The sequence below is a fragment of the Bradyrhizobium sp. USDA 4510 genome (assembly GCF_054059095.1).
In genome coordinates, this window is the sequence record NZ_JBSSBT010000001.1 from 6,406,307 (window position 1) to 6,463,977 (window position 57,671).

At 62.3% G+C, this 57,671-nt stretch carries 48 protein-coding genes (2 of these 48 running past the window's edge); 17 read left to right on the plus strand and 31 right to left on the minus strand.

Features of this window, described 5'->3' with window-relative positions; genetic code table 11:
- From ACVMDN_RS29840 to ACVMDN_RS29855, 4 genes are all read right to left on the minus strand, one after another.
- Positions 1–159 carry the 5' portion of an ABC transporter ATP-binding protein gene (locus ACVMDN_RS29840; RefSeq protein ID WP_141340373.1) on the minus strand. Its footprint begins 708 nt before the window's first position, so the window shows 159 of its 867 coding nt (coding positions 1–159); its start codon is at positions 157–159; its stop codon lies beyond the left edge, outside the window.
- Positions 156–1,211: an ABC transporter substrate-binding protein gene (locus ACVMDN_RS29845; RefSeq protein WP_076826947.1), complete on the minus strand. Its 1,056-nt coding sequence runs from the start codon at positions 1,209–1,211 to the stop codon at positions 156–158. The genes ACVMDN_RS29840 and ACVMDN_RS29845 overlap by 4 nt, the downstream gene beginning before the upstream one ends.
- A gap of 25 nt (positions 1,212–1,236) precedes the next feature.
- Positions 1,237–2,166, minus strand: coding sequence for a TauD/TfdA dioxygenase family protein (locus ACVMDN_RS29850; protein ID WP_141340372.1), 930 nt, complete (start codon positions 2,164–2,166; stop codon positions 1,237–1,239).
- A gap of 97 nt (positions 2,167–2,263) precedes the next feature.
- Positions 2,264–3,700: an FAD-dependent oxidoreductase gene (locus ACVMDN_RS29855; protein WP_141340371.1), complete on the minus strand. Its 1,437-nt coding sequence runs from the start codon at positions 3,698–3,700 to the stop codon at positions 2,264–2,266.
- A 388-nt stretch (positions 3,701–4,088) separates the two neighbouring features.
- Between ACVMDN_RS29855 and ACVMDN_RS29860 the strand changes: the two genes are divergently transcribed.
- The 3 genes from ACVMDN_RS29860 to ACVMDN_RS29870 all read left to right on the plus strand — a co-directional run bounded on the left by ACVMDN_RS29860 (position 4,089) and on the right by ACVMDN_RS29870 (position 7,174).
- The gene (locus tag ACVMDN_RS29860; RefSeq protein WP_141340370.1) at positions 4,089–4,913 is read left to right on the plus strand and encodes a class I SAM-dependent methyltransferase; all 825 of its coding nucleotides are present in this window, start codon (positions 4,089–4,091) and stop codon (positions 4,911–4,913) included.
- A gap of 27 nt (positions 4,914–4,940) precedes the next feature.
- Positions 4,941–6,281: an LLM class flavin-dependent oxidoreductase gene (locus ACVMDN_RS29865; RefSeq protein WP_141340369.1), complete on the plus strand. Its 1,341-nt coding sequence runs from the start codon at positions 4,941–4,943 to the stop codon at positions 6,279–6,281.
- Positions 6,282–6,352: 71 nt separating this feature from the next.
- The gene (locus ACVMDN_RS29870) at positions 6,353–7,174 is read left to right on the plus strand and encodes a MetQ/NlpA family ABC transporter substrate-binding protein (protein WP_456814851.1); all 822 of its coding nucleotides are present in this window, start codon (positions 6,353–6,355) and stop codon (positions 7,172–7,174) included.
- Here ACVMDN_RS29870 and ACVMDN_RS29875 read toward each other — a convergent pair.
- Both ACVMDN_RS29875 and ACVMDN_RS29880 read right to left on the minus strand, forming a co-directional pair.
- A complete protein-coding gene (locus ACVMDN_RS29875) occupies positions 7,171–7,929 on the minus strand; it encodes an SDR family NAD(P)-dependent oxidoreductase (protein ID WP_057017428.1) in 759 nt (252 codons plus the stop codon). The genes ACVMDN_RS29870 and ACVMDN_RS29875 overlap by 4 nt on opposite strands.
- A gap of 81 nt (positions 7,930–8,010) precedes the next feature.
- Positions 8,011–9,276, minus strand: coding sequence for an ROK family protein (locus ACVMDN_RS29880; RefSeq protein WP_456814852.1), 1,266 nt, complete (start codon positions 9,274–9,276; stop codon positions 8,011–8,013).
- 241 nt (positions 9,277–9,517) lie between these two features.
- Between ACVMDN_RS29880 and ACVMDN_RS29885 the strand changes: the two genes are divergently transcribed.
- From ACVMDN_RS29885 to ACVMDN_RS29915, 7 genes are all read left to right on the plus strand, one after another.
- Complete coding sequence (locus ACVMDN_RS29885; RefSeq protein WP_225158724.1) at positions 9,518–10,483, plus strand: sugar-binding protein; 966 nt, start codon at positions 9,518–9,520, stop codon at positions 10,481–10,483.
- Between the two features lie 63 nt (positions 10,484–10,546).
- The gene (locus ACVMDN_RS29890; RefSeq protein WP_456814853.1) at positions 10,547–12,073 is read left to right on the plus strand and encodes a sugar ABC transporter ATP-binding protein; all 1,527 of its coding nucleotides are present in this window, start codon (positions 10,547–10,549) and stop codon (positions 12,071–12,073) included.
- Positions 12,070–13,131 (plus strand): ABC transporter permease, encoded by a 1,062-nt coding sequence (locus ACVMDN_RS29895; RefSeq protein ID WP_456814854.1) that lies wholly within the window; start codon positions 12,070–12,072, stop codon positions 13,129–13,131. The genes ACVMDN_RS29890 and ACVMDN_RS29895 overlap by 4 nt, the downstream gene beginning before the upstream one ends.
- Before the next feature lie 308 nt (positions 13,132–13,439).
- A complete protein-coding gene (locus ACVMDN_RS29900; RefSeq protein WP_141340362.1) occupies positions 13,440–14,798 on the plus strand; it encodes a carbohydrate porin in 1,359 nt (452 codons plus the stop codon).
- A gap of 35 nt (positions 14,799–14,833) precedes the next feature.
- On the plus strand, positions 14,834–15,598 hold the full coding sequence (locus ACVMDN_RS29905) for an ATP-binding cassette domain-containing protein (RefSeq protein WP_141340361.1): 765 nt from the start codon (positions 14,834–14,836) through the stop codon (positions 15,596–15,598).
- Complete coding sequence (locus ACVMDN_RS29910) at positions 15,598–16,680, plus strand: ABC transporter permease (protein ID WP_200844438.1); 1,083 nt, start codon at positions 15,598–15,600, stop codon at positions 16,678–16,680. The genes ACVMDN_RS29905 and ACVMDN_RS29910 overlap by 1 nt, the downstream gene beginning before the upstream one ends.
- Before the next feature lie 96 nt (positions 16,681–16,776).
- Complete coding sequence (locus tag ACVMDN_RS29915; protein ID WP_141340359.1) at positions 16,777–17,709, plus strand: sugar-binding protein; 933 nt, start codon at positions 16,777–16,779, stop codon at positions 17,707–17,709.
- Between the two features lie 127 nt (positions 17,710–17,836).
- On the opposite strand, the gene arcC is transcribed toward ACVMDN_RS29915, so the two are convergent.
- From arcC to ACVMDN_RS29955, 8 genes are all read right to left on the minus strand, one after another.
- The gene (gene arcC, locus ACVMDN_RS29920) at positions 17,837–18,796 is read right to left on the minus strand and encodes a carbamate kinase (protein ID WP_057017420.1); all 960 of its coding nucleotides are present in this window, start codon (positions 18,794–18,796) and stop codon (positions 17,837–17,839) included.
- Positions 18,780–20,321, minus strand: coding sequence for an acyl-CoA synthetase FdrA (gene fdrA / locus ACVMDN_RS29925; RefSeq protein ID WP_141340358.1), 1,542 nt, complete (start codon positions 20,319–20,321; stop codon positions 18,780–18,782). The genes arcC and fdrA overlap by 17 nt, the downstream gene beginning before the upstream one ends.
- The gene (locus tag ACVMDN_RS29930) at positions 20,318–21,568 is read right to left on the minus strand and encodes a DUF1116 domain-containing protein (protein WP_456814857.1); all 1,251 of its coding nucleotides are present in this window, start codon (positions 21,566–21,568) and stop codon (positions 20,318–20,320) included. The genes fdrA and ACVMDN_RS29930 overlap by 4 nt, the downstream gene beginning before the upstream one ends.
- A gap of 10 nt (positions 21,569–21,578) precedes the next feature.
- Positions 21,579–21,767: a hypothetical protein gene (locus ACVMDN_RS29935; protein WP_253641275.1), complete on the minus strand. Its 189-nt coding sequence runs from the start codon at positions 21,765–21,767 to the stop codon at positions 21,579–21,581.
- A gap of 106 nt (positions 21,768–21,873) precedes the next feature.
- On the minus strand, positions 21,874–22,875 hold the full coding sequence (locus ACVMDN_RS29940; RefSeq protein WP_456814858.1) for a DUF2877 domain-containing protein: 1,002 nt from the start codon (positions 22,873–22,875) through the stop codon (positions 21,874–21,876).
- Positions 22,876–22,906: 31 nt separating this feature from the next.
- Entirely contained in the window at positions 22,907–25,441 is a 2,535-nt protein-coding gene (locus ACVMDN_RS29945; RefSeq protein ID WP_456814859.1) for a branched-chain amino acid ABC transporter ATP-binding protein/permease, read from the minus strand.
- Entirely contained in the window at positions 25,438–26,313 is an 876-nt protein-coding gene (locus tag ACVMDN_RS29950) for a branched-chain amino acid ABC transporter permease (protein ID WP_076826929.1), read from the minus strand. Before ACVMDN_RS29950 ends, ACVMDN_RS29945 begins: the two co-directional genes overlap by 4 nt.
- 40 nt (positions 26,314–26,353) lie before the next feature.
- Complete coding sequence (locus ACVMDN_RS29955) at positions 26,354–27,562, minus strand: ABC transporter substrate-binding protein (protein WP_371852122.1); 1,209 nt, start codon at positions 27,560–27,562, stop codon at positions 26,354–26,356.
- Between the two features lie 19 nt (positions 27,563–27,581).
- Here ACVMDN_RS29955 and ACVMDN_RS29960 point away from each other — a divergent pair, with 19 nt between their 5' ends.
- The 3 genes from ACVMDN_RS29960 (at position 27,582) to ACVMDN_RS29970 (ending at position 30,873) form a co-directional block, all read left to right on the plus strand.
- The gene (locus ACVMDN_RS29960) at positions 27,582–28,709 is read left to right on the plus strand and encodes a polysaccharide deacetylase family protein (RefSeq protein WP_168855413.1); all 1,128 of its coding nucleotides are present in this window, start codon (positions 27,582–27,584) and stop codon (positions 28,707–28,709) included.
- 55 nt (positions 28,710–28,764) lie between these two features.
- Positions 28,765–29,970: an amidohydrolase family protein gene (locus tag ACVMDN_RS29965; protein ID WP_456814860.1), complete on the plus strand. Its 1,206-nt coding sequence runs from the start codon at positions 28,765–28,767 to the stop codon at positions 29,968–29,970.
- A gap of 126 nt (positions 29,971–30,096) precedes the next feature.
- The gene (locus ACVMDN_RS29970) at positions 30,097–30,873 is read left to right on the plus strand and encodes a TetR family transcriptional regulator (protein ID WP_229189708.1); all 777 of its coding nucleotides are present in this window, start codon (positions 30,097–30,099) and stop codon (positions 30,871–30,873) included.
- 54 nt (positions 30,874–30,927) lie between these two features.
- Here the strand turns inward: ACVMDN_RS29970 and ACVMDN_RS29975 are convergent, their stop codons facing one another.
- Positions 30,928–32,520 (minus strand): gamma-glutamyltransferase family protein, encoded by a 1,593-nt coding sequence (locus ACVMDN_RS29975; protein ID WP_229189707.1) that lies wholly within the window; start codon positions 32,518–32,520, stop codon positions 30,928–30,930.
- Positions 32,521–32,757: 237 nt separating this feature from the next.
- Here ACVMDN_RS29975 and ACVMDN_RS29980 point away from each other — a divergent pair, with 237 nt between their 5' ends.
- Positions 32,758–34,323: a winged helix-turn-helix domain-containing tetratricopeptide repeat protein gene (locus ACVMDN_RS29980; RefSeq protein WP_316393922.1), complete on the plus strand. Its 1,566-nt coding sequence runs from the start codon at positions 32,758–32,760 to the stop codon at positions 34,321–34,323.
- Between the two features lie 227 nt (positions 34,324–34,550).
- Here ACVMDN_RS29980 and ACVMDN_RS29985 read toward each other — a convergent pair whose 3' ends face one another.
- The 5 genes from ACVMDN_RS29985 to wecB all read right to left on the minus strand — a co-directional run bounded on the left by ACVMDN_RS29985 (position 34,551) and on the right by wecB (position 40,495).
- Positions 34,551–34,994 carry a hypothetical protein gene (locus ACVMDN_RS29985; protein ID WP_456814861.1) on the minus strand — a complete coding sequence of 148 codons (444 nt, stop codon included), beginning with the start codon at positions 34,992–34,994 and terminating at the stop codon, positions 34,551–34,553.
- 84 nt (positions 34,995–35,078) lie between these two features.
- On the minus strand, positions 35,079–36,059 hold the full coding sequence (locus tag ACVMDN_RS29990) for a WecB/TagA/CpsF family glycosyltransferase (protein WP_456827978.1): 981 nt from the start codon (positions 36,057–36,059) through the stop codon (positions 35,079–35,081).
- A 4-nt stretch (positions 36,060–36,063) separates the two neighbouring features.
- Positions 36,064–37,053, minus strand: a complete 990-nt coding sequence (locus ACVMDN_RS29995; protein WP_456814863.1) for a glycosyltransferase — start codon at positions 37,051–37,053, stop codon at positions 36,064–36,066.
- Between the two features lie 4 nt (positions 37,054–37,057).
- On the minus strand, positions 37,058–39,265 hold the full coding sequence (locus ACVMDN_RS30000; protein ID WP_456814864.1) for a GumC family protein: 2,208 nt from the start codon (positions 39,263–39,265) through the stop codon (positions 37,058–37,060).
- A 12-nt stretch (positions 39,266–39,277) separates the two neighbouring features.
- Complete coding sequence (gene wecB / locus ACVMDN_RS30005; protein ID WP_456814865.1) at positions 39,278–40,495, minus strand: non-hydrolyzing UDP-N-acetylglucosamine 2-epimerase; 1,218 nt, start codon at positions 40,493–40,495, stop codon at positions 39,278–39,280.
- A gap of 593 nt (positions 40,496–41,088) precedes the next feature.
- Here wecB and ACVMDN_RS30010 point away from each other — a divergent pair.
- Complete coding sequence (locus ACVMDN_RS30010) at positions 41,089–42,222, plus strand: glycosyltransferase family protein (protein ID WP_456814866.1); 1,134 nt, start codon at positions 41,089–41,091, stop codon at positions 42,220–42,222.
- A 140-nt stretch (positions 42,223–42,362) separates the two neighbouring features.
- Positions 42,363–43,877, plus strand: coding sequence for a hypothetical protein (locus tag ACVMDN_RS30015; RefSeq protein WP_456814867.1), 1,515 nt, complete (start codon positions 42,363–42,365; stop codon positions 43,875–43,877).
- A 17-nt stretch (positions 43,878–43,894) separates the two neighbouring features.
- Here the strand turns inward: ACVMDN_RS30015 and ACVMDN_RS30020 are convergent, their stop codons facing one another.
- The 6 genes from ACVMDN_RS30020 to ACVMDN_RS30045 are packed head-to-tail and all read right to left on the minus strand — an operon-like array spanning position 43,895 to position 49,793.
- Positions 43,895–44,383, minus strand: coding sequence for a hypothetical protein (locus ACVMDN_RS30020; RefSeq protein ID WP_456814868.1), 489 nt, complete (start codon positions 44,381–44,383; stop codon positions 43,895–43,897).
- Positions 44,384–44,398: 15 nt separating this feature from the next.
- Positions 44,399–45,970 (minus strand): lipopolysaccharide biosynthesis protein, encoded by a 1,572-nt coding sequence (locus tag ACVMDN_RS30025; RefSeq protein ID WP_456834796.1) that lies wholly within the window; start codon positions 45,968–45,970, stop codon positions 44,399–44,401.
- Positions 45,933–47,006 carry a hypothetical protein gene (locus ACVMDN_RS30030; protein WP_456834795.1) on the minus strand — a complete coding sequence of 358 codons (1,074 nt, stop codon included), beginning with the start codon at positions 47,004–47,006 and terminating at the stop codon, positions 45,933–45,935. The genes ACVMDN_RS30025 and ACVMDN_RS30030 overlap by 38 nt, the downstream gene beginning before the upstream one ends.
- Before the next feature lie 47 nt (positions 47,007–47,053).
- The gene (locus tag ACVMDN_RS30035; protein WP_168855327.1) at positions 47,054–47,707 is read right to left on the minus strand and encodes a PIG-L deacetylase family protein; all 654 of its coding nucleotides are present in this window, start codon (positions 47,705–47,707) and stop codon (positions 47,054–47,056) included.
- A gap of 5 nt (positions 47,708–47,712) precedes the next feature.
- Positions 47,713–48,507: a glucose-1-phosphate cytidylyltransferase gene (locus ACVMDN_RS30040; protein WP_028338408.1), complete on the minus strand. Its 795-nt coding sequence runs from the start codon at positions 48,505–48,507 to the stop codon at positions 47,713–47,715.
- Positions 48,504–49,793 (minus strand): methyltransferase domain-containing protein, encoded by a 1,290-nt coding sequence (locus tag ACVMDN_RS30045; RefSeq protein WP_456814871.1) that lies wholly within the window; start codon positions 49,791–49,793, stop codon positions 48,504–48,506. The genes ACVMDN_RS30040 and ACVMDN_RS30045 overlap by 4 nt, the downstream gene beginning before the upstream one ends.
- A gap of 208 nt (positions 49,794–50,001) precedes the next feature.
- Between ACVMDN_RS30045 and rfbC the strand changes: the two genes are divergently transcribed.
- Positions 50,002–50,532: a dTDP-4-dehydrorhamnose 3,5-epimerase gene (gene rfbC, locus ACVMDN_RS30050; RefSeq protein ID WP_456814872.1), complete on the plus strand. Its 531-nt coding sequence runs from the start codon at positions 50,002–50,004 to the stop codon at positions 50,530–50,532.
- A 4-nt stretch (positions 50,533–50,536) separates the two neighbouring features.
- On the opposite strand, the gene ACVMDN_RS30055 is transcribed toward rfbC, so the two are convergent.
- The 5 genes from ACVMDN_RS30055 to ACVMDN_RS30075 all read right to left on the minus strand — a co-directional run.
- The gene (locus ACVMDN_RS30055; protein WP_456814873.1) at positions 50,537–51,856 is read right to left on the minus strand and encodes a DUF4910 domain-containing protein; all 1,320 of its coding nucleotides are present in this window, start codon (positions 51,854–51,856) and stop codon (positions 50,537–50,539) included.
- A 17-nt stretch (positions 51,857–51,873) separates the two neighbouring features.
- The gene (locus tag ACVMDN_RS30060; RefSeq protein ID WP_456814874.1) at positions 51,874–52,944 is read right to left on the minus strand and encodes an NAD-dependent epimerase/dehydratase family protein; all 1,071 of its coding nucleotides are present in this window, start codon (positions 52,942–52,944) and stop codon (positions 51,874–51,876) included.
- A gap of 120 nt (positions 52,945–53,064) precedes the next feature.
- On the minus strand, positions 53,065–54,048 hold the full coding sequence (locus ACVMDN_RS30065) for a GNAT family N-acetyltransferase (protein ID WP_233475248.1): 984 nt from the start codon (positions 54,046–54,048) through the stop codon (positions 53,065–53,067).
- Positions 54,049–54,295: 247 nt separating this feature from the next.
- Complete coding sequence (locus ACVMDN_RS30070; RefSeq protein WP_456814875.1) at positions 54,296–56,260, minus strand: hypothetical protein; 1,965 nt, start codon at positions 56,258–56,260, stop codon at positions 54,296–54,298.
- A gap of 44 nt (positions 56,261–56,304) precedes the next feature.
- Positions 56,305–57,671: the 3' portion of an O-antigen ligase family protein gene (locus ACVMDN_RS30075; protein ID WP_456834794.1), read on the minus strand. Its footprint extends 10 nt past the window's final position; 1,367 of the gene's 1,377 nt are visible here — the last part of the coding sequence; its start codon lies off the right edge, out of view; it ends in the stop codon at positions 56,305–56,307.

A 57,671-nucleotide genomic window follows, 5' to 3' on the forward strand; every position in this document is an offset into this window, starting at 1 on the left:
GCCGCAACCGCTTGGACCGACCAGAGCGAGGAATTCGCCGGCGCGGACGTCGAACGTGATGTCCTCGAGCGCGGTGAAATAGCCCGCCGGCCGGCCCCCTTCGCCTCGCGTGACGAACTCCTTGCGGACCTTGTCAAAGCTGATCTTGACCGACGTCATCGCGCCTCCGCCGTCTTTCCGGGACGGAAATAGTTGAACTCGTTGGTGTAGGTGTCCGAGGCCTTGATCTGGCCCGGTTTGAGCAGGCCATCCTTGACCAGCCAGTCGACCCAGACCTGCAGCTCGGCATCCGAGATCACGCCGCCCTTGGACGCGACGCCGGTGCTCTTCCAGTACTTGATCGAGGAGGCATCCTCGTTGCGCTTGCGCTCCGCAATGATCCGGTCGAAGCGGGCCCGCACTTCATCGGGCGGCGTCGTCTGCGCCCACTGGATGGCGCGCGAGATCCCCTCAACCAGCTTGCGGGCGGTGTTCGGATTGTCCTTGATGAACTTCTCCCGCAGCACATAGGCACCGCCGGTGAACTGTCCGAACAGATCGGTATCGTTGAAGAGCGAGCGGATCCCGCCACGCTCCAGCGCCTTGTCGCGCAACACGCCGCTGAGCGCGCTCACCTCGACCTGCCCTTGCCGCAGCGCCTGCTCGCCGGTGACGGGTGGGACCGCCACCAATGTCACCTGCTTGGCCTCGCCGGCGCTAAGGCCGTTGCGCGCCAGATACTCACGCAGCACGAACTCCAGATGAGCGCCAAGCGTATTGACCGCGACCTTCTTGCCGATCAGGTCGCGGGCCGTCTTGATCGGACTGTCGTCCTTCACAAAGTAGCCGTAGTAGGTATTGGAGTCGGAACCGTAGTAGCCGACCACCGCCTTGATCGGCGCCTTGGCCGCGATCAGCTTGATGATCGCACCATAGAAAGCGCCGCCGACGTCGATGTCGCCGGTGACGACGGTCTGAATGTCCTGCGGCCCGCTGATGGTGTTGCCGACCCATTTGAGCTTGAGCGGCGCGAGGTAGCCGAGGTCCTCGGCGAGCTCGGTGAACGTCACCTGCCCGGCCCAGCCTTGATAACGGATCTCGGTCTTATCGAGCGGTGGCTCGGCGAAGGCCGAAGCGATCAGGCCCAACGCAAAGACGCCGGCCAGCAGCAATCGCGCCGCCCGGCGCGCAGCGGCTCGCCGCGCGCGCAGAATTCGAATGATGGCATTCATTGTGTTGCTCCAATAGGCGACATGCTCAGGCTGCCTTCGCCGCTTGCGGCTTCGGCGATTTGATCCGCGTCACGCTGTGGCGGCCGTCGACGCTGACCGGAACCTCGCCGTCGATGGTGGCGCGGCGCACCACACGATGCTGATCGCCGTAGTCATTGACGGCGTAGTGCTGGGTCGCGCGATTGTCCCAGATCGCGACGTCTCCGGCCCGCCAGCTCCAGCGCACGGTATTCTCCGGAGCCGTGATGTGGGACTGGAACAGATCGAACAGCTTCTGGCCGTCATATTTCGGCAGGCCGACAAAGCGCTGGACGAAATTGCCGAGCACCAGCGTGTGCTCGCCCGTTTCGGGATGGACGCGCACGACCGGATGCTCGGTCTCATAGATCGTCCCGGTGAATACCTCGTCAAAATGCTTTCTGTCGGCGTCGGTGGCGCGAGACTTCACGGCGTAATCATAGGCATTGCTATGAACCGTCCAGAGCTCGTCGGCGAGCTTGCGCAACGGCACAGGCAGATCGAGATAGGCGGCCCCCGTGTTCGACCAGACGGTGTCACCGCCATAGGGCGGGATTACCACGCCGCGCAGCACCGAGATCTTCGGATAGGCGTCGACGAAGGTGACGTCGGTATGCCATTGGTCCGCGCGGCCGCCACCACGCCCCGAATCCAGTTCGAGGATCGACGACGTGCCTTTGCTCGGGCCGATGGTCGGATGCGGCACCAGTTTGCCGAGCCTGACCGCGAAGCGCTCCTGCTCGGCGTCGTCGAGGTGCCCCTGGTCACGAAAGAAGATCACCTTGTGCTCGAGCAGCACCTGGTTGACGGCACGGATGACCGCGTCGGGAAGGTCGCCCGACAACTTCACATTCTTGATCTCGGCACCAAGCCGGGCGGCACGCTTGACGATGTCGGCGCGCGGAATGACGTTGTCGATAGTGGTCGTGTTGCTCATGATGTTGGTCTCGTCGCCGCGATCCCCTGGACAAAGCTCCGCCATGCGCCGGTCGCGGAAACGACGGCGGAGATCAATGATGTGGTCGCGATCCTCGCTATTCCGCCGCGACGGGCTGCGGCGGTCGCCAGACAGCCGGTGCATAGAGTTCGGCGGTGAAATCCTCCGCGATCTCTCCGTTGATGCGCGCCTCGTGAGATGCAAGGTCGGCCAGGAACAGATCGCGGCTGACCCTGGCCGTGATCCCCGGAATGTCGCGCTTGAAGCTTGGAACGTCGCCGATCGGCAGGCCGAAGCTGACAAATGCTGCCGGGTTGAAGACGTGAATGTCCTTCAGATACGGCGCGCGGCCCGGAACTTTCTCCAGATACTCGTGCCCGGACCCGAGATAAGGATAGGCCGCCAGGCGATCGTCCTTTTCGTCGTCAGGCGGCACGAAGCGATCTCGCCACAGCAGGATTTCGTCGGCGAAATCGCCGAGCTCTGACTGCGCGCCCAGATCGACGGAATAGCCAGTTCCCGCAATCGCGAAATCGAACGCGAACTCGCCCTGCGGAGTGATGGCGACCGGCCGCAACCCCTTCAATTGCGCCGAGGTCCAGGGTGCGCCCAGGTGCAGATGAAAATTGGGGAAGGCTACCGCGCGCGAAATCGCATCCGGCGGCGGGGTCGACCCAGCCTGCCTGAACCGGATCGCCTGATGCCAGCGCACCCCGTCGGGCAGGCTGCCATAATTGTCATAGGCTCCCGGATAACCGCGGATCCGAATGACCGGCAACGCGGCCAAGGTTTCCCGGCGTGCAAACAGATGAACATCGCGCGCTCCGGCCTCAAGGGCTGCAGCCGCCGCATCGAAGGCCGACGCAGCACTCCCGACCACCGCAACGGAGAGACCACGCAGCATCCTGAAATCGATCTTCTCCGATGTATGCGCACGGAATCGTTTCGGCAGGACACGCAGCGCGTCGGGGACATAAGCGCCCCCGCTACCCGCAAAGCCGGTTGCGAGCACCAGCTTGCGCGTGGTCTCGATGGTCGTGACCCCGCTCCGCTCCAGATGTAACCGCAAATGATCGGCTGCGGGCTCGATGCGGAGCAGCCGCGTACCGTAACGAATGCCGGCGCCTGTCACGCGGCGATACCAGTCGAGATAGGCCGCCCAGTCGAGCCGCGGAATCCGATCGAGCGCGTCGAAGGCCGCCGCGCCATGGCGCGTTTCATACCATGCTTGGAAACCGAGACCGGGCAGACCGAGCTCCGGACCTGGAAGCGTCTTCGGAGTGCGAAGCTTGTGCATTCGCGCGCTCGTCAGCCACACGCCGGCCTTGCTGGCGTCGGCGGCGGCGTCGATCACCGAGACCTTGCCGATCCCGGCGCGCCGAAACGCAAACGCGAAGGCCGCGCCGGACTGGCCACCGCCGACCACGACGACGTTGTGATCGATTCCGTCGCGATCAGGCACCCAGTTCTGTGGGTCGACCCCGATCAGCCGGAGGGCCTTGCGGGCGACGCTGTCGGGATCGGATTGCGGCATGAATGACCACCTCGCTTTGACGTTACAAATCGTAAAAGCGATCGACATTCAGTCAATGAAACGAAACCAGCTTTGTTTTTGATAGCAGGCAATGTTCGCGTCGTGGACAACGCGGGCATTGAAATATTTGCGATGATCGCCGCCTGACCGATCATCTCATGTGCATTGCGACGTGCGGGATCGGCGCGATCGATCGGGAGAACTTCCCAAATCATACGTCGCCGGGATCGGCGCGATCGCAGTCATCTCCGGTGAACGACGAACTCGTCACGTTCATGCTCGCTTGCCGTGCAACAACGCAAATTCATTTCACCGCCGCCGACATAGAGTCTGACGCAGCGCACGCGCCTGACGTCGACGCGCGGCGAGCAACGATGGATCTCTCGAAATGCCGCGAACTGCCGGCAACATCAGCCTTGAACACGATACCCCGGAGCTCGCCCGCTCCTATGATGAAGCGGGACTCGTTCAATTTCGCCACGGCAAGTTCCTGATCGGGCCGCTCGCCATCAAGACCGGCGAGCACGTGCTCGACATCGGGACGGGAACCGGCCGGCTTGCGGAATTCGTCGCCGGACTGGTCGGTCCGGACGGCCGCGTGATCGGTATCGATCCACTTGCCGGCCGCATCGAAATTGCGCGCCTTCGGCAGGGGGATAACCTCCAGTTCGCCACCGGGCGCGCCGAAGAACTGTCGCGCTTCGACGACGCGCAGTTCGACGCGGTCTATCTCAATAGCGTCTTCCATTGGATCTCCGACAAGGATCGCGCGCTGCGGGAGGTCCGGCGCGTGCTCAAGCCCGGCGGCCGCCTCGGATTGAATGTGCAGGATCCGTCCAGGCCGCACCAGTCGCGCCTGCTGCTTCGTCGCGCCATCATCGAGGCGGGTCTTGCCGGCGATCGCCAGGACTCGAACCCGGTGCTCGGATCGACCGAGGAGGAGCTCAAATCGCTGTTCGCGGCACACGGCTTCGCCGGCTACCGCAGCGAGCTGCGCGCGCTGATCGATATCCACGACGATGCGGCATCGCTGCTGCAGTGGTCGGAAGCGAGCGCATTCGGAAATTTCCTCGAAGCGTTCACCCCTCACGAGCGCGAACTGGTGCGCCGCACCTTCGCGCGCCTTGTCGAAGAACAGCGCACGCCCGAAGGTTTGAAGCTGGAGCGCTACCTGCGCTTCGCGTTTGCGCACAAGGCGCCGTCCCACCAATAATAATCAGCAAAACTCACGAGATCCGAGATGAGCAAACGACAGCTTTCCCTTAACCTCTTTATTTATCCCGGCGGCCATCACGAGGCGGCGTGGCGCTACCAGGGGTCTGCGGCGGATCGCATCCTTGACGTCAGCTATTACCAGGAGCTGGCGCAGCGTGCCGAGGCGCAGAAATTCGACGCGATCTTCTTCGCCGACGGCCCCGCGCTCGCCGACAATGTTCGCTACGCACAACGCTTCCGGTTCGAGCCGATCACCTGGCTGGGCGCGATCGCCGTCGCCACGAAACGGATCGGCCTGATCGCGACCGCGTCGACGACCTATACCGAGCCTTATAATCTGGCCCGCCTGTTCACGTCACTCGATCACCTCAGCGGCGGCCGGGCCGGCTGGAACATCGTCACGACCAGCACGGCACAGGCGGCGCAGAACTTTGGCTTGCCCGAGCATCCACCTCACCACGAACGCTACGAGCGGGCGCGGGAATATATCGATGTCATCACGCGGCTGTGGGACAGCTGGGAAGACGACGCCGTGGTGAACGACCCCGCATCCGGCATTTTCGCCGATACGGGAAAGATCCATCCGATCGATCACGTCGGAAAGCACTTCCGGGTACGCGGCCCGCTCAACATCTCGCGAACGCCGCAGGGACGGCCGGTCTATGTCCAGGCGGGTTCGTCTGATGACGGACGCGCCTTTGCCGCGCGCTATGCCGAAGCGATCTTCACCGCGCATCAGACGCTGGCGAGCGCCCAGGAGTTTTATGCGGACATCAAGCGGCAGGCACGCGCGTTCGACCGCAGCCCCGATCAGGTCAGGATCCTGCCGGGCATCAGTCCGTTCATCGCTAGCACGCAGGCCGAAGCCGACCTGTTGCAGGACGAGTTTAACGAGCTGATCCAGCCGGAATACTCGTTGACCCAACTTCGCCAGATGATCGGGCTCGACCTCTCCGGCTTCGACCTCGACGGTCCCTTTCCGCGCCACCTGATCGACACCGGCAGCGCCCGCGGGGTCGCCAACCGTTTCAAGCTCGTGGTCGACATCGTCGATCGCGAGCAGCCGACCATCCGCCAGCTCGTGCAGCGTCTCGCCGGGGCGCGCGGCCACTGGGTGATCGCGGGCCCGCCGGAGAAGATCGCCGACAACATCCAGACTTGGTTCGACAATGGCGCGGCCGACGGCTTCAACGTGATGCCGCCCTGGCTACCCGGCGGGTTCGATATCTTCGCCGAGCAGGTCGTGCCGATCCTGCGCAAGCGCGGCCTATTCCGCGACGAGTACAGCGGCACGACGCTGCGTGACCATTACGGACTGAGCCGGCCGCAAAGCGTGTTTTCCCGATCGATCAAGGCGATTGCCTGACGTGATCGAAACCGCCGACCCCGCGTCGGCCGGATCGCTATTTGCCCACAGCCTGAGGATTTGAGAGTTCAATGACCACTGCGCGCGTCCTGCTCGTTTCGACCCTGCTCATTCTCGGTGCTCTGACCGGCGCCGCCCTGCACGCGGAGACATCAGCCAAATCCGATCTGAAAGTCGGCTTCGTGCCGGGCCCCTACATCGACGAATTCAAGGTTGGCGTCGCGCCGGAACTCGAGAAGAAGGGCTACCGTATCCGCTATGTCGAGTTTTCGACCGGGCTGGAAGCCAATAATGCAGTGTTCAAGGGCGAGATCGACGCCAACGTCATGCAGCACACGATCTTCCTGAACTCGTACAACGAGCGGCAGCAAACCGACCTCGTCGGCATCGTCCACGTCCCGACGCCCCCGATGGGGCTTTACTCGAAGAAGCACCCGGTCGGCTCGCCGATCAAGCCCGGTTCGACCGTGGCCGTGCCCAACGATCCCGTCAATCTGCAGCGTGCGCTCTGGATCCTGCGCGATCTCGGCCTCGTCGAGATTCGCGACTCCAAGCCGGTCGATGTCAGCGAACTCGACGTGATCAAGAACCCCGGCGGCATCAAGATCGTGCCGCTGGAAGCGGCACAGGCGCCGCGCGCGCTCGATGACGTTGATTTCGCCGCCATCCAGGGCAACTTCGCGATCTACAGCGGCTTGAAGCTGACCAATGCATTCGCCCTGGAGAAGATGACAACGCCCTATATCAATGTGGTCGCGGTGAAGCAGGCCAATGCGGGCTCGCCGTGGGCGCAGGACATCGTCGCCGGCTACAAATCACAGACGTTCAAGACCACGATCCTGTCCGACCGCTTCTATGACGCGTTTACCTTGCCGGATTACCTGAAGCGCTAGACCCAGCCACCATCAACGATGTGGCTCTGGTTGGTGCAGGCACCGCTGTCATCGGCGGCGAAGAACAGCACGACGCGGGCGATATCATCAGGCACGAGCTTGCGCTTGAGGCATTGGCGCTGCATCAGTTCGGCCACGCCTTCAGACGTCAACCACAGATCCTGCTGCCGCTGGGTCATGATCCATCCGGGCAGGATGGAATTGACCCGTATGTTGTGCGGCCCGAGATCGCGGGCTAGCGCCCGGGTGAGGCCCTGAACGGCTGATTTGGCCGTTGTGTAGCAGGGCATGTTGCCCTGGCCGATCACCCAGCTCACCGAGCCGATGTTGACGATCGAACCGCCCCCTGCCTGCTTCATGTCCGGCGCGACCGCCTGAGCGCTGAAGAACTGGTGCTTCAGGTTGACGGCGATCCGCTCGTCCCAGAATTCCGGTGTGACGTCCTCGATCGCGTGACGATCATCGCGGGCCGCATTGTTGACCAGGATGGTGACCGGCCCGAGCGCCTCGCGGATGCCGGCGACCGCGCGCCGCAGCGCGCCGATGTCGCGCAGATCGGCATGTTCGAAGTGCACGCGGGCTTGTGCCCCGAGATCGGACAGTAGCTGCTCCGACGACGTCAGATCGATATCGATGAATCCGACCCGCGCGCCCTGGCCGATGAACCGGCGGACGATCGCCTCGCCGATGCCGGAACCGCCGCCGGTGACCAGTACGGTCCGGTCCTTGAGACTTGGATAGATGGCGCCCTGCATTGGCATCCTCTCGATATTGGCGCCTGAAGGGCGTCGGTTGCGTTGCTGCGGCTCAGGCAAAAGGGCCACAGATTCCGAGGTTCACTCGGTTGTCTCCATGAGGCTGCGGTCCACGACCCGCAGCGTCCGCCGCACCATGCCGTCGACGATGGTCGCCGACTCGCTTGGACGCACATATATTGCCGTGGACTTGAGCAGCCACGGCAGCACCGCCTGGTCGAGCCTCTCCTCATAGGCACTGCGCATCATGTCGAATGCCTGCAGGCCGGGACCTGCGAGGATGACATGATGCGGGCGCAGCACCGATATCGTCGTGGCGACCGCTTCGGCAAGCGCGTGGCCCGCCTGCTGGAACAAGTGCTCGAGACGGGAATCGCCGCTCCGCGCCCGATCGCGCAACAGAGCCATCTGCGCCTCGGACGGTTGCTGCGACGCCGCCGGCGGCAGGTCGAGAAAGGTGCGGGCATCGCGGTAAAGCGCATAGTCGGCAAGATGGGCCTCGATGCAGCCGCGCTGACCGCAGCGGCATTGCGGGCCGTTCAGCGCCAATTTGACATGACCGATCTCACTGCCCGCGCCGGCACCCCAGCGCACTTCACCGTCGACAATGATGCCCATGCCGACGCCGTGGCCCACCATGATCGTGGCCGTGAGGCCCTGCGCCAGTGCCGGTTCGGCGGCAGCGAGGGACAGCGCGACCGCGACCGCGTCGTTCGCCATCACGACTTCGACAGCGAACGCCTGGTGGATCGGCTTGGCAAGATCGACGTCGGTGATCGACAGCGCCGGGCTCCACAGATGCCGGCCGGTATCGCCGTCGACGATGCCCTGCAGCGCTATTCCGATTCCGAGCAAGCGATGTCGCGGCGTGGCGGTCGCCTCAAGCATGGCGTCGATCTGTGCGATCACGAGCTCGCATAGTGCGCTTGCATCGAGCGCGCGCGTCGCGAGTTCAAGTCGCGATTGCGCCAGGGCGGAGCCGCTGAAATCGGCGATCAGTGTCTCGACCAGATTCATGCGCAGCGAGACCGCGATGATGCGGCCAAATTCGGGATTCAGGGTCAGCAGGACTGCCGGCCGGCCGCGGCGACGGCCACCATCCGCGTCCTCTTCGTCGGCGTCGTCGGGCCACAGCGTCGCCGCATCTGTCTCGGCTTCGCACAGCAGGTCCTCCGCCATCAGCTTCGACGTGATGGCCGAAATGGCGGGGAAGCTCAGGCCCGTGCTGCGTGCGAGCTCGACCCGCGGCAACGGCCCCTGGCGTCGCAGGACCTCGACGAGACGGCCGGGGTTCGATCCGCGGGCCAGGCTCGAAGCACGTCTCAACGGCTCGGGCTGTTCGTTCATATTGCGCTTTTTAATTCTCTTGATGAAATTATTCAACGCAGGCTACTCGTTTGCGGGTCAAAAAGCGCGGATAGCGACTGGAAAACATCACCACTGTACTATTATTGGGTGAAGGCGTGATCATGAACATCCTTGACTGGACATTTTGTCGCGCTAATTTATTAGTTGCGTGAATAAAATAAGGCGTGAAAAGCGCCAGGCGTGAAACCCCCTCACCGGGGTTGTCGACAGGGAGGTGCATATGAATGTCTCAACCAGAAAATTGATCGTGCCGCTCATGGCGGGCGCTGCCGCGCTCGCCATGGCGACGGGGGTAGCACAGGCACAGCAGAAAAAGACCATCGCGCTGGTGACCAATGTCGCGGCCGACTTCTGGACCATCGCGGGCCGTGGGCTTGAGAAGGCGCAGAAGGAGCACCCGGACTACAATATCGAATTGATCGTCACCAATGAAGGGACGGCGGCCGGCCAGCGGCGCGAACTGGACGATCTGCTGGTGCGCGGCGTCGCCGGTATCTCGATCTCGGTCGACGATGCACCGCATGCAACCGAAGAACTCAATAAGGTTGCGGCCAAGACGGTGCTGATCACCACGGACAGCGACGCGCCGCAGAGCAATCGCCTCGCCTATATCGGCACCGACAACGTCGCGGCAGGGCGGCAGGCCGGCGAGGAGATCAAGAAGGCGCTGCCGAACGGCGGCAAGATCGCGCTGTTCGTCGGAACGATGGACGCCGACAACGCCCGCGAGCGGGTGCAGGGCATCAAGGAAGCGATCGCCGGCACCAAGGTCGAACTGGTCGACGTGTTCACCGACCAGGTGGACTTCGCCAAGGCCAAGGCGAACATGGAGAACGTGCTCGTCAAATATCCCGACATCGCGCTGCTGTCCGGCCTATGGAGCTACGAGACGCCGCTGATCTATGACGCGGTGAAGGCCGCAGGCAAGGCCGGCAAGGTCAAGATCGTCGGCTTCGACGAGGACCAGCGGACGCTGCGCGGCATTTCCGACGGCACGATCGAATCCACGGTCGTGCAGCAGCCCTACGAGTTCGGCTATCTCTCCGCCACCAACATCATCAAGACGCTGAACGGCGACAAGTCCTGGATTCCGAAGGACAGCAAGCTGATCGTGCCGACCAAGGTGATCAGCAAGACCAACGTCGCGGAGTTCGCCGCACATCTGAAGGAACTGCTCAAGAAGTAACTTCAGTCGGCTTCAACGCCCGGCCGCCACAGGCCGCCGGGCGTTGTGCAGGAGGACATGCGAATGGCGGAAACGCTGCTGGAACTCAGCGGAATCAGCAAGACCTATCCCGGCATCAGGGCGCTCGACGACGTCAATTTGCGCGTCAATCGCGGCGAGGTGCTGGGCCTGATCGGCGAGAACGGCGCCGGCAAATCGACGCTGATGCGCGTGCTGGCCGGCGTGATCGCGCCGAGCACCGGCGTGATCCGCATCGGCGGCACCGAGCACGCCCGGATGACGGTGACCGAGGCGACGCGATGTGGCATCGCCTTCGTGCACCAGGAACTGAACCTGTTCGAGAATCTCGACGTCGCGGCCAATGTCTTCATCGGACGCGAGAAGCTGGCCGGCGGCCCGCTGAAGCTGGTGGACAATGTGCAGATGCACGCCCGCGTGATGCCGCTGCTGGAACGGCTGGGCGCCGATTTCACGCCGGGCACGCTGGTCGAGAATTTGTCGATCGCGGAGCGCCAGATGGTGGAGATCGCCAAGGCGCTCTCGATCGACGCCCGCGTCATCATCATGGACGAACCGACCTCCAGCCTGACGATTTCGGAGACGGAGCGGCTGCTTGAGGTGATTGCCGACCTGAAGACGCACGGCATCTCGGTGATCTACATCTCTCACCGGCTCGGCGAGATCATGAGCTGCGCCGATCGCGTCGTGGTGCTGCGCGACGGGCGCACGGTGGGGGAATTGGCGCGCGACGAACTCAGCCACGCCGCCATGATTAGGCTGATGATCGGCCGCGACCTGAAGGCGCTATATACACCGCCGTCCTGCACGCCGCAGCCGGGCGGCTGCGATATCGCCGGCGTCGTGACCACTGCCTTTCCCGACCGACAGATCAATCTGTCGGTGCGGCGCGGCGAGATCCTCGGCCTCGCCGGGCTCGTCGGCGCCGGCCGCACCTCGCTTGCCCGCGCGGTGTTCGGCGTCGATCCGCTGCTGGGCGGCGAGATCCGGATCGACAACGCCCCGGTCGGCGTCGCCTCGCCGCGTGACGCGATCAGGCAAGGGATCTACCTGGTGCCGGAGGATCGCAAGAAATCCGGCCTGGTGCTAGAACTGCCGATCCGGGAGAACGTGACGCTCGCGAGCCTGCTGGATCATGCGCGGATGTGGCTGGTCAACGGCGCGGCCGAGTGCAGAATCGCCAAAGACCAGGCCAGGCGGCTGTCCATCAAGGCGCCGAGCATCGACATCGAAGCCGTGACGCTCTCCGGCGGCAACCAGCAGAAGGTGGTGCTGGGCAAGTGGCTCTCCATGCAGCCGCGCGTGATGTTCTTCGACGAGCCGACCCGCGGCATCGATGTCGGCGCCAAGAGCGAGATCTACGCGCTGATGCGCAGCCTCGCCGACCAGGGCGTCGCGATCGTGATGATCTCCTCGGACATGGAGGAAGTGATCGGCGTCTCCGACCGGGTGGCGGTGATGCATGAAGGCAGTGTTAGCGGCGTGATCGAGCGCGACCAGTTCAGCGAATACAACGTGTTGAGGCTGGCGGTCGGCCAACCGCTCGAAACCATGGAGGCCGCTGCGCCATGATGAAGAAGGAACTCGGCCTGTTCTTGCTGCTGGCGGTGATTTCCGCCATCACCGGCGCGATCAATCCGGCCTTCCTGTCGTTCGTGAATCTGCTGAACATGGCCAATCTGATTGGCCTGTTCGGCGTGTTCGCGCTCGGTGAAGGCCTCGTCATCATCACCGGCGGAATCGATCTTTCGCTCGGCTCGATGTTCGCGCTGCTCGGCGTCATCTTCATCGACCTGCTGACGACCTATCAGGTGCCCTGGCCGTTTGCGCTGCTGCTGGTCCTGATGGGCGGGCTTGCGCTGGGCGGCATCCAGGGCTTCCTGATCACGCGGCTGAAAATGCAGCCCTTCATCGTAACGCTGTGCGGCCTGCTGATCTATCGCGGCGCCGCGCGCTATTACACCAGCGATTCGACACGCGGCTTCGGCTACGGTGACGAGGCGAGCACGCTGAGCAACATCGCCTCCGGTAATATTGCGGGCATCCCGAACACCTTCATCTTCCTGATCATCCTTGCGCTGATCCTCGGCGTGCTGCTGCACCGCTCGGTCTACGGGCGCTGGCTTTATGCCGTGGGCAAGAACGAGGAAGCGGCGCGCTTCTCCGGCATCAACACCAATCTCGTGATCGCCACCGCCTATGTCATCAGCGGCGGGCTCGCCGGCGTCTCGACCGTGATGTTTGTGTTCTACACCAACTCGGTTTCTCCGAGTTCCTTCGGCAACTTCTACGAACTCTATGCGATCGCGGCGGCCGTCCTCGGCGGCTGCAGCCTGCGCGGCGGCGAGGGCTCCATTCTGGGCATCGTGCTCGGGACGGCGTTGCTGCAGGTGCTGCAGAACCTCGTGAACATCCTCGGCATTCCCAATTCGCTGAACTTCGCGGTGATGGGGACCGTGATCCTGATCGGTGTGCTGGCGGATCAGCAATTGCAGGCCCGTCGACGGCGCAAGGCCGCGCTCGCAGGCCTCGCCCGCACTGCACCAAGATCGAAGGAAAGCACATTTCTGCAGGGCGCAGCTTCGCATAGCGCGGCTGCGTTGCCGACGACGACGGGCGATCAGGCATGACAACTCGAAAAGGAAGAACCCGGACCGGGAATATGGTCGCGGCGGCTTGAGTAGAGGAACGAGGGGAAGGAGTTCGAGGCGCAAGATCGATCAAGCTCGCGGCGCTCGTATCCAATTTGGCGCAGCAAGCCTGGCCCAGTGAGCCGCAGGCAGACCCTCGCGACCGTCTCGGAGGGCTTTGCGTGCTGCATATTCTATCTTTGATTGATAGAGCGATGAATTGAAACTATCGCGTTCCCCGCTGAAGGGCTTTGGGCGGGAACGTGGCACAAAAATGGACAAAGCCGGGGACGCTGGGAGTGCAGAAAATGTCACTTAGGTCTGTAAACACCGCGCGGGCGTGCGGCGTGGGGATGGCGTTGGCGTTGTTATCTCTGTTCAGCGGCGGCGGCGCGCATGCGGCCGATCTCATGTCGAAGGCTCCGCCGGTGCCTTACACCGAGACCGATGACTTCTGGACAAGACCATATCTGTTCGGCGATCTCGGCAGGACGCAACTAAAGGAGCGAGGGATCTCGCTGGCCCTGACACTGGGCGACGAAGCCGTCGGCAATTTGTCGGGCGGCAACAGGAACACCGCGACCCAAGCCGGACAGCTTTTCTTTCAGGCCAAGTTCGACATGGCAAAACTTGCCGGCATCCATGGCGGCACGGTTGGCCTCACGCTGGTCGACCGCTTCGGCCGCAACCTGAATGACGAGGCGGGAATTCCGGCGCTGCAGCTGACCAACGAAGTGTTCGGCCGCGGCAGCATTCTTCGCCTGACCGAACTCTACTACTCGCAGAAGCTGTTCGATGATCGCCTTGAGCTCAAGGGCGGCCGTCTTCCGGTCGGCTCCGACTTCTTCTTTGGTCTCTGCGAGTTCATCAACCTGACCTTCTGCGGCGGCCAGCCCGGCAACATCCAGGGTGGCTACATCTACAATTGGCCGGCGAGCCAATGGGCCGGTGTGGTGCACTACAACTTCGCCAAGGAATGGCAGCTCTCGGTCGGCGTCTACGACGCCAACCCGAACTACCTGACGACGTCGGACTCCGTGACTTACTTCCTGCCGGGTGTCCCCGGCTCTAGCCCCGCCTCGGGCGTTCTGGTGCCGGTCGAGGTGGTCTGGGCGCCGAGCGGTCCGTTGAACGGGACCTGGAGATTTGGCGGCTGGTATGACAGCGCATCGACAATTGATGGCGGCCTACCGGGGATCATTGCGATCTCTCCGGGCACCGGCGGCGTCTCGGACCAGAATCTCGGAGATTCGCGCGGTCGTTATGGCGTCTATGAATCGATCCTGCAGCGGCTGACGGTTGAAGGTCCCAAGGCACAGGGCTGGTACACCTTCCTCAATACGACCGTCGCCGACCACCGCACGTCGTACCAGGATTACCAGATTGCATTCGGCTTCAGGCACACCGGAACGTTCGCCTCGCGCCCGGAGGACGAAGTCGGCTTTGCGGTCGGTACGACCCATGTGAATACCGCTGCGCTCACGCCCAACGCCGGAGGAAACGAAGTTCCGATCGAAGCCTGGTACGGGTGGCAGGCGACGGGCTGGATGAACCTGAAGTTCGACGCCCAGTATGTGATGCATCCTGGCGGGCGCGGGTACAATGCCGCCGGCGTGAAGACCGACAACGCCTGGATTCTCGGTCTGCGCACGCTGGTGCACTTCTGAGCGGAGGTGGCCAGCATGCTTGAGCAAAGCCAGCCATGGTAACCCCTCACGACGCCGGGCTAGCGGTCCTGGAGTTGAAGGGCATCGGCAAGGAGTTCGGCGCCATTCGCGCGTTGCATGGCGTCGACCTCCGCGTGTCGCCCGGCGAGGTGGTCGGCCTGATGGGCGACAACGGCGCCGGCAAGTCGACGCTCGTCAAGATCATTGCCGGCAACTTTCCGCCAAGTCACGGCGAGATCCGCTTTGATGGCAAGGCGGTTCATTTCGCCCGTCCGATCGATGCCCGTGCGGTCGGCATAGAAGTGGTCTACCAGGACCTCGCACTCGCCGACAATCTCACTGCGGCGGCCAATGTCTTCCTCGGCCGCGAGCTCAAGCGCAAGCTTGGTCCATTCGCCTTGCTCGACCACAAGGCGATGGCAGCGCGCGCGCTGCAGCTGTTCGGCGAGCTGCGCTCGGAGACCCGCCCGCACGATCTCGTCAAGCAGATGTCGGGCGGCCAGCGCCAGGCGGTCGCGATCGCGCGGACGCGGCTCTCCAACGCCAGGCTGGTGATGATGGACGAGCCGACTGCCGCGATTTCGGTTCGCCAAGTCGAGCAGATCCTCGGCCTGATCCATCGCCTGAAGGAACAGGGCGTTGCGGTCATGCTGATCTCGCACCGCATGCCCGACGTGTTCGCTGTCTGCGACCGCGTCGTCGTCATGCGGCGCGGCGAGAAGCGCGCCGACAAGGCGATCGGCGACACCAGCCCCGAGGAAGTCACCTCCCTCATCACGGGAGCGAAGGAGGCTGCGTGATGGCCACGCCCCTGGAATCTCCCCTCACCTTCACCAATGTCGGCAAGGCCAGATGGTGGCGCAGCGGCCTGTTCGCCTCGCAGACCGGCTACGTTCTGCTGGCGCTGGCGGCGCTGTTCGTGCTGATGAACTTCGCCAGCCCCTATTTCCTGACCGCAGGCAACATACAGAATGTGGCGAAGAACTTTTCCTTCATCGCCATCGCCACGCTCGGCATGACCTTCGTCATCATCACGGGCGGCATCGATCTCTCGGTCGGCTCCGTGATGTGCTTTTCAGCGATGACCACCTCAATGGTGATGACGCACGTCTCGACACCGGGCATGCCCGGCGCGGAGTGGTTCGTGCATTTAGCCCCTGACGGCAAGACCGTGATTGCCAATATGCCGGGCTTGATTCTGCTCGTCTCGGTTCTGGCGGGGCTCGGCGTCGCGCTGATTGTCGGCCTCGTCAATGGCTTCTGCATCGCGGTGCTTGGACTGTCGCCGTTCGTCACGACGCTCGGCATGCTCTCGATCGTGCGCGGCCTCGGCTACGTCGTCTCCAACGGCCGCGGCAGTTTTCCCGGCGGCCCCGACGCCGAATATTTCTACACGCTTACATCCGGCGTTGTGTTCGGCATGCCGGCGCCGTTCATCTATCTCGTGGTTCTCGCGCTGGCGATGGCGGTCGTGCTGCATCACACTGGTTTCGGCCGCCACGTCTTTGCCGTCGGCGGCAACGAGAAGGCGGCCGCGCTGACCGGCATCTCGGCCGTCCGGGTGAAGATCGAGATCTACGTGATCTGTGCGCTCGCGGCGGGTCTGCAGGGCATCATCGTCTCGGGCTGGCTGGGATCGGCGCCGGCAAACATGGCCACATCCTATGAGCTCAACGTGATTGCGGCCGCTGTCATCGGTGGCGCCAATCTCGCGGGCGGCGCCGGCGGCCCGCTCGGGGCCATTGTCGGCTGCGTGCTGCTCGAGGTGATCCGCAACGGCCTCGTGCTCGCGCAGGTCAACTCGTACTGGCAGCAGACCCTGGTGGGCGTGATCATCATCGCCGCGGTGCTAGTCGATCGTCTCCGCTCGCGCATGGCCTGAAGAGTTCGTCCTGGAGGATCATGGATGTCCGCCTATCCGCCTCCCGGAGCCGCAGATTTGAGCGGATAGGCACGATAAGAAATGTGGAGGGAAACAATGAGAAAGGCACTTCTTGCCGCTGCGGTCCTCGCCATGATGGCAACGCCTGGCTTGGCCCAGAGCTACAGATTCGTGATCGTGCCCAAGGCCATGAACAACCCGTTCTTCGATTTCGCGCGCGACGGCTGCCAGAAACGCGCCAAGGAGCTCGGCAACATCGAATGCATCTACAAGGGTCCTGTCGAGCACGAGCCGGCGACGCAAGCGCAGATCATCCAGGATTTCGTCACTCAAAAGGTGGATGGCCTGGCGATCTCGGTTGCCGACGTTGCCGCGATGACCAAGTCGATCGAGGCGGCAAGTGCAGCCGGCATTCCCGTCATCACCTTCGACTCGGACGCGCCGGGCTCGAAGCGGATTGCCTATATCGGCACCGACAACAAGGAGTTCGGCCTCGCGCTCGGCAAGCAATTGCTGAAGCTGCGGCCTGATGGCGGCAGATACGCGATGATCTCCGGCGGGCCGGGTGCGGAGAACCTGGCCGAGCGGGTCGACGGCGTGCGTGAGGCACTCAAGGGCTCGAAGTGGACCGAGGTCGGGGGCTCGCCGACCTTCTGCAACGACGATCCCGCGCTCGGCGTTCAGCAGATGAACGATCTGCGCACCGCTGCTCCCGACCTTGCAGCCATCATCCCGGTCGGTGGCTGGCCGATGTTCGCGCCCGAAGGCTTCAAGGCGTTCGCCAGCAAGAGCAAGAAGGACATGGACGCCGGCAAGTTCACGCTCGTCGTGGCCGACACCCTCAAGATGCAGCTTGAGCTTTTGAATGAGGGTTACGCAAATGCGCTGATCGGCCAGCGCCCGTTCGAAATGGGCGAGAAAGCGATGGACACGCTGCTTGCCATCAAGAAAGGCCAGAAGGCGCCGCCGATCATCCACACCGGTCTCGACGTTGTGACAAAGGACAACGTCGCGGCGATGCTGAAATAGGCGCGCAGGCAGCCCGAGCGGAACGGCATGGTTCCGGGCCCGTGCTCGCGGCCGACCGACATCGGTATCCCGCTGGGCAGATCCCGGCGGCCATCATCAATGGTGCCGCCATCGCATTTGACGAACGCTAGGGAACTATGTGGGTCCCGGTCTCGCCGGTCAGCGCGCCCATTGCGCAATTAAGATGGCTGATGATCGCGCGCTTTCCACCACCTTCGAGAAAGCGGATGGCGGCATCGACCTTGGGCCCCATGCTTCCCGGCGGAAAATGGCCCTCGCGATGATAGGCCTTGATCTGCGCCAGGCTGACCTGATCCAGCTCCCTCTTGTCGGGCTTGCCAAAATTGATCGCGACGCGGGGCACCGCGGTCAGGATCAGCAGTTCCTCGATGCCAAGCACGTTGGCGATATGGGCTGAGGTCAGATCCTTGTCGATCACTGCCGGCACGCCGGTGCGCACGCCCCGTTCGTCGCGGATCACGGGCATACCGCCGCCGCCGCCTGCGATAACGATCGTGCCGCGCTTGACCAGCGCGTCGACCAGCGAAATGTCGCAGACATGTTTGGGTTTCGGAGACGGCACGACATGGCGCCAGCCACGCCCGGAGTCCTCGCGCATTTTCCAGTTCAACTCGGCGCTGATGCGCTGGGCTTCCTGCTCGGTGAAAAACGGTCCGACGAACTTGGTCGGATTGGCGAAGGCGGGATCGTTGGCGTCGACCTCGACCTGGGTCAGCAGGCTGGCGACGTGCCGGCCGTTGCCATGCGCACGCAAGACGTTCTCAATCGCCTGCATCAGAAGATAGCCGATGCCACCTTGGCTGTGTGCGACGCAGATGTCCATCGACATCGGCGGGATCCGGCTCATCGTCAGCATCTGGCGCATCATGATCTTGCCCACCACCGGCCCGTTGCCGTGGGTGATCACCAGTTCGTTGTCGAGTTCGGCGAGCGGCAGCAGCGCCTCGGCCGTATGCTGGGCGACCGCCTTCTGCTCGTCCGAGGTGCCCCTGATGTCTTCGGGGTGGACGGCATTGCCGCCGATCGCGATCACGAGACGGCGCGGGACCTCATTGAGTGTTCGCATAGCGCGGCATCCTGACGTCGTTGACGGAAAAAGCGAGAGCAAGGTCGCAGGCCTGGGCATTCGACGGCGCCACCACGATGCCGGCGTCCTCGAGCAGCCTGATCTGCGCCGAACGCACTTGGCGATCGAGCTCGGTCCCCGTCACTGACGCAACCAGGACCGGCGCGTCATCCGCGCGGCCCGCCGCGACAGCCGCAAGATGCGCAGCCGGATTGTCATGTGCGCCGTATCCGATCACGAGATCGAGCAGGATGACGGCGACCGCGGGATCGGCCAGCGCCGCCCGCAACGCATCGTCGCGCACCGAGGGATCGATCATCGGATGCGGCCGGCCCTGGGTATATTCGTCGGCCCCGAGGTCGACGATGCGGTCCCTCCCCTGCGCCTCCGGCTCACCGAAATGCGGGACGCCGGGAATAGCGGCGTTTGATGCCACCTTGCGACCGCCCGCGGCAAGGATCACCTGCGCCTCGGCGCAGAGCGTGCCGCCGGCGAACAGCCCTTCGATCCGCTGCGCCGCCTTGCGTCGCGGCGGCAAACGCGCAGCCACGGCGGCAGCGTCGAACTTGCCGCCAATGCTCCGGCCGTTGCCCAGGACTTTTTCGGCCGCTTCCCTCAATGTAGTCGCAAAGCGTGCATTTGGCGGCAGGTCCTCCGCGGCGGCGCCGATGAAGCACACTGTGTAGGGCTTCGAGCTCCGGCCGATCCGGCCAAGCACGGCCCTGGCGACGTCCGGATGCGGCGGCTTGGAGATGAGCACGACGCGATCGGTCTCGGGATCGGCATCGAGGGCGTCGATCGCCATCAATGTCGTGATGCCGCCAATCTCCTTCTTCAAATCCCGTCCGCCGACGCCGATGGCGTGGGAAATTCCTTCGCCCGCCTCGGACAGCAGGCACGACACCTCCTGCGTACCGGTCCCCGATGCGCCGATGATCCCGATCCTCCCACGCTTCAGCCGGTTGGCGAAGGCGAGCGGCGCGCCGCCGATGACCGCCGTGCCGCAGTCCGGTCCCATCATCAAGAGGCCCGCTTCGCGCGCCTGCTGCTTCAGCGACAATTCATCCGCAATCGAGACATTGTCGCTGAACATCAGGACATGAAGTCCGCGGTTCAGCGCCTTGCGCGCTTCTGCCGCGGCGAACTCGCCGGGAACGGAGATCAGGGCGAGGTTGGCGGCGGGTGCGGCCTTGACGGCCGCGGCAATGCTGCGCGGCCGCCACGCCGCTTCGCCCGTGCTGCTCGTCTTGGGGCGATCGAGCGCCTTTTGCGCTTCGGCAAGCGCGACGCGTGCCGCCGCTTCGCTCTCGGCCTTGATCGCGAGGATCAGATCATTGCCCTGCGCGATCACCTCGCCATCGAGCAATCCGGCGTTGCGCAAGATCGCCTGGTTGGACGGCGTGCCCATCATCAGCGCGGCTTCGATGACGCCCGCCGCCGACGCGATCTCGCGCGACAACCGCATCAACGCCACCGAGTCGAGATAGAAGCCCTTGCGAATTTCGTTCAGGACAAACGCGCTCATGACACCCCCAGATCTTCCGCAATGGCGAGGACGGCCTGCCGGAAGCAGGCCATCGGCGCCCGCACCACGCCGGCGCCGACCTGGCCGATGCCGGGGTCGCGATGCGCGATGCCGGTGTTGATGACCGGTGCAAGGCCGGTATCCACCACCAGGCGAACGTCGATGCCGGTCGGCACGCCGGCAAAGTCGAGCGCGGGGATCGTCCATTCCGGATTCTGCCCGACGGTGATTTCACTCATTGCCCGCGTGAAATTGCCCGCCGACGACGGTGCGCCAGCGCCGATGAAGCCGGCAACTGCCGGAGCTGCTGCCATCGCGAAGCCACCAAGCCCGACCGTCTCGACGATCGCAGAGTCGCCCATGTCGGGATTGGCATCCTTGCGCGAATAGCCCGGGAAATAGAGCCCTTCCGGCATTTCCACCGGCGCCGTGAACCAGCGATCGCCCAATCCGCTGACGCGGACCCCGAAGTCGGTTCCGTTGCGGCACATCGCGGTCACCACCGTCGAACCGCGAATCCCGCTGGCGGGATCGGTCAGCGCCTTGCCCATCGCCATCGCGATGTTGAGAAAGAACTGATCGTTCTGCGCGATGAAGCCAATGCAGCTTGCGAGAACCTCGTTGTCGCTCGAAGTGCGCGCCAGCGCCGACCCGATCTCGCGCAGGAACACGCTGGAGCAAGCCAGGTTGCGCTGGTGCATTTCGTCGCCCATCGAGAGCCCGCGCGCGATGATCGCCTTCAGATCGATCCCGCCATGCGCGCGGATCGCCCTGGCCAGCACCGGCCCGAATACGTCACGCAGCCAGCCGAGGCGGGCCAGCACGCTATCGTCATTGCCGCCGAAGCGCATGACCTTGCCAAGGCCCTCGTTGATGGCGCAGTAGGCGCGGTTGCCGTATTTGACGTTCTCGACGACGAACACCGGCATGGAGACCGTGGTCATGCCGGTCATCGGACCGACCGCGCCGAAATGATGGTTGGGGTGGAAGGCGACGCCGCCGCCGGCCGCGAGTTCGAAGGCGGCTTCAAGATCCGGAGCCCAGCCTTCGAACACGATGGCGCCTGCCACCGCGCCACGCATCGGACCGCACATTCGGTCCCAGGTGATCGGCGGCCCGGCATGAAGGATCATGCGTTCCTTCAACCCTTCCAGCACGTCGCGTGCCGGAACGATATCGATCAGCCTGGGCTCACCCTCGAGGATGCGGGCCAGCGCCTGCTTGTTGGCGTCTTCGATCAGCTTCATGGCCGCACTCTCACGTACCGAGCTTGGCGAGCAGTGCCGCCATTTCGGGATCGCCGTCGGCGGGCGGCGTCCAGTCGACCTGCACGACCTCGACATCGCAGTCCCGCAAGTCCTTCACAAAGCCTGCCAGCCCGACGTTCACCACGCTTGGCTTGCTCATCAACAAACGCCCGCTCGGCGTCCCTTCCTGCTTGGTCACCACTTGCGGCCTCCCGAGATCCGATGCATCGATCTTAGTAAGAAAATTTTTACTTTGTCAAACACGCGCGACCAGTCGTCCAATTCCCGTCGCGGCGCATGATCGTCTAGGCCCCTGCGATTGATCGCGTCGGCGGGCCGTTGCCGGTGAGGCCGGCATGATGCAGCGCGCTGTCGTTGAGCAGCCGGCACTCGATCGCGCGCAACACCATCAGCGCACCTGCAAACGCATCCAGTCCAGAGCTTTGCCCGATCCGCGACAGCGCCGCGACCGCGGACTTGATACGATCGACCCGTCCGCCAATCGTCGCGTCGATGGCTTCATGGAGCGCCGCCGCCGCGAAGCCGAGCACGGCACTGTGCAGGTGGGCGGCACTGATCTGATTGGTCCGGCCGAGATGCGCGCGACAGGTCTTCCACAGCGCGTCGCGCGTCGCGAGACGGCCGAGGTTGGCGAGCGCGACCAGCGCGCCGCCGATCAAGTCGTCGCCGGATGGCGTGAGCCCGGGACCAAGTCCGATCAATTCGACGATCTCCGGGTAGTCACGCGGTACGCATCGCTCTCCGCGAAGCCCGGCCTCGATCAATTGCTTGAGCGCGGCGAGCGCCGGCGCCGCGGCAGCGAGCACCCGCGACGGCCTTGTGGGCGGCTCCGCGCCACCCGAGGCGGCCAGCCCCTGCTCGACCGGCAAGCGACGCCAGACCTGATCGACCATCGCAAGCCCTGCCCGCAAACTGTCGACCGTCCATTCCGGCGAAGGCGGCGGCGCCCATACGGAGGCCGTCTCGAAACCGGCAAACCGCATACCGTCGACGAGCAGCATCGTGTCGACGATCGCAACCTCTTGTCCGGGAACGAGCAGCCGCGGCTCGATCCCGGTGCACCGAAGATGCAGCGGGCCGGAGCCGAGGTCTTTGACACCGATGCAGATCCAGCAGTCGTCGAGCACCGCATAAAGGCTGCGCTCGAACACCGCCGCAATACGGCCGCGCCGTCCGCTGCGCAGCGCGCGGCGCGCAAGCACGCCGACCTCGATTACGGCACCGCCGTCGAATCGTTCAGACACGGGCGCGCCGGGCAGGTCGCGAAACGTATTGCCTGGCCGCATCACACCGATCTCCTGCTGCGCAACCATGGCGTCAGGACGTGAGCACGGCGGTTCGCGGCACGCTACTCCCGTGGGCCTCTCCGCCGAGATAGGCGGCTTCAAGCGAGGGATCCTCCGCGATGATTTCGGCCGCACCGCTCTTCAGGATGGTGCCGGTCTCAAGCAGATAGGCCCTGTCGGCAAGCGCAAGGGCTTGCCCGGCCATCTGATCGACCACGATCAGGGTCATCCCCTCCACGCGAAGCTGCTCGAACGAGGCGAACAACTCGTCGACGACAAGCGGCGCCAGTCCAAGCGACGGCTCGTCAAGCATGAAGACCTTGGGCGCGGTCAGGAGCCCACGCGCGACTGCGAGCATCTGCTGCTCGCCGCCCGACAAAAGGCCCGCGCGATGGTTGATACGCTCCTTCAGGCGCGGAAAGCGGGCAAACATCGCGTCGATCTCCGCGTCGAGTTCGAGACCCTTGCGTGCGAAAGCGCCGAGCTGCAAGTTCTGCCGCACCGTCAGCTCGGGAAACACCTGCCGTCCTTCGGGTACCAGCACGATGCCGGCCCTGGCGCGGATATGCGCCGGCATCTTGTCGACGCGGGCGCCGGACAGCCGGATCTCGCCGACCGACCGCGGTGGTTCGAGACCGGCAATCGAGCGCATCAGGGTGGTTTTGCCCGCTCCATTGGCGCCGAGTACGGCGATGGCCTCGCCGGGCGCGACGGCAAGGTCGATCCCACCGAGCGCCCGCGACAGGCCATAGAAGGCATCGAGCGTGCGGACTTCGAGCGCCGTGCCTTGTTTTGCCGGGCGCGTCGCGCGGCGCCGCTCACCCGACGGCGCATCGCCGAGATAGGCCTTGCGGACCAGCGGATCGTTGCGGATCGCCGCCGCATCGCCGATCGCGATGCGCTTGCCGCCATCGAGAACGACGATGAGGTCGCTTAGCGACATGATCATCGGCATGTCGTGCTCGACGATGATGACCGCGATCCCGGTCTCCGCGATGCGACGGAGCAGAACCGTCAGCCGCTGCTTGTCGCCCTTCGAAAGACCCGCGGCCGGCTCGTCGAGCAACAGGACCTTCGGACGCAAGGCGAGCGCCCTCGCGATCTCGACCAGTCGCTTCTCACCATGGGGCAGCGCGTCCGCGCGTCTGCTCAAATCGCCGTCGACACCCGCAAAGCGCAACAGCGACCGTGCAAGGCGCTCCTGCGCGTCATTGTGCAGCGCCGACACGATGTTACCGAGCTTGCCGGCCGTCGCCGCCAGCAGGACATTCTCGATGATCGAGAGCGAGCCGAAGAGCTGCGTCGTCTGGAACGTTCGCGCCACTCCGACACGCGCAAGCTGGTGCGACGGCAAGCCGGTGACGTCGCGGTCGCCAAGCTTCACAGTGCCGGATTTCGGGCGGTAGAAGCCGCAAAGCAGATTCAGCGCGCTGGTTTTCCCCGCACCATTTGGGCCGATGACGCTGATTACCGTGCCGGGTTCGGCGGTAAACGAGACGTCCTGCACGGCGCGGACACCGCCGAACGAGATCGAGAGGTTTGCGACGTCAAGACGCGACGCGCTGCTGGTTCCGATGCTGAGGTCGGCGACCGGCTCGACGGCCCCCGCGCCCGTATCGGCCTTCGATCCCGCCGGCAGGAACCTTGCAGCGAATTGCTCGATCAGCCCCATGATGCCCGAGGGCGCGACCCGCAGCACGGCGAAGAGCAACACGCCAAAGGCAAGCAGACGATACTCCGCGAGATCGGACAGCATTTCCGGCAGCAGCACGACGAGCGCCGCCCCGATCACCGGCCCCAGCGCCGAGCCGGCGCCGCCGACCATGACGCCGAACAGCAGCAGGATCGATTGCAGAAAGGGGAACGAACTTGGACTGATATAGCCCTGGAGGGGCGCAAATAGCGCCCCCGCCAACGCCATCGCTGCCGCCGAGATGATGAACGCCACGGTGCGGACCCGCACGAGATCAATGCCGATCGAGCGCGTCGCAACCTCGGTGTCGCGGGCGGCACGCATGGCGTAGCCCCAGCCGCTGCGCTTCAAGCGCTCGAACAGGATGAGGCCGGCGAACACCAACACGACGCCCGCGATCGCCAAATGCCGCTCCGACAGCGGAAAGCCGAACACCTGCGGCGGCGCGGTCAGGATCAGGCCGTTGCCGCCGCCCGTGAGGTCGCGCCACTCGATCGTGCCGTGCTCGACGATGAAGCCGAAGGCGATTGTCACCATCGCGAGATATGGACCTCGCACACGCAAGGCCGGCATGGCGAGCAGGCCACCGACGACGCTGACAAGAGCAATCGCTGCAGCCGTCGCCGCAAGATAGGGCCACCCTGCCTTCTCCATCAGGAGCACGGTCGTATAGGCCCCGATCGCCATGAAACCGATGTGGCCGAGCGAGATCTGCCCTGCGAGACCGAGCAGCACGTTAAGGCCGATGCAGGCGATCGCCGTCAGCGAGATGGTCGCGACCAGGAATACGCCGTAGCTGTCGGCAACGGCGGCATAGAGGATGGCGGCCGCGAGTGCCGCGACGGCGGCGAGAACGGAGACGCGAGAGGTCATACCTTTTTCACTCCGGCTCGGCCGAGCAGCCCGTGGGGGAGGACGACAAGAATCGCGATCACCGAGGCGAATGTGATGATCTGGGTGTAGACCGACCCCAGATAGTTGGTCGCGAACACCTCGATCAGGCCGAGGCAGAGCCCGGCCAGCATCACGCCCCAGGCGCTGCCGAGACCGCCGATGATCGCCGCCGCGAAGGCCTTGATGCCGAACAGCGTGCCCATTTCCGAGGACACGTTGAACAGGGGCGCGATCAGCAGCGCCGCAACCCCGGCCAGCATCGCCGAGACCGCGTAGCTTGCCGCGATGGCGCCGCTGACGTTGATGCCCATCAGACGCGCGGCGTTCGGGTTCTGGACCACCGCGAGCATGGCGACGCCGTGACGCGTCCTGCGACTGAGCAGATGAAGTGCCAGCGCCAGCAGCAATCCGACCACGGGAATCAGGAGTTGCAACGGATAGACGCCCGCGCCCTCGACGATCTGGATCGGCTTGGCCGCCAGGACGGACGGAAAGCTGCGCGGCTCCTTGCCGAAGACGAACATCATCACATTGTCGACGATGATGCCGACCGCAACGGTCGCCATCAGCCAGTTGTCGGAGCCGCGCTGCACGAATGGCCGAACCGCAAAGCGCTCAATCAGCAGGCCATAGACCGCGCAGACGAGCAGAACGGCGGGAATGCCGGCCGCCGCCGGCCAGCCCCACAGCACGAGGAAGAAGTAGCCGGCAACGGCTCCCAGGGTCATCGAGCTGCCCTGGGAGAAATTGACCGTGCCGGAGACGGCGTAGGTAACGTGGAAGCCAAGCGCAAGCAGCCCGTACATGCTCCCAAGCGCCAGTCCTGTTATCACCGCGGGAAGAAATGACATCGATGACCACCCTGCTTGTTTGTCGGACGATCTCGCGCGGTCAGTTCCGTGCGAACGGCATGATGTGGTTGTCCTCGAACCGCGCCCAGATGTAGTCGCCCGCCGTCAGCGCATCGTGCTTGTCCTGCGCGAACGGCTTCTCGTAGGTCTTGATCAAGCCATCCACGCGATCGATGGCGTAGAAGCCGTCACGGACGGCGGTCGGTTCGGTGCCACCGGCCTTTTCGATCGCTCGCGCAATGACCAGGATGGAGTCGTAGGCGTTGGCCACGCCAACCGCCGGCGTCACGTCCGCAGGCCCCTTGATGTCCGAATACTTCGCCTGAAGGGCCGACATCACCCGCTTGCCGACCGGCGACAAGTTCCCGAAGAAGCTGTAGGTCTGGACGAAGATCACGTTCTCCGCGCTCGGCCCGGCGAGCTCGGTGAAGCGGCCGCCGGCCGGCCCCCAATGCGAGACGATCGGCGGCGCCCAGCCCATACGGTCGAGCGATTTCACCACCTGGGAGGACGGTCCGACGTTGCCCACCAGGTAGAGCGTATCGGCGCCCGCCTGCTTCAGCCGCGACAGCTGGGAAACGACATCGACGTCGTTGCCTTCAAACTTCTCGACGCCGGCAGGCTCGATTCCTGCGGCCTTCAATGCCGCCTTCAGGCCATGCTCGTTCGACTCGCCCCAGGGATTGTTGACCAGGATGAGCCCGGGCTTCTTCGCATTGTACGTCTTGCGCGAGAACTGGACGATCGCCTTATCGACCTCATCGTCCATGGCCGAGACGCGGAACACGTAGTTGGACGGGGCGCCGTTCCGCGTGATGTTGGTCCCGGCGGCCCATGGCACCACGAACGGCACCTTGACGTTGTTGACGAACGGCACGATGGCGAGCTCGACCGGCGTGTCGAGGCCGCCGACCAGGACCGCGACCTTCTCGCGCTGAATCAACTCGCGCGCCGCGATCAGCCCTTTGGCCGGATTGCTCTCGTCGTCGCGGCGGACGAGCTCGAGCGGACGTCCGAGCACGCCGCCCTTCGCATTGATTTCCTCGATGGCGATCGTCGCTCCGCGGGTGAGCGCCTCGCCGGCGCGCGCCGACTGTCCCGACAGGGCGGTCACCAGGCCGATCTTGATCGGTTCGGCCGCGCGCGCGCCGAACGCGAACGGCAACGCGGCCAGCAGGATCGTCGCAGCGGCGTGCCAAGCCGGCCAACGACGCGCAGGTCCGGACGAAACTATGCTCCTGAAGTTCATGTTCGGTGTTCCTCCGCTGATGGCGGCCTCGGCATCGAAGCCGCCAGTTCCTCCGCTGCCGCTTATGCGCGGACTTGACGGAAGTAAAAACTTTCTTCAAAAATATTCCGATGTCAAGCGAGCGATCAACCGCGCGGGGAAGATTCCGATGGACCCAAGGAATGTCGAGGCCGGCGACGTGTTGATCTCGATCGCGGAAGATGGCGACCGCCTGTCGCGCAGGGAAGCCGTGCTGCGCTCGGATTCTGTCGGACCGGTCCTCGCCGCTCACGGACGCTATCGCTACAGCGCGATCGGGCAACGCCCGGATTTCAATTGGCCGCAAGGGCGGCGGCTTGCCGTCTACGTCGGTCTCAACCTCGAGCATTTCGCATTCGGCGACGGGCTCGGTGCCGAGCTCTGCCCCGGCGGTCCGCATCCGGACGTCCTCAACTATGCCTGGCGCGACTATGGCAACCGTGTCGGCGTGTGGCGCCTGATCGAGCTGTTCGACGAGCTGAAGCTGCCGCTGTCGGTGCTCGCAAACAGCAGCATCTATCACTACTGCCCTGAAGTCATGGAGGCATTTCGCGCCCGCGGCGACGAAATTGTCGGTCACGGCCGCACCAATTCCGAGCGCCAGGGTGTGCTTGCGCCCGACGAGGAGCGGCAATTGATCGCGGAAGCGACCGATGTCATCGCGCGAGCCGAAGGGCGGCCGCCGCGCGGCTGGCTGGGGCCCTGGATTTCGCAATCACAGGTCACGCCCGATCTGCTGGCCGAAGCAGGCTACGAGTACCTGCTCGACTGGTGCATGGACGATCAGCCGGTGTGGTTCTCGACGCGGAACGGCGGCCGCATCCTTTCAGTGCCTTATCCGCAGGAGTTGAACGATATCCCTTCGATCGTCGGTCGCAAGGACTCCGGCGAGCAGTTCGCCGCCATGATCACCGAGACGTTCGAGGAGATGCTGGCACAGTCGAAAAGGCAATCGCTCGTCATGGGAATTGCGTTGCACCCCTATCTGGTCGGCCAGCCGCACCGCCTACGTCCGCTGCGGCGCGCCCTGCAGACAATCCTGGCGCGGCGTGACGAGATCTGGATCACCACCGCCGGAGGTATAGCCGCATTCTCGCGCGCGCTGCCCGATGGCATCGTCCCAACATGATGAAAACGAATCGGGCCCCGATCGCCTCGCCATTGCGACGAACCGGAGACGACCAGTGAGCACTGCCGACACGCTGTTTCGAAACGCCCGATTGGTCGATGGGCGCACCGTCGATATCGCCGTGCGCGATGGCCGCATCACCTCGATCGCGTCGCAATCGCCGGTCGCGGCCGGCGAAACCCTTGATCTGGCCGGACGCCTGGTGTTGCCGGGGCTGGTCGATGGTCATATCCACCTCGACAAGGGCTTCGTCGGCGACGATTGGAAGTCCCACCGCCCCTGCACCGCCGGTTTCAGCGTGCGCGAGCGCGTCAAGTTCGAGAAGGAGGCGCTTGCCGGCGCGAGGCCGATTGCGGTGCGGGCGGCCGCGCTGATCGACCTCTGCGTCGCGCACGGCACGACCTGGATGCGCAGCCACGTCGATATCGACCTTCAGGTCGGGTTGCGCAATCTCGAGCAGGTCATGGCGGCGCGTGACGCGCACCGCGACAAGGTGTCGGTCCAGATCGTCGCCTTTCCGCAAAGCGGCATCGTGACGTCGCCGGGCGTGGCCGGATTGCTCGACGAGGCGGTTCGCGCCGGCGCGGACCTGGTCGGCGGCCTCGATCCGGCGGGTTACGATGCCGACATCGACGGGCATCTCGACGTCATCTTCGGCATTGCCGATCGGCGCGGGGTCGGCATCGACATTCACCTGCATGACGGCGGCTTGCTCGGTATTTTCGAGATCGAGAACATTGCACGTCGGACCAAGGCCCTCGGGCTCGGCGGCAAGGTCACGATCAGCCATGCCTATGCTCTCGGCGAGGTGCCGCGAGACGTGGTTCAGCGCACCGCGCAGCTGCTCGCCGAGGCCGGGGTCGCGATTTTGACCAACGCGCCCGGAGCGCATGCGTTTCCGCCGGTGTTGCTGCTGCGCGATGCCGGCGTCAATATATTCGCCGGCAATGACAACATCCGCGATTCCTGGTGGCCCTACGGCGACGGCGACCTCCTGGAGCGCGCCATGATCGTCGGCTACCGCTCCGGCTTCAGCACCGATGCCGACCTGGCGGCGGCCTTCGACATGGTGACCACCAACGCCGCGCAGGCACTCGGCCTCCCGGACTATGGGGTGGCCGAGGGCGCGGCGGCGGACTTCGTCGTGATCGACGCGCAGCACGTGCAAGAGGCCGTGGTGGCCCGGCCCAGGCCGCGCGACGTCTACAAGAATGGGCGCCTCGTCGCGCATGGCGGCACGGTCGTGACGTCGGCGCGTTGATGTGGATGTGGAGACCGGAACATCGGGAAGGTTACCCCTTGACGAGCCACCGCAATAGCGATCTCAATCCCGCGAGCCTGCACGGCAGGGCCCCGCATCCCGTTGAACATGATGGGCGGGGGCATATTGTCCGCGCTGGGCTCGTACAACCTGAGAAAAGCTTGTCCCGTGACTGAAACGACAGCATCGACCAGCCCGGCCCGCAGCGCCACACGCGGCAGACGGGCACGCGATTCCGCGTTGACCAAGGAAGCGATCCTGCACGCGGCGACGTTCGAATTCTGCCGCAACGGCATTGGCGGAGCTCGGGTTGAAGCCATCGCGAAACGCGCCAAAGCCAACATGCGGTTGCTGTACGCCTATTTCGGCGACAAGAACGGCCTTTATCTCGCCGTGCTCGAGCACGTCTACACCGAGATCCGCGCGGCCGAACAGCAACTCAAGCTCGACGACCTCGATCCGGTCGCGGCCATGCGCGAGCTGATCAACTTCACGTTCACCTTTTTCGGAGCGCACCAGAACTATATCGCCCTGATCAACAATGAGAACCTGCAGCGTGGGCGTAACCTGCGCAAATCGCGCAAGATCGCCGACCTCACGCTACCCTTGGTCGCGAGCATCGAAAATATCCTTCGCCGGGGCCTTGCCGTCGGGCCGTTCCGCAGCGACGTCGATCCGGTTCAGCTCTACGTCACGATCACGGCCATGAGCTATTTTCATGTCTCCAACCGCTACACGCTGTCGGCGATGTTCGACAAGGATCTGGGAGAGCCGGACTGGCTGGAGAAACGTCGCCACCACGCGCTGGACGTGATCATGACCTGGTTGACGGCGACGGCGGCCGCAAGCGAGGGAAAACGGAAATCGTCCGCAGCCAGAACACCGGCCGGCGCCGCACGCTAGCTCGCGCGCGGCAAATTCCGAACAGTCTGCGGGTGAGCGCTAAGGGTGCTCGCTTCACCGGGCAGCGACGACGCCGTCGCTGCGGGGATCGCTGGCGCCCTCGAGCAGTCCATCCGGGTGCCAGACGATTGCGCCGGCGTGGCCCATGAATTCCTCGAACGCCCCGACCACCTGGATGTCGTGGCCGAGCGCCCGCAGCGCGTCGATGACGGCAGGATCGAAACGCGATTCGATCTTGAGATTGTTGTTCTCCTCGCCCCATGTGCGACCGAGCAGCCAGCGCGGCGCGGTCACTGTCGACTGAAGATCCTGACCGTGCAACGCGTAGCGGGTGAAGATCGCCGCCTGGGTTTGCGGCTGCCCTTCGCCGCCCATCGTGCCGTAGGACAACAGCCGGCCGTCGCTGAGTTCAGCCATTGCGGGCTGAATGGTGTGGAACGGCAACCGCCCAGGTTCCAGGCGGTTGATATCGGTCTCGGCGAGACCGAAGCTCGTCCCACGGTTCTGCCAGGTGACCCCGCTTTGGGGCAGGATGACGCCCGAGCCGAACTCCCAATAGATGCTCTGAATGAAGCTGACGCTAAGGCCGTTCCGGTCGGTCGCAGCGAGCCAGACCGTATCGCCCTGGGCCGGCGGGTCAGGCCAGCGCGCTGCATGATCGACGGCGACCGTCTTTTCGAGCGCCGCAATGGACTCGTCGGTGAGAAACTCGGCCGCCGACCGCGCCATGTAGTCGGGATCGGTCACGTAGCGATTGCGGATGCGGAACGACGCCTTCGTGCTCTCGACCAGCCGGTGCAGATGATCGACCCCGTCCGCCTCCTTCGCCATGCGCCGGGCATAGAGCGCAAGAATCAACAGCGAGGCCAGGCCCTGCGTCGGCGGCGGCATGTTGAACACCTTGTGCCCGGCCACATCGACCGACAGCGGTGTCACCAGCGTGGCTTGATGCTGCTCCAGATCGAATAGGCGGAGCGGGCTGCCGAGCCGTTCGAGATCAGCGGCCATCGAACGCGCCAGGTCGCCGCGATAGAAATCGGAAAGGCCGGCTTGCGCCAGCTGCCGCAACGTGTCTGCCACGCGCGGCTGCCGCAACCGCGCGCCGACTGCAAGCGGAACGCCCTGCGGCAGATAGACATCGGCAAAGCCCGGCACATCCTGCAGCTCAGCGCGCTTCTTCGAGGTGTTGTCGTGCAGGGTCTGGGTCACGGCGACGCCATCGGCGGCGTAGCCGATCGCAGGTTCGAGCAGCCGCGACAGCGGCATGCGCCCCCCATGACGATCGCGGCTGAGCTCATAGGCCTTCTGCCAGCCATCGACGGTCCCGGCGGCGGTGAGTGCCGCGAGCGGTCCGCGGCTTGGGATGGTGCTGCAGCCATGCTCGCGATACCAGGCGCGGCTGGCGGCCTTCGCCGACCGTCCGCACGCCTGGATTCCGACCGGTGCGGAGCCCGCCCGGCCGACCAGCCAGAAGCTGTCGCCGCCGAGGCCGTTCATATGGGGATAGACCACCGCGATCGTGGCAGCGGACGCAATCATCGCCTCGACCGCATTGCCGCCTTCGGAGAGGACGGCGAGCCCGGCCTGCGCCGCAAGGTGATGCGGCGCGGTCACCATTCCGCTATAGCTTCGCTTGGTCTGCAGCATCAACGCGTTCTCCGAAAGCAGCAGCTTGTAATAATATTCTTACTTACATTGTCAAGCAGCCGTCGCCTCGCCGCGGCTGCGCGAACGGCTGGCGGAGGTGCCGCGCGAGGTGGATCAAGGCGAAGCGGAAATCGGCCGCGCAAAGCTGCGCGTCAGCGGCAGCGGGGCGGGTCGCCGAATTCCCGGAGGCCCTGAATCTGTTCCGAAAAAGATGCAAAAAATGTAGTCTCCCGAACCATGGCGACGATCCACGAATTCGGCCCCTACCGCCTCGACGCGGAAGCCGTGATGTTGTTTCGAGAGTCCGAACCGGTCGCGCTCGGGCGGCGCGCGGTGACGCTGCTTCGCCTGCTTGTCGAGCAGGCCGGAACGCCGGTTTCCAAGGACGCATTGATGCAGGCGGCGTGGCCGGGGCTTGCGATCGAGGAGAGCAACCTGACGGTGCAGATCGCCGCTCTGCGGCGGGTATTTGCCGACGTAGAGGGCGGCGCGACCTGGATCGAGACCCTGCCGCGCCGGGGCTACCGCTATGTCGGGCCACTGGTCGCTGCCGAATCCGGCGCCGGCCTGCCCACCTCGCCGGCACCGACGGTGCCGGATGGGCCGTCGCTTGCGGTGCTACCGTTCTCGAATCTCAGCGGCGATGCCGCGCAGGAATATTTTTCCGACGGAATCACGGCAGACATCATCGCCGAACTGTCGCGCTTCCGCTCGCTGTTCGTTGTCGCCCGCCACTCCAGCTTCGCCTACAAGGGCAAGACGCCCGAGATCAAGCGAGTCGGCCGCGAACTCGGCGTCAGGTACGTGGCCGAAGGAAGCGTGCGCAAGATCGGCAGCCGGATGCGGGTGACCGTCCAGCTTCTCGATGGCGCCAGCGGTTACAATCTCTGGACCGAGCGCTACGACCGCGAACTCGAGGACATCTTCGCCCTGCAGGACGAGATCGTCCGCGCAATCGTCGCAGCCCTTCCGGGCCGGCTCGAGGACGCCGGCCGCGAGATCGCCAGACGCAAGCCGACCCCGAGCATCACCGCCTATGACCTGGTTCTGCTGGGCAACGAGCGGTGGCGTCAATTGACGGTGAAGGGCATGGCGGAAGCCAGGCAGTTTTTCCGGGACGCCGTCGCGCTCGATCCGCAATATGCCCGCGCTCACGTCAACATTGCCTGGACTATCGTCTGCGACGTGTTTCTCGAATCGCCCGGCATGGCGAAGCTCGACGACGCGCTGAGCGAGATCGAGACCGCGCTCGACATCGACGGCGGCGACGCCTGGGCCCATGGCGTCTTCGCGCAATTGCTGTTCCTGCGTCGCGAGGACGCCAAGGCCGAAATCCATTTCAGCCGGGCTCTCGCGCTCAATCCAAACGACGCCGACGTCGCCGCCGTTTTCGCGAACATTCTGGTCTACTGGGGACGGTGGCGAGAGGCCCTCACATGGATCGGTGCGGCCAAACGACTGAATCCCTTCCCGCCCAATCTGTACCACTGGTACCACGCGCTCGCGCTCTATTCGGGGCGCCAGTACGATGAAGCAGTCAAGACGCTGATGGAGGCGCGGTCCCCCGACCGCTGGTCGCACAGTCTGCTTGCCGCCTGTTATGCGCAGATGGGTCGGCTCAGCGAAGCGCGATCCGAAGCCGAAGCGTTCGTCACGGAACGTTGTCGAGAAATGAGCGCGAACGGCGCAACGCCGCCAGCGAACACCCTCGATCTCGTTCGAGCACGGGCCGAAAGGTACAGAATTTCTGCCGAACGCGAGCACTTCCTCGACGGCTTGCGCAAAGCCGGCTTATCCGGCTGAGCCGTAACGAGGGTCACCACAGGCTGTTCGAAAATGACCGACAGCGGTGCTCCGCCTCGACTTGCTTCAACCTCAAATTCCTGAGCGCCGCGGCGGTCTGGATTGTGCAATGGGAGGATCGACGCTTGGCGTGGCGAGATTCATAGCCCGTGGTAGCGGGGGAGCGCTGCCGCCATTCCCAACACTCAGAAAAACGCCTCCAATGCGCGCTGTGCGGAAGCAGCTCTTCATAGAGGTCGAGGACGAAGGGGAGCGTCTCCGCGGAAAACCGCAGCCTCCGATCTTTGAATCTTTTGGATCTGGCCTGGGATCAGCTCAATCTGAGGAGATCGAGCATTGGAGAACTCCATGAAGGCGTCCGTGGTTTCGAATATTTGATTCACGAGCCCGCGATGCTCTGGTTCAATGATGGAGTAAATGTCGGGTTTGTCGCACCTCCACCATCCTGACCATAGTTCCGCTTTCTTCTCATTGGGATCAAAAATAAGGATGAGCGCCCCTCCGTCCTCATAGATGAGCTCAGCGGGCACGCAGCCGTGTTTGATCAGCGTTTGCAGAACGTGGCAGAACTCATAACCAAATACGTACACATCAGGCTTTAGCTTAACGACGATGGGTTGGTCTGCGTTATCGTACCCGAAGGAATCGGTGCTGCTTGGCGGTTTAATCACTTTGATGCTTCCCGCGCTTGCGCCATGAAGCTAATCGCTTAGCTGCCTGCGTGGATCAATGATCCTGGTTGGTCAGCCGATACATCAGGCGTTCACCTCGATACCCTTGAGGGCATTAGCCGTCCGTGCCCGACGCTCTGAGATACGCCGCTCTATGCCGCGCCGGCGATCGGGTATCGGAAGCTGCGAATCCCGCACGTTGCTCCTTCGCCGGACAAGAATTCGCCGATCAGCTACCCTGCGTTCCGTACCCACTTTTCGGTCGTCTCTCCGCACCACGCTTGCCGATCCGGCGATCGCTCTCTTCGGACGGGCGGCGTAAGCCCTGCGCGCCACCACTTCGCGGAGCGCCAGCCAGATGAACTCGCTGTTGGTGGAAAGATATCGCCGCCATAACTTGCGCGGCTCCATCATCAGGCGCCAGAACCACTCGAGACCGAGCGATTGGAATAGCCGAGGAGCGCGCCTGATAAAGCCGGCCAAGACGTCGAAGCTGCCGCCTACCCCCAGGATGACAGGAACTTGCAGCCGATCCCGATAGCGCTCGCTCCACACCTCCTTGAACGGGGACGGCAAGCCGATAAAGAGAATGTGAGCGCCGCTGGTTCTTATCTCATCGACGATAATTTCGTGCTCGTCCGGACCGAAGTAACCGTTCCGAAAACCAGCGATCTTCAGCTGCGGAAAACGCGCCTCGCAGACGCGCACGAGCTTCTCGACGACTTGCTGGTGCGCCCCTAGAAAATAGACACAAAGTCCGTTGGACGCGGCCCCCCTTAAAAGTCCTTCCATCAGATCGATGCCGGCCACGCGTTCCGGCATGCGTTGACCTGACGCTCGTATTGCCCAAACCACCGGCATACCGTCCGCCACCGTCATATCGGCCGCGGAGCATGCGTGCGCCAACTCCACGTCTCGCCGCATCATGCAGAGATGCGACGCATTGATCGTCATCACGATGTGAGAATTGTTCGAGCGGAGACAGATATCGACACAGCGCTGCGCCGCCTGATCGAGCGTAACCGCATCAAATTCGACGCCCAATAGGCTCGCGTGTTGCTTCATCTGCTCAACTCCCCTGCGGCGATTGCCGGCCGGCTTGCCACCGAGCCACTTGCTCGGCGTCCAGGCGAGCCGTGGCAGCTCGTTTACCCAGTCTCAGGCACGCGTGCTGATAGGTACGAAGAAAACGTCTGAACTCGGGGTCATTATAGCGCGGCAACCCCTTTGCCCAGCTGCTGAAGTAACCCCAAAGCATCGCGATGCTTCCGATGAACATTGGGTGCGCGCGAAGACGGGAAGCCGCCACCGCCAGATAGTAAAACGGCGAAGTGCCCATGAAATACTGACCGAAGCCAGCACGAATTCTGCCTGCCCAGATGCTCTTCTGGCTGGCCCCTTGCGGACGAAGGTGGACGAATCGAATTGGCTCTGAATCGACGCTCTCCGCGATCCAGCCCAGCATTCTGGCGCGGTGGCAATCGATGCCATCCCACATGACTTGTCGCACGAAACCGCCGATCTGCTCGAAGCACTCAACCCGATAGAACTTCGTCATTCCAACCGACATTTCGTCGCCGCAGATTTCGGGCACGAGATCGCCGGTTTGGGGATGAACGAACCAGGGTTTGCCTGAGGTCGTCCCGATACGTGGATTATCCTCCATTCGCTGCATCAGCAGTTCGAAGTAGCGAGGCGGCAGGTCGAGATCCATATCAAGCTTGCACAAATAGCCGAAGTCGCCGAGCGACACTTGATCGAGACCATCATAAAACGCCTCAATCACGCCGGGCCCTACCCGCCGATGGCCTCGGTCATGGCGGCGCACGACGCGCAGATAAGGCAACCGCGCCGCATACTCTTCCAGAATCCGTGGCGTCTCGTCGGTGGATCCGTCGTCAACGACGATCCACAGCGCAGGCGGCACCGACTGTTCAGCCACGCTGTCCAGCGTACGGCAGAGATAGGCTCCCTCATCGCGGCAGGGCGAAATCAGCACATACCTGCGCGGCGTGGCGCTGTGCGGAACACCTGAAGCGCGCCTGTCAAGCTCGTCCACAGGTCTACTCCCGGTAATATCCTTCGGACCTGACGCCATTTCTTGCCTCGATGGTTCTAAGCTCGACGGGATCGATCTGGTTGAGCACAATGGTCGACACGCGCTCACGGATGAGCTGCGTTACCGACAACGCTTCAAGCACGCTCGTGCGCTTGGTCTGACCGCATTCCACAACGAAGACGAACTCATCGATGAAGCGCTCGATCAGCCTTGCATCGACGACCGACATGATCGGCGCCACCTCCACCACAATGTAGTCATAGGACTTCCGTGCGACGGCGAGCAGGTTTTCCATTTCCCGCGAGCCCAGGAGTTCAGCAGCGTTGGGAATCCGAAGCGCGCAGGCATTCGGCAGGACATCCAGCCCCGAATGCGGTCGCTTGCAAACAAGCTCGCCAAGACGGGACGGATCTTCCAGCGCTTCGAAAAGCCCGACCTTCGCATCCGGGGACAGTGCAGTCGTGAGATTCCGGAGATGAAGGTCGGCATCGATCAACAGCGTGCGCGATCCAGAGGACGACAATATGAGCGCGGCAAGATTGGCGGCAACGACAGTCTTTCCCTCTTTCGAAACCGCCGACACGACGCCGATGACTTTGCCCCCGGTCGAGGCGGACGAACGGTCGAGCATCGCCTTCACATTGCGAAGACCTTCCGCGAAGCGCGAGAAGGGGACAGCAAGGACATGCTCCTCGATTGGCAATTGACCAGCATAGACGAAGGGCAGTCCGATGCACCGCATCTCGGTCACCTGTTCGACGGCCTTGGGCGTACGGAACACATCCGCCATCCATTCACGTCCGAAGGCAGAGCCTATGCCGAGAAACAGACCGAGAACAATGCTGCCTGCCGCCACGACGAGGGTTTTCTTGGAACTCTTTGTCAGCGGCGGAACCGCTCTCGTGATGATCTGCGCACTTTGGGCCGGAAGCGTCTCCGCCTGCGCCGCCTCGATCTCCTTATGCTTTTGCAGGAATCCGCTATAGAGATTGCGCAGCGCCTCGGCAGCGCTCTCGAGTTCGCGCAGCTGGCTTCCGGTTTCCGCGGAAAGCTTCGCGGCGGTGTCTTCGAGTTCAGTCTGTCGTGCCCTGGCGACTTCGTATTCGCTGGCGTAGGAATCGGTAATGCGCCCCTCGTCGGACCGAATGGCGGCGTCAACGCCGTTGAGCTGCGCACGAAGCTTGACGACAGCCGCGTGCTTGCGACCGACGCGAGCTTCCATCTCCGCAAGCCGAGACGCAAGATCGCGCTTCTGCGTGCGGAGACGTGCAAGTTCGCTGTTGTTGAGTGCGAAGTTGATGACCGCCGCTCGCTTGTCGTTGAATAGCGCGTCCGTCGACACGGCCGACGGAATCCCGTTTGCCTCTGTCCGCTTGATCCGGTCGAGACGCTCCTTTGCTTCAACTGCCGCGAACTTGGCATTCATCAGCTGGGTATTCAGACTTGCCAGGAGCTCGGTATCCTGAGCGCCAGTGCTGCTGAGATTGTTAGCCGTCTTGAAGTCCTGCAGCGCCTTGTCAGCATCGGCCACCTGCTTCTTCAGCTCGATCAGCCGCTCCTGCAGCCACTTACTCACCTTCTGCGTTGATTTCAGCTTTGCGTCCTGCAGGGACGCGAGATAGCTATCCACGATTCCGTTGGCGATCTTCGCGGCCTTCTCCGCGCTCTGCGACTCGACCGTTACGTTGATAACGTTCGCGACATCCTCACGTGCAACAGTCACCCGCTTCAGCAGAGATTCGAGCGCCGCTCGTTCAGCGGCTGCAGTGGCTTCCGCCGTGCTGGAGTTCCCGTCTGTGGCGCTGCCAAGTGCAGATCGCCCGGCAAACTCGCCATCACTGGCCAGACCCAGCGAGCGAATAACCGGAAGCAGGACCCTGTCTGATGACAGTACGTAGAGCTGACTGCCGACCTCCACTTCATCCATCGTCGGCTGATCTACGATCTTGTTCGTCTGCAGATAACGATTGAGACTTCGATCGATGAGGATGCGTGCACTGCTCTTGTAGGGCGCCTTCATGACCACAACGGAAGCCACGGCAACCACCAGCCCAATCAACAGCCCGATAACGGGCAACCGCCATTCGCGGCGCAGAACGTCGACAATGTCCCATAAGCCGAAAGCGGGACGGCCCGCCGCAGGCGGACCATAGTCTTCCGCAAGTGGCTGGCCGTATTCCTGAATAACCAATTGATTGGTTCTGGTGTCCATGGCTTCGTTTGATCAGTGGGCCGGTTGGGGAACCGGCGACGGCGGTTTCGTATGCATCTCGGCATTCGACAAAAGATTGACGCTCGCTATGCCATCAGCTGGATGTTTCGGCCGACGGACATTCAGAAGATCATGCACGATCAGTTTGCTGGCGCGCCCCTCACCGAACGGATTGGCACCGAGAGACATGGCTTCGTGCTCCGCTGGCACATCGAGCAGGCGCTCGACGCCTGCAACAATGCGAACCGGGTCGGTGGTGACCAGGCGAGCGACGCCGGCGTCAACGGCCTCCATGCGCTCGCTGGTATCTCGCATGACAAGCACGGGCTTCCGAAGCGCCGGCGCCTCCTCCTGAATTCCACCGGAATCCGTGAGGATGAGATACGAACGCGTCATGAGGTAGACGAACTCGGGATAGTTAAGGGGTTCGATCAGGAAGATATTCGACGCATCGCGCAGATGGTCGAACACCGGCCCGCGCACGTTCGGATTCAAATGGACGGGATAGACGATCTGAATATCGTCCCGCCGACTGATCGTCTTCAATGCCTCGCAGATTTGCCGGAACCCGGATCCAAAGCTCTCGCGCCGATGTCCAGTCACGAGGATGAGCCGCTTCGAGGTATCGAGCCATGAGTATTTCGCTTCAAGCGACTGACGAAGCTCGCCCGGTTGAGAGATATTCGAAGCCATACGAAGCAGTCCGTCGATCACGGTATTGCCGGTGACAATGACGGCGTCTGGCGGATACCCCTCCTTCAGCAGGGCAGAACGCGCCCGCGACGTCGGTGCATAATGCCTCGTCGTAACGACGGCAGTGACCCGCCGATTGGCCTCCTCCGGCCATGGACTCATGAGATTGCCGGTTCGCAATCCCGCTTCGACATGCCCGACACTGACCGACCGGAAGAACGCGGCAAGTGCAGCCGCCGTACTGGTTGCGGTGTCGCCCTGTACAAGAACGTAGTCCGGATTGTAGTCGGCGATGATCGGATCGATTCCGGTCATGACCGCGCTGAACACTTCGCTCAACGACTGGTTCGGTCGCATGATGTTCAGGTCGTAGTCAGCCTTCAACGAGAAGGCCGACATCACATCATCGAGCATCTTACGATGCTGGCCCGTCACGCAGACGCGCGTATCAATTCCTTCTGCTTCGCCCAGCGCAAGCACAAGCGGTGCCATTTTGATCGCCTCTGGACGAGTACCAAATACGCTAAGAATACGCATGAACCCCGACGCCGCCTGTGTTCAATGATTTGTCGTGTTGAATATTTTTGTCGTTTCGAAATGATGCGGCACGCTACCGGATTTTCCCGACGCGTTCATCGCCAACGTTGGCTCAGCACATGTTAAATGAAATTTATAGCTAATTCTCGGAGTTGCCGCAGAGCGCGTTGCGCATCATCGAAGCCGGCTGTTGTCAGGCGGTTCCAGATTTAACCTTTTCGGGTTAACGCGCACTCAGTCATTGTCCGCTGACGTTCTTCGCTACTGCCAGCGAGTTCCAGATTTAACTTCTCCAGGTTAACGCGGATTCGCTGTACCGTTCGCAAATCTTCGCCGATGCATCCTCGTGCTTGCATTCGGAACGGCACGGCGGGAATGCCAATGCGCGTGCAATGAACCCCACAGGCTCGCATTATCCAATTTCGGTAAAACTTGTACAAAACAAGATTAAATAGCGTATCTGGACTAGCGTTGATTGGCGCCATTGCGCGCATCGTGACGACGATCAACGCGCAACTCGCTCCTGGTCGAGAGATTCCGGAAGTCGTGTGGCCGGCACTTTCCGGCATTTGATAGGTCGGAGGCAGCGCCTCGTGGAAGGCAAGGTTTTACTCCTCTCGCAGCGTCGGATTTCCGATCTTGTTGCATTTTGCCTCAGCTATGAGTTCGAGGACAATTTGGCGGCGATGACGCGCGCCGATCGGTTCGATGTTCAAAATCGCGCTGCGCTGGAGTTCTCGCGACGGGTCTACAAGTGGACGCGCCTTGCATCAGGATCGACCAAACTGGCAGGTGTGCTGGCACCCTCCCCGCCGCAACTGCGGCTGCAACGTGATTACGAACTGTTCTTCCCGATCTTCAGCAATGCGTATCAACTTCACTCACTCGCCGCGATTCCCGACTGGCGCAAACGGTGTCGCAAGGCCGCATGCTTCATCACTGAAGTCTGGGCAGACGACATCCCGGAGTATCTGGTCGAGCTCCTATCTGGATTTGATCATATATTCGTCGGCCTGCATCACTGCGCACCGCAGATTGCGCGAATAGCAGGTCGACCGTGCAGCTATCTGCCGCTGGCGGTCGACGTGGAGCGGTTCGCGCCGAGGCCCGAGCAGCAGCGATCGATCGCCGTGTGCAACATCGGGCGTCGTTCGGCGACAACCCACGCCGCGTTGCTGACCGGCGCCGAGAGAGAGCGCTTCTTCTACTACTACGACACTGTGGCGGCGAGCGGTTCGAACCGAAAGGAAAGGACGTTCCGGGTCGACAGTCCGGAGGAACACCGCATCATGATTGCGAATATCCTCCAGCGCAGCCGCTATTTCATTGCCAATCGCAGTCACGTCAACAACCCGGAATTCACGGCGGGACGTGACGAGATTTCCGCCCGCTACTATGAAGGCGCTGCGGCCGGGGCGGTGATGGTTGGAGAAGCGCCGCGCACCGAAGAGTTTGCACGGCAGTTCGACTGGCCCGACGCCGTCATTCATGTACCCTTCGATTCGCCCGACATTTGCCAGATCCTCGAAGCGTTGGACGCAGACCCGGCGCGACTGCGAGCGGTTCAGAACGCAAACGTCCGGGAAGCCGCGCTGAGGCACGATTGGCTCTACCGCATACAGACGGTATTCGACATCCTCGATATTGCTCATACCGATCAGATGCGCGCACGAGCCAACCGTCTGCGCCAGATCGCCGGATCCTTTGAGCTGCCAGCGGCCGCCTGAAATCGTCGCCCTCGCGTGGTGCGGAGCAATGCGGCGTTTCCGCCGGTTTATGGTTAACGGCCTGTTAAGCGGCGGCTGCTACATCCCGGCAGGTAGGCGATCCTTTTCATACGATCGCCAGGGTGTCGCGAACGTCCGCAATGGCGGACAAACGTCAAGCTGCGTATCCAGGCATGAAACGCTCCAGTCAGCTCCCCTCGGCTCAGGCGGCCATCCTCAATGCGCCGCCCTTGCCACGTCAGGCAGACAGGCTTGCTGCACCTCTGCGACGGCGTGGCGCCTGGACGCAATTCGTCGAAGCCCGCCTGCGCGAGCCCGTAAATCCGGAACGAAATCCCGCCGAGCCGCCGCCAGACAGTCCGACCGACAAGCAACCGACGATCCTCGGCGACAATCCGAGCTCGCCAGGCGGTGGGCCGACGAATGAAGCCCACCCGGTCCCCGACTTGGAACACCTGCAGCCGATCGTGCTCCCGCAGGATGAGGTCAGTCTGCGCCTGAATGAGGCCGCGGAGAACATCGGCCGCTGGACAAATGTGGCTCCGCCTGATGCCGGACCAGACGACGGGTCCGTCTCCTCTGCGGCCGATCCAAGCGATGCTTCAGCGGAGGAATCCGACAACGACACGCAGCCAGCGCCACCGGACTCGCATGCTGGCTCAGCCGTTGCCTCGTACGCGCCTGAAGCAGATGAAGGAGAGGGATTCAGTCCGGCCGCGGACCCAGGTCCGAACTCGGTGCCGCCGGCGTCAATCCGTCCAGCAGTGCAACCGCCCGTGCACACCAGCACCGCCGAGGCGAGCGTCGCGGTGCAGAAACAGCAGATCATACTGATCGACAAGCTGATCGCGGAAGAACTTCAGAGCTCGCCGCGAGACCGACGTTCCATCACCAGCGAATGGAAAGTGCGCAACTTTGTCTGGTTCCTTGCTCCGACAGCGGTTCTGCTGGCGATTGGCACTGGAATGCTCATGCGGGGCAATGTTGCATCCGTGTTCAATACAACACCCCAGGTTGTCAGCCATTCGAACGCGGCGCCCGTTCAGTCGCCACCGCAAAGCAGACGCAAGCTGAAACCGGCAATTGCCACGTTCGTACATCGTGCTCCGATCGAAGCAGCCGCGCCCGCACCAACCGCACGTTCACTGCCGACGACATATGGGATTTTTGCGTCAAGCATCGGGCGGATGATCCGGCTCGAGCCGATGAACATCCGCCTTCCCGACAGCCGGATCGCCGTGTCGGTATTGACCACGAAGCCGGGCACGGTTGTGGTGCCGCACGGCCCGCTTTCGTTTGTCGCGTATCAGCGCGAGCTTATGACAAGCGCGCCCGACAACGCACAATTGCGCATTCTCGCCCAGGTGGCACGAACACCGTCGTCACCGGCAGTCGCTATGGCCAACGATGCCTGGGCTATCCGGTCCGTTTCCGTCGACCTGACCGTAGCGCCGGTCCCTGAAAGCCGCGAGATGGTCGAGCTGCAGCCAGTGAACCCAGATCTCGTCCTCTCACCCGGCCGTTACGTGCTGGTCTTCAAAAACCAGGCCTACGACTTTGTCGTAGCCGGCAAGGTTACCGATAAGGCTCATTGCCTCGAGAGGGCGGAAACGCCGGACGGCGACAGGTTCACCGAGTGCCGCAAGCTCCCATAATGTAGGGCGGCCCGGTCCTAGGGCGGCGTCGACGCGACCGCGGCCGGCGGCAACTTCGTCGCTTTCGCAGTGGCGGCACCGACGCCGAGCTGGCCGGTCCTACGCCAAAGCAGCAACCCTGCTCCGCCGCCGATCGTACAGATCGCAAGCAGCACGATTTCCCCGCGCCCCAATCCACCAGAGATCAGTGCGTAGGGCGGCATGCCCAGGCCCATCCAGAACAGCTTTTGCCACTGGTAGGAATCGTACCTCTTGCCAAGATTGCGACGCTTGAACCACAGATCTTTCGCTTCGCGCGAAAACGGAAGAACACGCCGGCACACGGCCGGCACAAGGCGAAGCGCGAGCAGCAGGGCAAGAAACATCGTCAACGCGACGACGATACGATCGTCGCCGCCGGACAGCAGTCGGAACACCGGCAGAATGCAAAGGCCGAGGCCGATCCTCAGGAATGCCCCGGCGGGCCAGGTGTCCAACTTAATCAGGAAGCGCTCAACGGAGGTCATGGGCGTAATCCAGGATCAGGAGTTGACTTGCAGTCGTACAATGCCGAAGTCGCGTAGCAACGACCACGCGAGTTGCAGTGGCCGCGTGATCCTGAAGACCCCGATCACGACGGTCAGGTAGGCCGTCACACAGATCACGCTCGCGACGGGAATTCGCAGCAACCGCGGCAATTCCTGCAGGAATGCGTCCTGTATCGAGGAGGCGACCGCGACGGCGACCAGCGCAGCAATGGTCTGCGGCGCTGTCGCGCGCAGGACGTCCCCGATTGTGATCCCGACAGGCCTGCCGGCGTAGACCAGCGCTGGAACGAACAGCACGAACATGGTGACCGTGTAGGCGATCGTCACTCCGATCACGCCGAACGGCAGTCCAGCTGCAAGCGCAACCAATTGGCAGATTGCACTGAAGATGCCCCATCGCATCCACCGATCTGGACGCCCGACAGCGACATGGACCCAACCGAGAGTTCGCTCGATGCAGTCTGCAATGCCGCGAATGGCGAGGATACAGAGCAGGGGGCCCGCGGGAGACCATTTTTCTCCGAGAAGCACGATCACGATGTCATGAGCGCTCACGGCCAGGGCCGCGAAGGCAGGTCCCGAAAAGTAGCAAAGCAATGAAAGCGCGCCTTCCCAGGAACGCTTCAATTCGGCCGCACTGTGCTGGAGCTTGCTCAGTCCCGAAACCGCGATGTTATGCAGCGGCTCACTGAGAATCGACAGCAGGTTGTTGTAGATCGTGAAGGCGTTCTGAAAATAGCCAAGCGGCCCCGCCCCGAGGAAATACCCCATCGCGATTCTGTCCGCTGAACGAGCGAAGTAATCCGTCATGGTGAAGCCGGTGACTCCCAGCCCGAACCGCAGCAGTTCCTTGACCATTGGCGTAAGTCCGGGCCTGCCTGGGATCCATCGACAGGCGGTCCAGGCTCCCACGACGGTCAAGGCCGATGTTATGATCGGCTTGGCGATCAGCGCCCAGTAGCTCCAGCCCGAAAGCGCCAGTCCGACGCTTGCAGCGCTTCCGATGATGTTCGCCGATATGTCGATCATCGCGATGCGGCGAAACTGCATTGCCCGACGCATCAGCGCATAGTGTTGCGTCGACAAGGCCATCATCAGGAAGGTCACCGACAATGCCAACGCCATGCCCGCGAGCGATGGCTCGCCGAAGGCACGCGCTATCCACCGACCGGACGCAGCCAGCACGACAGCCAGCACGACGCCGATCAGAACGTTCAGCCAGAACAACGTGCTGACCTCGGCTCGTGAGATGCTGCGCCGCTGGGCGGAGGCCTCGCTCATCCCGAGATCGACGAAAAGGGGCGCGAAGCCGATCAGGGCCAGCATCATGGCCACCAACCCGAAATCGTGCGGTCCGAGCAGTCGCGCCAGCACGATCGTCGAGGCCAATTGAACGAAGATATTCAGTCCACGCGCAGCAATGAACGCTACGCCGCTGTGCAGCGACCTGCGGCCAAGGCCAGAATATGGCTTGTTGTCCGCAAAATACTGATCGGCACTTTCGCTCCGATGCACGCGCCGTTCCCGTTCAATTCGCTGGATTCTGGCCTTGAGGTACCCGCTCAAGCCAGATTTCTCGCCAATAGGGATAGATGGCGCGCGGGCAGAAGCGGCGGCAGATCGCATAGCGCGCCTCACACACGACATCCTTCAGGATGATCGCGTCCGTCTTAAAACGGACCATCTTGCATGAGCCTTCGTCGATGATCTGCTTTTGACGCCTCTCGACCTCGTACTCGCGCTCGGTGAACGGCACCATCTCCGGATCGAAATACAGGCCGCGATTGCGGTAATTGCAGTCCAGTGTCTCGAGGATGTCCTTGTACGGCTTGACGCGCACGACGTCGCCCACCTGCAGATCAAGCCGGGACTGCGGGACCTTGCTACCCTCCGGCACACCGAAGGGCCTGATCGGATAAGGCACGCCACCTCTCATGCGCTGGAATGTGTCGTAGATCCAGCGCATCGCGGTGCCAATGCCGAGCCCTGCTTCGGTGACCGTGCGCCAGACCGAGAAAGTCAATCCGGCGACGAGGTCCTGCAACCGAACGTTACCCGAAGTGTAGTCCTCGACATACTGACGCGGATCCCACCACTTCAGGGGTTGCGTGGCGAATTTGACCTGTGTGTTCTGGCAAACGTAGGTCGGCTCGGTTTCGCCGACCTTCGGCGGATGCTTGATCGTGCTCCACAGCGTATCCTCGCTGCAGCCGCCTGACCTGAACGGCTTGTCAGCGCCATCTGGCGACGGCGTTTTCTCGCCCGCCGGCTTCAACCAGGCGTCCTTCCAGAATATCAGACAGGCCGCCTCACAGCCGTCATGAGCCGCGCCGTTGCAGCGAATGTTCTCGAGATGGACCGTGTTCAGCATCTTGCGCCCGCCGATACCGAGCGCGGGATCGCAGGTCTTGTGAGCTCGCTTGCCGACGCGAAGCCTCTTGCCGCAATACTTCAGCATCTCGGGCATGAAGGGCATTTCCTCCAGGCGAGCGTTGGCATCCAGCGTCGCGAGGATCTCCTCCTTGCTTCTGACCTCCACCAGGTCACCAGCGCGAAAGATGCTTGAAAATAGCGTGCTCATATCGTGCGCCTTGAGATACACCCTGCAATCAGAAATTCACCGGCTGCGTGACATCCGCGCAACCATCGTCAGATCAGTGTCAACTTTCGCCCAAAAAATGCCTCGGCGAAGCGTTCCGTAGCCCTGCACTCCATGCCCCGAATCCGTGCGAGGCCGCGAAAGGTGTCCGCATCGAACCACTGCTTGGATCGCTGCGTCCCGAAATGCTTGAGCAGGAGTTCAATCTTACGATCGAGCGCCGCCGCCGACACCGGCATGTAAACGTTGGGTTGACCGAAGTCCCCATCCCACTTCGGGATCTCATATTCCAGAATCTGATGATCACGAAACGTGTTCCAGGTCAGGCGGCAGACCTGACGATGGTCCTGATGAGCATCATCCCTGCGATGCGTCAGAATGACGTCGGGCTCGACCCGCCGCTTCAGCGATTCAAACCATTCCTTGATGGCTTCTCCCCTTTCCGGGAAAAATCCGTCGGGAAATGACAGCACCTCGACATTCGCGGATGCCGCCTCGCACAAGAAGTCAGCCGCCGACGCTCTCGCCTCAGCCTCCCGTATGGCGCCACCGCTTAGAACGCACCAATGCACGTCCAGCTTGATACCCCGCTCGATCAGATCCAGCAGCGTCGCTCCCGCGCCGATTTCGATATCATCCGAATGGGCGCCAAGGCACAGGATCGACAGACGGTCTCCGGGCTTGGCAAGCTGCAATGCTCTCATTCCGGTTATGCCGCGCTGGCGACCGACGAGTGATTCAGCCGCCACGGCGTGTCGCCGCGCTCCACCATGTCCTCCAACACTTGTCTATCGCGCAGGGTATCCATGGCGCGCCAAAAACCCTCATAGCGATAGGCCATGAGATGACCGCCCTCGATCAAACGGTTGAACGGTTCCTGGACGAGTTCTTCTCCCTCCTTGATGTAGTCGAAGATTTCGTTGCGGAAGATGAAGTAGCCGCCGTTGATCCAGATCTCGGACTCCTGGCTGGAGCGAATCCGCTGCACCGACCCCTCGGCGTCAAACTCGGCAAGGTGGAAGCTGATCGGTGGATGGATCGCCACGAAGCAGCCGATCTTTCCGCTTTCCTTGAACTTCTGGATCATGTCCGGCAGCGGCGCATCGGTCAGCCCGTCGCTGTAGTTCGCAAGGAACATCTCCTCGTCCTGGACGAGATGGCGGACGGCCAGCAAGCGCTGCCCGATGTTGCGCCATGTCCCCGTATCCACCAGCGAAACCCGCCAGTCCGGCTGATGTTCGCCGATCAACTCGACCTTTTTGCCGTACTCTGAAATCACGCAGTCGCTGTTCGCAGTCGCGCGATAATTCAGGAAGTAATCCTTGATCACGTTCGCCTTGTAGCCAAGGCACAAGATGAAATCATTGTGATTGTACTGGCTGTAGTACTGCATCACATGCCAGAGGATCGGCTGATGGCCGATCGGGACCATCGGCTTTGGTATACTCTCCGAATACTCGCGGATCCGCGTACCGAGACCGCCGCAAAAAAGGACAACCTTCATGGCGCAACCTCACGCGGATCAATGATTTCGACGTTAGGAATCGGAACGATGAACTTGCAGCCCCAGTCCGCGACATGCCGCATTTGCGCGACGATTTCCCTCTTCAAATTCCAGGGCAGGATGAACAGGTAGTCGGGACGAGCCTCGTCAATGGCTTCGACTGGGAGGATCGGAATGTGCATTCCCGGCGTATAGCGGCCGTGCTTGTAGGGGTTGCGGTCCACGGTGAAGTCGAGAAAGTCGGTTCCGATGCCGCAGTAGTTAAGCAGCGTGTTGCCCTTGCCGGGAGCGCCATAGCCGCAGATCCGCGCCCCCTTGTTCTTGCTCTCAATCAAGAACGACAGCAATTCGCGCTTGGTGCGATGAACACGCGATGTAAATTGCTCGTACTGACCTATGTCTTCCAGGCCGATCCGACGCTCATGGGCCAGCAGCGCGGTCACCGCGGCCGAGACGGCGTGAGTCGCATCGGCGCGGCAGAGATAGACGCGAAGCGAGCCGCCATGCGTTGGGATCTGCTCGACATCGAAAACCTTCAGATCATGCCGCCGCGCGAGACGGTCGATCGTTACCAACGAGAAATAGGAGAAATGCTCGTGGTAGATGGTATCGAACTGATTTTCGTCGATGAGCCGCTCAAGATGCGGGAATTCGAGCGTAATCACGCCTTGCGGCGCGAGCAGGCACGCCATTCCGGCGGTGAAATCGTTTAGATCCGGAACCTGTGCCAGCACGTTGTTGCCGATAATCAGATCGGCGCGCTTGCCATCTGACACCAGCTTCCGCGCCAGCTCCAGGCCGAAGAACTCGACCATTGTCGGGACATTCTTCTGCCTAGCAACTTCGGCCACGTTGGCCGCCGGCTCGATTCCCGTGACCGGCACCCCGAGCGGCAGGAAGTGCTGCAACAGGTAGCCGTCGTTGCTCGCGATCTCGTAGACGCGGCTCTCGGCACCAAGGCTCAGCCTGGCCTTGATCATCTCACAGTAGCGCCGCGCATGTTCCACCCACGACGTCGAGTAAGACGAGAAGTAGGCATACTCGGTGAAGATATGCTCCGGTTTAACGTATTCCTGGAGTTGCACCAGGAAGCAGGACCCGCAAACCACGGTGTGCAGCGGGTAGTACGGCTCCATGGCGTCGGTCTGGTCGGCTGTGAGAAAACTTTCGCAGAGAGGCGACATCCCCAGGTCGACAAACGTCGATTTCAACGTCGCGCCGCACAGACGGCAGTTACCGTGAGAGGATTTCGACCGAATCGATTCGAATCTCGAGTGAGCGTTCATTGGGCCGTACCATGAATATAGGATTGCCGAATATGAGATTGCCGGCGCTTAAATCGGGCTCGTTAGATTGAATTTTATCGTATGAAAGCGAACAATATGAAGCGATATCGAACAACAAGGTAAACCACGCAGTTGCTGAAAATTTTAGTAAAATTGTATAGAACTGGTCGTCGACAATTGGCCTCTCGGTCGGGAGTGGATACGTCCCATGCGCTTTGAAGCAACAGGACTTGACGGAGCGTGGCTCGTCAAAGTCGAGCCTGCACACGATGAGCGCGGCTTTTTCGCGCGCACGTTTTGCGAAGACGAGTTTCGTGCACATGGGCTCGTGACCAGATTTCCCCAGCACAGCATCTCGAGCTCCTCGCGCAAGGCAACATTGCGCGGAATGCACTTTCAGAATGAGCCGCACGGCGAAGTTAAGCTCGTGCGCTGCTTGAACGGATCGATTTGGGACGTCATCATCGATCTGCGTGCGAGCTCGCCGACCTTTCGTCAATGGCGCGGCTTCGAGCTTTCAGCGGAGAACGGTTCGCAGCTCTACGTCCCCGAGGGGTTCGCACACGGCTTTCAAACCTTGAGCGACAACGTTCAGGTCAATTACCTGATTTCGGAGTTCTACGAGCCTTCGGCTGCTAGCGGCGTCCGATACGACGACCCGATGTTCGGCATCAGCTGGCCTCTGGTCGTCAGCACGATCTCCGATAAGGACCTGAACTGGCCGCTTCGGGGTGCGTGAACGCTTACCGCACAGGCGCGAGGAGCCCGTGGCGCTCGAGCACTTTTGCTGTCGTCAGAATGACCGGGAACGGCAGGTCGGCACGCCTGGCGATATCAAGCAGAGAATGATGTCCGTCGGACAGATTTAGAATCCACAGCATCGCCATGTTGGCTGCAGCAGCGTCCTTGTCGCCGCCGATCGCACCATAGAGTCCGCGTCTACCCAGCTGCGGTTCGCCTTTCGGCGACGTGTTGTAGTAGCTACGGTTGCCTTCGAGCAGGTCGATGACTTCGGAAATGATGCGGAAGGATTCCCCGAGGTGCTCCGGCCGAATGAAGCTCAGGTCGTCGGCCGAGGTATGATACTGAGGGATGGCACCGAAACGGCTGCGCTGAAACAATCCCACCGGCAGGTTGAACCCGGGCGAGCAGTATTGCCGCTCATCATAGCCGTAGGGCGAAAACGCCAAAATCGTCGGCGTCAGTTTGGAATGCTGCAGCGTGTGTAACATTGCACGGTCGATTTCGGCATCGCCCTGCCTGCTCTTCTTGTATGTCGGACCGGCGCCGTCTCCGACCATTGATACCACGAGGCCGTGCTTGATATGAGACACACGATGCTCATTGCGGGCGAGCCAGGTGATCGCGCCAATCGTTCCCGGCGCAAAGAGAAACCGATAGCTGTATCGCGTTCGCATCTGGGAGATGCGGCTTGCGAGCTCCGCAAGCAGGGCCAGACCGGAACAATTGTCATTGGCAAGCGAGGGATGGCAAACATGCGCCGACAGAAGCACCTCGTCGTCTGACTCTCCCCGGTGAAAATACTCACCATAGGTCAAATGCCCGTCGGCGAGGGTCGAGTCGATCACGACCTCGTAGCTATCGTCCCGCAGTTGCTCCAGCTGTCGGTGGGCCATGCAGAAAGCCCAGTTTTCCTGGTAGTAAGACGTTCGGTAGGGGACCAGGTCCGGCTGATCGGGCAATGTGAAGATGTGGGACTTAAGCTCGTCCAACAACATGGTGCGGCGCACCGGCACGCTGTAGCTCATGACGTGCAGGTTCGATTCGTTGAAATCTACGACCTTCCGGCCCCGCGGGTCCTTGATGTACGCGTCCCGGATGTTCCACTCACGTGGCACGACCCAGTCGAGAACGGGTGTACCGGTCGGCACCTCGTGGACATCAAGGGAGATGTACGCACCGATCTCCCGAAGGGTCTGCCGCACACCGTTACCGGTAATGCTGCGGCAGATCGGGTAGATCTTTTGGGCAAGCGCAAAGATCTTTGCGCCTGAATTCGTGCCATCGTCTGCCGCCGACACGCCGTCCTCCTGGTGTGTCAAATCGATCGGCGCGTGTATTAGTTCGCGGCGAGAGCCGATTGCCCGACGCTCTGCCTCGACTTTACATGGCGGAGATCCGCATCGAGCACGGCGTCCGCCAGCAACTTGTTGACGTGGCTGATGCGCTGATACCGGGGACCTTCGAACTCTTCGAGCGTGATGCCCGAGACCCGGTAGGCCTTATAGAGCTGCTCCGCGCCCATCTTCGCATCCCATTGCGGCTTGAACTCCGGCAGCCTGGTTCGAATCTTTTCGAAGCTCACGCGATAGGACCGCGTGTCGGGACCGGCGCCATCGGCAAATTCGATCTGACAACCGGGGACAACATCGGCGACGATCTTCGCGAGATCGCGAATCTGGTAGTTGTGCGCCGTCTGGCCGACGTTGAAAGCTTCATTGAACACCGCCGCCTCGGGAGCCTCCATCGCCGCGATAAAGGCGCGGGAGATGTCCTCGATGTGAACGATGGGCCGCCAGGGCGTGCCGTCCGACTTCAAGAGGATCTTCCGCGTTGTCACCGCCCAGGCAACGAGATTGTTCAGCACGACATCGAATCGGAGCCGGGGAGATACGCCGTAAGCCGTTGCGGGTCGCAGGTAGACCGGGCAAAATCCGTCACCGGCGAGGCTGGCAATATCGCGCTCCGACTGCACCTTGGATTCGCCATAAGCAGTCACCGGGTTGAGGGCTCCGGTTTCGTCGATCATCCCGTCGCCCGCCTTGCCGTAGTTGCTGCAGGAGGACGCAAACACGAACCGTCGCACACCGGCTTGCTTGGCCAGCTGCGCGAGGCGCACGCTGGCTACATGATTGATCTGGTCGGTAAGGCCAGGTCTCAGATTGCCGAGCGGATCGTTAGACAGCGCGGCAAGATGCAGGACCGCGTCAAAAGCCTTCAGGTCCGCAAGTTCGATGTCTCGCGTGTCCTTGCAAAGGGCCGGCACATCCACGATCGACCCGCCCTCTGCAAATGTGCAGCGAGAGTACAGATCGCTGTCGAGGCCCACGACTTCGTGCCCGGCACGCCGTAGCATCGGGGTGAGCACTGTTCCGATGTAGCCGAGATGTCCGCTCACGAGAACGCGCATCTAAACGCCTCCAAATTTATTCTGTTTCTATCTCGCCTACTTATTTCAAAATCGCCCGCTGATGCACGTGTTTGTAAAACCTTAGTTAATGGCGCGCCTGAAATTGCGGGAACGATCCGCTCAGGACGACGGAAAATGGTTGAGCCGTACCCCATGATCGTTGACGTCGCCGGTAGCGGCGCCAGGCGAGAGACGCCGCAGCAGCGCTTGGGGAACTCTGCGTAGTTGCCGGTGAAGCCGGTAACGTGTGGTGGAGCGGCTGACGTCGAAGCGATTGGCCAGTTCTCCGCCGAACGCCACAACGAATTTGTATCGCGCCTCGTTTTCGATTCCGCCATCGAAATCGAAATGAAGGCCCCGCTCGTGCGCCAGCTCGATGCCACTCCAGAGGAGCAGACTTACTGCGCCTGGATGCGCAATGCTCCTGTCCCGCGATGACAGGAAATAGTGCACGAACTTGTGGTCCCAGACGAAGAAGACCTGGGCGTGGACGTTGTTGTTCGAGTCCACCGCCGCGAGGATCTTGCATTGCTGTCGCTCGCTCGCGGCGGCATAGACAGCTTCCAATCGCGAGAGGTCGAAATACGATTTCGCGCCCTCCAGGTTGGCCTGGTAATACTTCACGAAGTATTTTGGGGACGTGACTTCGCGAATGGCGAGCCGTTCCTGCGCGCGTCGTATCACGTTCTTTGTCTTGTCGCGCAATCCCGACCAGAGCTCGTCTCGGGGGATCGTGCATTTCAGCATGAAAGTCGGATGCGCGCGCACCTCGTAGCCGCACGCGAGGAACGCGGCCACATCGCTGAACCCGGTATCGAGCGTCATCTCGACGTGATCGAAATCCGCGACCTGTTTGAGCAGGTCAGTGATGACCGCATGCGCCAACCGCATGCGCGCTTCCGTCTTGCCGGACTGCAGCGTGACCGTCGGTCCGAGAAAGCGCGTGATCTGAGGCATCTCACATATGTTCATCCCGCCTTCAGTACGCGTGACGAACCGCAGAGAACCCACGACGCGCCCGCCACGCGAACAAGTGACTTCGCGCCAGCCACCGGGAGCCAGCGCATCCAGCCACCAATCCTCGTGAAAGACCGATTTGCGCATCAAATTCCTCTTCCGGAGACTAACCGGATAGCGAATCGGCAATCTGATTAAACCAAAACGTGCAGAAATGCCCAAGGTCCGCGCGGATCAGAAGGCCTTAGCTTCTATTGTAGTTAACGACGTCTGCAGCATTTAAATCGGGGCGCTCGCCTAGTTAGCCTCCGAGCTCGGCGTCGGTCAGGTGACGCATTGACGCAATACCGCGCCTGTTCAAAACATATTTAATCATTGCCCTCGAGGCGTGTGCTCACTGCGAATTTTTGCGTGCCGATCCATCCAAATTTGGCTGCACGAACGGCGTGCCGGCGTCATAGCGCGCTTTGGCCGGAAGCACATGAAGCTTCGTCTCTCCGACCGGGTCCACCCAAGGCCACTCGTATCCGCGCCCGGCGTCGAAGAACGGGGGGCGGCTTGTGAGGTACATGGAAGCAGGCAAGGCGCGATCCTCGCTTCCGGAATCCCAGTGCGTTTTGTTGGTGAGGTAATCAAAATTGCCATATCGAATCGTGGACGTCGCAACCTTTGCGTCCGTCGGATATGGCTTCACGGCGTCCCAGCCGAGCATCCAGACGCCGGGCTTTGCGTCGGTAAAACGAGTATCATACGACCAGCCGTCCATCTGACCGGGAACCCCGAGCACGTTTCCTATGAAAGACATCCAGTAGGAATACGCCATCAGACCAGCGGCGCGACGCGGCCCATTGCGGGGCTGCGACACATCATCGATCGTCCCGCCAGCCTGATTGTCGAACGCTGCCCGGACGCCGCGCAGATAGTTGCGGAAAAACGTGTGATAGATGCTGTTGCCGTGAGTGTCGTCGCTGTCGGCGTTCTGAGCATAGTTGCCCTCGAACAAGACGTGATGGGCGCCCACCATGTGGCTGGCGTTGAGCCCGGTCTCGATCCAGGCTCCATTGGTATTGATGTAGCCCATGTCCATGTAGTTGTAACCGACCACCGAACCGGCCCCGGCGGAACGCGCCACCACCAGCTTGTTGGCCCTCACGGCAATTCCATTCTCGATCAGAACTTCCGACGATCCGGCGGAAAGGCTAATGGCATATCCGCCTCCGCCGGGTTGAGCCCAGGCCGCGTCGTGCACGTAGAACTCGCGCAGTTCGACCCGGAAGGAGCTGTGAATTGCAAAGCCTTCGCCGTGCCAGACCGAATTGTCGACATTCTTCGCCCACGAAGAAGCAGCCCAATTGAAGCGAAGATTGCCCGCGTCGCCCCCCTTGAGCGCCAGATCTTCGATGCCCGCGTGCTTCACATGCGGCTGCGCGAACCGTGACAGTTGAGCTGCGTTTGCCTTCCGATAGCTGATGTGAATTGGGGTCGTGAAGGTGATCCTGGAACCGGAGACGGCGCTGATCTCCTTGATCTCGGCAACAGGCCGATCAGGTCTTCCGAACCACGATCCAGCGCTCTGTGACGTCGACGGAAACGCATCGGGTGCAAAGTCGTCGACAAACTGAATTGCAGGTTTGTGCTTTTGCCAGACAACCCTGAAATCTTCCGACGCCCAGATCTGCCCTCGCCCCTGCGGGTCGACACGCCAATCAGCGGCCGACGCCTCGTCGAGCAGCACGATCTGTCCAGGCACGAAGCCTGCAGCATCGTCGACCTCGACGGTTTTTTCGCCCTTTATTGCATCATTCCGAAGGTTCGCCGATCGCACGGCATTGACCGTATCGCTCGTGCTGGAGAAAAGCGACGGTCCCACCACGACCAGCGGAGACGGCTTGGCACCGACTGCGTCATTAAAAGGTTTCGCGCCATCCTGCTTTTCGAGCATCGTCCGGCCCGGACCGGAGCCGCGCAGCGTGATTGCCTTGTTGAGCAGCAGGAAATTGCCGCCATTGATCAGAAACCGTCCCGCGGACAGTTGCACGACCTGCCCTACCGGACATGCGTTGATTGCGCCCTGGATTACCGCAGCGTCATCGAGTGTGCCGCCACGAGGCGACAGCGTCGCGCAGATGGTTTTTCGAGAGGGTATACTACCCTCGGCCATCAGGCCGGGTTGCCAGGTGGTCGCGCGATCTGAGGGCAGTATCTCCATCGAATCGAGAGCAAATGCGGACGAATGGCTTGAGCATGCAACGAAGATCATCGTTGCAGCCAAACATCGCCAAGGTCGCCGCCGCGGGGCGGCTCGCAGCGTCTCGTGATCAGGGTTGCGCCGCGTCGCGATGACCTTCCGGTTGAACATGCATCCTCTGACTTGCAGCGCCGAACCGACCGGCTTCGCGCCTGCTAGCGTGACCTCACGACGTTGACGGCAGTGGACGGCGGCCTGAACCGCGATCCGTGGGTGCGCCGCATTGCTGGACGCCTGGCTATCCGCAAGCTGGCCGCGGGACGCGCCTGTCCCCAATATCTGGCAGCTTCAACCGCGGCTATAACGAACACGACCCACAGCATTTCGAAGCCACGCATCCACGTGCTCTCGAGACCGTTGGTAATGGCAACGTAGAGAACGATCGACAGCAGGATCCATGCCCGCGAAAGATCAAAACGCGCCAGGCGACCAATGCCGTGTATCGTCGCAAGGATGAACGCGACAAGCAGGAAAAATCCCGCATAGCCTAGTTCAAGCAACGTGTCTTCATACCCATTGTGGGCGTTGGGCATCTCCTTGACCCAGCCCGGCGCTTCCACGATGCTCGGCGCGTCGGGCCCAACCAGCCAGAACGACTGATAACCCCAGCCCAGCAGCGGCTTCTTTGCGATTTGCATATTTGCAAAATCCCAAATGATGGTACGGCCCGTGAAGCTCGAATCGCCATACAGCATGTACGACACGCGATTCATGCTGAAGCCGGTGACGAACGAAAAGACCATCCAGCAAATCGGTATCGATACGACAATCACCCACACCGGAACGCGGGTAGCCCTGGAAAGCTTGAGCAAGGTCCAGGCGAACGCCGGGACAAGCACCGCAAGTGCAAGTGCCGTCTTTGAATTGCTCAGCAGCAGCAGCGCAACAGACATCAGCGCGGTAACGATGCCGAGAATCCGTCGCCGTCCGGGATGAAGCAGTTCATGTAGCGCAAGCAGGAATGCAACGGCAGCGCATTCGCCTAGATAGTTCTTGCCCGAGAAATAGCCCGGATAGCCCCATGTGGCGAATTTCACATCGATCGGCGGCCGGCCCATGACGAACAGCAGATTCAGCACGGAAGCGATAAAGAAGCACCAGAACAAGCCGCGCAGCAGGTCGGTCGATCGAGTTGCAACGATCGCCGGGAGCGCGATCGAGGCAATGATCATGGCCTGCTGCGCAAACCTGATCCCCGAAGCCTCCGGCTTGAATGCCCAGGCAACGCTCGCCCCCGCCAGCGCAAGATAGGCAAACAGTATGATCAGGATCGGCGGAAAGCGGAGTCGCGACCGATTGCGCAGCGCAACGACGAGCGCGACTGCGGACAGGATCGGCCAAAAGATTTTGCTCTCTGGTCGAGCTTCCAAAAGACAAGCCGAGTCCGTCGGACTACAGGTCACGAGGATCAGGGGAAAAGCAATCGTGGCGTAGACACAAGCCAGCAGCGGGATGATTGCGTATCTATCGATTACCCGATCGGACGGGGCCGCCAAGCCTGGTCGCTGAGAACGCAATACGG

Excerpts from the sequence above, each read along its gene's own strand:
- ACVMDN_RS29845 (WP_076826947.1), bottom strand. The coding sequence starts at position 1,211 with ATGAATGCCATCATTCGAATTCTGCGCGCGCGGCGAGCCGCTGCGCGC.
- ACVMDN_RS29850 (WP_141340372.1), bottom strand. The coding sequence starts at position 2,166 with ATGAGCAACACGACCACTATCGACAACGTCATTCCGCGCGCCGACATC.
- ACVMDN_RS29855 (WP_141340371.1), bottom strand. The coding sequence starts at position 3,700 with ATGCCGCAATCCGATCCCGACAGCGTCGCCCGCAAGGCCCTCCGGCTG.
- ACVMDN_RS29860 (WP_141340370.1), top strand. The coding sequence starts at position 4,089 with ATGCCGCGAACTGCCGGCAACATCAGCCTTGAACACGATACCCCGGAG.
- ACVMDN_RS29865 (WP_141340369.1), top strand. The coding sequence starts at position 4,941 with ATGAGCAAACGACAGCTTTCCCTTAACCTCTTTATTTATCCCGGCGGC.
- ACVMDN_RS29870 (WP_456814851.1), top strand. The coding sequence starts at position 6,353 with ATGACCACTGCGCGCGTCCTGCTCGTTTCGACCCTGCTCATTCTCGGT.
- ACVMDN_RS29875 (WP_057017428.1), bottom strand. The coding sequence starts at position 7,929 with ATGCAGGGCGCCATCTATCCAAGTCTCAAGGACCGGACCGTACTGGTC.
- ACVMDN_RS29880 (WP_456814852.1), bottom strand. The coding sequence starts at position 9,276 with ATGAACGAACAGCCCGAGCCGTTGAGACGTGCTTCGAGCCTGGCCCGC.
- ACVMDN_RS29885 (WP_225158724.1), top strand. The coding sequence starts at position 9,518 with ATGAATGTCTCAACCAGAAAATTGATCGTGCCGCTCATGGCGGGCGCT.
- ACVMDN_RS29890 (WP_456814853.1), top strand. The coding sequence starts at position 10,547 with ATGGCGGAAACGCTGCTGGAACTCAGCGGAATCAGCAAGACCTATCCC.
- ACVMDN_RS29895 (WP_456814854.1), top strand. The coding sequence starts at position 12,070 with ATGATGAAGAAGGAACTCGGCCTGTTCTTGCTGCTGGCGGTGATTTCC.
- ACVMDN_RS29900 (WP_141340362.1), top strand. The coding sequence starts at position 13,440 with ATGTCACTTAGGTCTGTAAACACCGCGCGGGCGTGCGGCGTGGGGATG.
- ACVMDN_RS29905 (WP_141340361.1), top strand. The coding sequence starts at position 14,834 with ATGGTAACCCCTCACGACGCCGGGCTAGCGGTCCTGGAGTTGAAGGGC.
- ACVMDN_RS29910 (WP_200844438.1), top strand. The coding sequence starts at position 15,598 with ATGGCCACGCCCCTGGAATCTCCCCTCACCTTCACCAATGTCGGCAAG.
- ACVMDN_RS29915 (WP_141340359.1), top strand. The coding sequence starts at position 16,777 with ATGAGAAAGGCACTTCTTGCCGCTGCGGTCCTCGCCATGATGGCAACG.
- arcC (WP_057017420.1), bottom strand. The coding sequence starts at position 18,796 with ATGCGAACACTCAATGAGGTCCCGCGCCGTCTCGTGATCGCGATCGGC.
- fdrA (WP_141340358.1), bottom strand. The coding sequence starts at position 20,321 with ATGAGCGCGTTTGTCCTGAACGAAATTCGCAAGGGCTTCTATCTCGAC.
- ACVMDN_RS29930 (WP_456814857.1), bottom strand. The coding sequence starts at position 21,568 with ATGAAGCTGATCGAAGACGCCAACAAGCAGGCGCTGGCCCGCATCCTC.
- ACVMDN_RS29940 (WP_456814858.1), bottom strand. The coding sequence starts at position 22,875 with ATGCGGCCAGGCAATACGTTTCGCGACCTGCCCGGCGCGCCCGTGTCT.
- ACVMDN_RS29945 (WP_456814859.1), bottom strand. The coding sequence starts at position 25,441 with ATGACCTCTCGCGTCTCCGTTCTCGCCGCCGTCGCGGCACTCGCGGCC.
- ACVMDN_RS29950 (WP_076826929.1), bottom strand. The coding sequence starts at position 26,313 with ATGTCATTTCTTCCCGCGGTGATAACAGGACTGGCGCTTGGGAGCATG.
- ACVMDN_RS29955 (WP_371852122.1), bottom strand. The coding sequence starts at position 27,562 with ATGAACTTCAGGAGCATAGTTTCGTCCGGACCTGCGCGTCGTTGGCCG.
- ACVMDN_RS29960 (WP_168855413.1), top strand. The coding sequence starts at position 27,582 with ATGGCGGCCTCGGCATCGAAGCCGCCAGTTCCTCCGCTGCCGCTTATG.
- ACVMDN_RS29975 (WP_229189707.1), bottom strand. The coding sequence starts at position 32,520 with ATGCTGCAGACCAAGCGAAGCTATAGCGGAATGGTGACCGCGCCGCAT.
- ACVMDN_RS29980 (WP_316393922.1), top strand. The coding sequence starts at position 32,758 with ATGGCGACGATCCACGAATTCGGCCCCTACCGCCTCGACGCGGAAGCC.
- ACVMDN_RS29990 (WP_456827978.1), bottom strand. The coding sequence starts at position 36,059 with ATGAAGCAACACGCGAGCCTATTGGGCGTCGAATTTGATGCGGTTACG.
- ACVMDN_RS30000 (WP_456814864.1), bottom strand. The coding sequence starts at position 39,265 with ATGGACACCAGAACCAATCAATTGGTTATTCAGGAATACGGCCAGCCA.
- wecB (WP_456814865.1), bottom strand. The coding sequence starts at position 40,495 with ATGCGTATTCTTAGCGTATTTGGTACTCGTCCAGAGGCGATCAAAATG.
- ACVMDN_RS30015 (WP_456814867.1), top strand. The coding sequence starts at position 42,363 with ATGGCGGACAAACGTCAAGCTGCGTATCCAGGCATGAAACGCTCCAGT.
- ACVMDN_RS30020 (WP_456814868.1), bottom strand. The coding sequence starts at position 44,383 with ATGACCTCCGTTGAGCGCTTCCTGATTAAGTTGGACACCTGGCCCGCC.
- ACVMDN_RS30035 (WP_168855327.1), bottom strand. The coding sequence starts at position 47,707 with ATGAGAGCATTGCAGCTTGCCAAGCCCGGAGACCGTCTGTCGATCCTG.
- ACVMDN_RS30040 (WP_028338408.1), bottom strand. The coding sequence starts at position 48,507 with ATGAAGGTTGTCCTTTTTTGCGGCGGTCTCGGTACGCGGATCCGCGAG.
- ACVMDN_RS30045 (WP_456814871.1), bottom strand. The coding sequence starts at position 49,793 with ATGAACGCTCACTCGAGATTCGAATCGATTCGGTCGAAATCCTCTCAC.
- rfbC (WP_456814872.1), top strand. The coding sequence starts at position 50,002 with ATGCGCTTTGAAGCAACAGGACTTGACGGAGCGTGGCTCGTCAAAGTC.
- ACVMDN_RS30060 (WP_456814874.1), bottom strand. The coding sequence starts at position 52,944 with ATGCGCGTTCTCGTGAGCGGACATCTCGGCTACATCGGAACAGTGCTC.
- ACVMDN_RS30065 (WP_233475248.1), bottom strand. The coding sequence starts at position 54,048 with ATGCGCAAATCGGTCTTTCACGAGGATTGGTGGCTGGATGCGCTGGCT.
- ACVMDN_RS30070 (WP_456814875.1), bottom strand. The coding sequence starts at position 56,260 with ATGTTCAACCGGAAGGTCATCGCGACGCGGCGCAACCCTGATCACGAG.